Source organism: Macrococcus brunensis (assembly GCF_004359615.1).
GTDB lineage: Bacteria > Bacillota > Bacilli > Staphylococcales > Staphylococcaceae > Macrococcus > Macrococcus brunensis.
Window position 1 is genome coordinate 1 of record NZ_SCWA01000004.1, and the last position, 57,671, is coordinate 57,671.

Sequence of the window (57,671 nt, forward strand, 5' to 3'; positions counted from 1 at the left end):
GAAAAAACACTGTCACTGATAGCTCGTAGACTTTCGGTCTCAAATAACTGTGAATATAACAGGAGTTTAATGAAAGCACAGGTATCTAGCTTCTTTGTATAGTAGTCTAAGTTCAGGATTTTCACCTATTGAGAAATTTTCTTGAAATCTATCGGTGAAATCCATTGTTCAAATGATGATTTTCTAGTAAACTTATCATGTTGAGATCCTTTGTATTGGATTTGGATGTGTATTACTACCTCTAACCATTATAAAGGACTTTTTTTGTACAGAAAATAAATTTTTAGAATATTCCATTTAAAACCGTAGGTTGAAATATTTTTATGCAACACTAGTGGGTATAAGTCTAAAAAATAAGGAGGCAATCTATGGGAACTTATACAAAAGAACACAAATGGTCGGGCTTTATTTTTGGAATCGGGCTGGCCGGCTTTATAGATGAAATTGTCTTTCACCAGTTTCTGCAGTGGCACCACTTTTATGATCAGATGACCAAGGAAATCGGACTCTTATCGGACGGCGTACTCAATTCAATGTGCGGCTTCTTTATTATTTTCGGATTGTTCCTGCTGGCAGATGCGAGAAGAAAATATCAGACTGATTGGTTATTCTGGATAGGTCGTACATTGATGGGAATGGGTTCTTTCCAGGTCTACGACGGCATCATTAATCATAAAGTGCTGCGCATGCACCAGATTCGTTATGTGGATAATGTTCTAACATACGATATTGTCTGGATTATTACAGGTCTTGCGATGATTATCATCGGTTTTCTGATGTCACGTAAAAGAGAGCTGATGAAGTGATGCATATACATCATTCAGTGAATCCGGCAGACTTTATCATTGTATTTAGCGCAGTTGTGATGATAACAGGTTACCTGTATTTAGCTGGCAGGAAAAAATGGCCCGTTTATCGATCTGTACTTTGGATAGTCGGCATCATCTTTGCAGTACTGGTCATGGTAGGACCCTTTGCAGAAGAAATGCACCATAATTTTATCTATCATATGTACGGCCATCTGCTGTTAGGGATGCTGTCACCACTTCTTCTGGTGCTGGCAATGCCTTTAAGACTACTTTTAGGGACGCTTCCTGTTAAGAGTGGACGACGTCTGTCCCGTTTCATGAACAGCACTTATATACGGTTTATTGCACACCCTGTTACAGCGACTATACTCAATACAGGTGGACTGTGGCTGCTTTACCGAACTGATTTGTTTATGATGATGCACCATCATACGTGGCTGCATTATCTGATTCATTTTCATATCTTCCTGGCCGGTTACCTATTCACAGCTGTAATGCTGGAACTGGACCCAGTGAGGCATCCTTATTCCTTTAAGTACCGGGCCATTGTCATGATGGTGTCCGTCGCACTGCACCAGATCTTGTCTAAATCCTTTTATCCATATCCGCCCGCCGGTGTAGATGCGGTGCAGGCGCAGACAGGAGCAGTTGTCATGTACTACGGCGGTGATGTCATCGAGCTCTTGATCATCTTTATCATGTGTCTCGGCTGGTACCGCTCAGTGCGACCAGGCAAAGTCTCTCACGCATAAAAGGAGACATTCATCAGAATATCTCCTTCGTTTTTAATGACCCATCATTTCATGAGCGATTTCTTCACCTGACATATCACTGAAGTAATAAGTCGGCCAGTGTTCCATTTCTTTAAGTAATTGAGCACGGTCATCGCCCATATAAATATGGAAATGTTCAGCGAGTTTGGGTGCGATGTTATGATCGCTGAACTGGATGTATGCAGGGGCTTCTTTATCACCTGATACTTTCTTGAAGATAAAGCGGACGCCCCGATTTCCTTTTTTATATGTCAAAATCTCTTTGCCGTCATAATGATATTTCCCGGAAATCTTTTTGTCTCCTTTATAGAAATCAATCTTTTCTTTACCGGTATTGATACGTGAGACATCAGTCTTGTAGCCAGTTGTATAATACTTTTTATAGTCGGCTGCTGTCATATCACCTTTGTCTTCTGCTTTATGTTCGAATACCTCATCTAATGTGCCGTCCTGAAGATAAGGATAAACCGATTGCCAGTCACCTTCCCAGTCTGTCAGCTCACGATCTTTTACCTGACTATCCTTGAAGTGACCTTCGTATATTTTTTTGTCAGCAGCTGACATGTGGTGATGATCATGTTCATGATGCTTGTGTTCGTGGTTATGCGCATGCTCTTCTGTCTTCTCTGTTACTGCTTTTTCTTCGTGCTTTTTTTCTGAGTCCTGATTTGTGCCACAGGCAGTTAAGATAAGTGCCAGCGATGCCACGCCGAGTCCTTTAGTAAAGTAATGCATATTGCCTCCTATAAAACGTAATAGTTACGATTTATAATTATAGATACAAATGCTGTAAACGTCAACAGACGATTTGAGAAAATATTTTTAACGTGCTAACATTTAAGAACTAATGAAAAGAAGGGGTCATATGCAGATATTTAGAGTAGACGCTGATCATAAAATCAGCGCACAGTATTTGGATAATAGAAGATTGTCCAAACAGGTGCTCGAGTTATACCAGATCATACGTGTCTGTCTTGCCGAACTGAAGATTATAGAGGGAAATACGCGTTACTTACATCATCCAATCGTCAAACAGGCTTACAATAATGGCAAGCCCTACATCATTGACCTTTATAATATGCTTGTGGAAATGGACCTGGAGCATCAAAGACGAGGTGGCAAGCGTTCTCCTGCCTTTAAAGAAGATCTCGATGTACTGGCGGATATTATCTTTGCCAATCAGGAAGCGTTTTCGCATGAGTCGCTACCGCCTTATTATGTTTATGGGGATACGAGGCTTGAGGGCGAAACGGTGTATGAAGCTTATCAGCAGCTTCTCCATGATAAATGGCTGAACGATACCACCAGTCCACGCTGTGGTTTTCAACCGAAAAAAACTGACGTCTGATACGTCAGTTTTTTTCGGTTAATATACTGCTTTCTTTGAGGTATTTAACATTATATTTAAGGGCTAAATGATGGAGCTGCTGGATGATAACATCGTTCTTTTCAGGTACCTGGTTCAGTAGCGGCAGAAAGAGCTCTTTTTCTTCTGGGGTCGCTTTGTTCTTGAAATATCCCCATAAATGCTGAAATGTATTGAGCATAGAACCGTGCGTAGGCTCCAGTGCATACGCTTCACTGATTTGTGTGTTCAGGATATCGATATCCGTCAGCTGTTCTTTCATCAGGCCTCTGATGTCATTATAGTGCTGCTGACTATGATACATCACTTTATATTTTTCCTCACGCCAGCGTTTTTCAACTGCTTTTTTCTGTTCTTTTTGATTAACCATATAAACTTGTAATCGCTTCTTTGATAGTCGGGTGCTGGAACTTAAAGCCTGCTGAAATGAGTTTATCCGGTAGAACGCGCTGACCGTCTGTAACCATTATCGCTTGTTCACCAAGTAAGGTCTTCAGTGCAATCTCAGGCACAGGTAGGAAGTGAGGTTTATGAAGTGCTTCAGCGATTGCTTTCCCGACTTCTTCCTGCGTGGCAGGCTCTGGTGCGGTGCAGTTATAGATCCCTGTCAGTTGTTGATCGTAGATGAAAAGGAGAGCACGAATGAGGTCATCAATATGAATCCAGGAGTAGACCTGCTGACCATCGCCGATATTACCGCCAATATAGAATTGATAGGGCTTAACCATAATAGGGAGCGCCCCGCCTTGGTTTGAGAAGATAACACCAAATCTGCAATAAGCAGTCGCTACCTTAAGTTTAGCTGCTTCCTGCTCCCATAAATGAACGGTTTTAGATAGAAAGTCAAATGCTTCGAAACGGTCGGCTTCTGTATAGGAGAGATTTTTAGCAGGTGGATAATAGCCTACAGCGCTTGCAGAAATCAGGAAAGGTTTCTTCTGCTGCTGTTCAATGATAGGACCTAGCTTCTTCGTAGATTCTATGCGACTTTTGACAATCGCTTGTTTATGTTGCTGGGTCCAGCGGTTACTCAGACTCGCCCCGGCTAGATTGATGATGAGGTCTACTTCGGGTATCTGAGATAAATAATCATCATTATTCCAGTTGATATAGTTAACATGCGCGGTGTCTTCCTTATCAGAACGCGTCAGAATATAAAACTCATGGTCTGTCATTTCAATTAATCGAGAACCTACTAGTCCAGTACCGCCAGTCAGTAATATTTTCTTCATCATATTGCCCCCTTTTATTTTTAATATTATACCCTGTTTAAGTCTATGCCATACACGATAAGTGATTAGAATGAAAAGCGACGGGTAGATAACAGATGTATAATAAAAAGGAGGCATCATTATGAGTAAAATCAAAGCAAATCTCGCATTAGTCAAAGCACTTAAAAACTGGGGCATTGATCATGTCTATGGTATTCCAGGCGATTCAATTGATTCAGTGGTAGATGCACTTAAGCATGAAGAAGAAAGTATCAAATTCTATAATGTCAGACATGAAGAAGTAGCGACACTTGCAGCGGCAAGTTATACGAAATTAACAGGTAAGATTGCTGTTTCGTTAGGGATAGGTGGACCAGGTGCGGTCCATTTATTAAACGGCATGTACGATGCAAAAATGGATAATGTGCCGACACTTGTCCTATGCGGACATACCAATACAGATCAGATTGGTTCAGGTTACTTCCAGGAAGTCGATATCTCTACAATGTTCCAAGGTGTAGCGGTATTCAACCAGATTGTGACGGATCCAAATCGAATTTTCGATACGGTGAATGAAGCGATTAAAACAGCATATGATGAATCAGGCGTAGCGGTATTGACGATTCCCGGGGATATTCTTAAAACAGAGATTGAAGATAATACACTTGATAAAAAATATGAATATGTCAGACCGCATTTCTCTGCGCCGACTGATAAAATTGCGGCAGCGGCAGAATTGATCGGTAATAGTAAAAATCCAGTGGTTCTTGCAGGTGTAGGAACGAAAGGTGCTAAAGATGAAGTGATTCATTTCATTGAACGCATTAAAGCACCAGCTATGATTACGCTCCCAGCTAAAGGTATTATTCCAGATACACATCCGCAATCACTTGGTAATATCGGTAAAATTGGCACGAAGCCAGCTTTTGAAGCAATGAAAGAAGCGGATTTACTGATCTTATTAGGTACGAATTACCCCTATGTCAGCTATCTGCCAGATGAGAATGTCCCTTGTATTCAGCTTGATATCAATCTGAAAAATATCGGCAAACGTTATGATGTAGATGTACCACTGATAGGACATGCAAAAGATATTCTGCCAGAGTTAACGCAGGCTTGCGATACAGTTGAACGTCGTCCATTCCTGGAAGCATGTCAGGAAAATATGGTTAACTGGAACAAGTGGTTAGAAGAAGACCGTATGAAGGACTCTACCCCTATTCGTCCGGAACGCGTAATGGCAGAAATAGAAAAAATTGCTGAGCCAGATGCGACGTTCTCAATCGACATTGGAACTTCAACAGTATGGAGTACCAGATATTTAAGACTGGATCATCAAAATCAGTTTATAACATCAGCTTGGCTTGGCACCATGGGATGTGCACTACCAGGTGCAATCGCTTCTAAGATTGCTTTCCCAGAGCGTCAGGCGATTGCAATTGCCGGTGACGGTGGCTTCTCGATGGTCATGCAGGACTTCGTAACTGCTGTCTATTACAATCTGCCGATGATTGTGGTTGTGATGAACAATCAGCAGTTATCATTCATCAAATATGAACAGCAGGCTGCAGGAGAACTGGAATATGCCATCAACTTAGCAGATATAGATTACGCTAAATTTGCAGAAAGCTGTGGCGGTATCGGTATCAACGTAACGACACCAGAAGAACTTGCACCAGCCATGCAGCAAGCAAAAGCGGCTGATAAACCTGTCATTGTAAATGTATATGTCGATCAAGATGCTGCCCCTCTGCCAGGACAGATTGTCTTTGATGAAATGTTGGGTTATGCTAAATTCGAAATCCGTTCATTACTTGAAGAAGGTAAACTTGAAAAAATGCCACCTCTTAAAACATTGATCAGACGTGTCCTTTAATCAGATCAATTAATTGGAAGCAGATTTGCTTCCGATTTTTTTGTCTTTCTGTTATATAATAACAAAACATTAAAAATCACAATCTTCAATAAAGTTTGTGAAATTTAATATTTATCTCTTTTAATCTTTAGATATTATTATATTTATTGCAATTTATATGCAAATACCATTTATTATAAATGCTTTTATACCAAGGTATTACAGATTCGAAGAATATTTAGAAAATTATTTGCTTTATTGCTTAAAAGCGGTGAATTTGTGATTTACAACTTGTGAAACTGCTGTATAATAACAGAAGTAATTAATATTTTTTATATAGAGGAAGAGGTAAAAATAATGGAAGACAATCAATTACACAGAGGACTGAGTTCACGACAGGTCCAGATGATAGCACTCGGCGGAACAATTGGCGTGGGATTATTTATGGGCGCCTCCAGTGTCATTAAGTGGGCGGGACCATCTGCACTCTTTGCATATTTAATCGCGGGTATTTTCTTATTCTTTATTATGCGCGCAATGGGAGAAATGGTTTATTTATATCCGTCAACCGGTTCATTCGCTCAGTATGCAAATGATTACATTCATCCGGCTGCAGGTTACGCAACTGCCTGGAGTAATATCTTCCAGTGGGTTGTGGTGGGGATGAGTGAAGTGATTGCGGTCGGTCAGTATATGCAGTACTGGTGGCCGGAGTTACCGACTTGGATTCCAGGTCTGATTGTAGTTTTGACACTTGCTGTGGCAAACTTAGCATCAGTAAAAGCATTCGGTGAATTTGAGTTCTGGTTTGCGATGATTAAAGTCGTGACGATTATTCTCATGATTATTGCTGGTTTAGGTGTTATCTTGTTCGGGTTTGGTAACGGTGGAAATCCTATTGGTTTTGGCAACTTAACTGAACATGGTGGATTCTTCCCGAATGGATTGACAGGTTTCTTGTTTGCACTTTCTATCGTAGTCGGTGCTTATCAAGGAGTTGAGTTAATCGGAATTACAGCTGGTGAAACAAAAGATCCTCAAAAAAATATTCAAAAAGCGGTTAACAGCATTGTATGGCGTATTCTGATTTTCTATATTGGTGCTATCTTCGTTATCGTTACTGTTTATCCATGGGATCAATTAGGTACAATCGGCAGCCCGTTCGTAGCAACATTCGCTAAAATTGGTATCACAGTCGCAGCGGGTCTGATTAACTTCGTTGTTATCACCGCTGCAATGTCGGGATGCAATGCAGGTATCTTCAGTTCAAGTCGTATGGTCTACACTTTGGCACAAGAAGGCAAAATGCCAGCTATCTTCGGTAAAGTCTTAAAAACAGGCGTGCCATTCTATGCAGTTCTTGCTATTGCAATCGGTATCTTCCTGGGCGTTATCCTCAATGTCGTGATTCCAGGGGCGGATAAAATTTTTGTCTATGTCTATAGCGCATCAATCCTGCCAGGTATGGTACCATGGTTCATGATTCTGATCAGTCATATGCAGTTTAGAAAGAAACATCCGGAACTGATTGAAAATCATCCATTCAAGATGCCGGGCGCACCAGTGACGAACTGGCTGACAATCGGATTCCTGGTATTAGTATTATTTTTCATGCTGATCAATCCGGATACTCGTATATCTGTTATTATCGGTTTTATCTTCCTTGCAATCGTGACAGCAGCATACTTTATGCTGGGTTATAACAAAAAAGATAAAGCGCGCGGTGTGGCAGAAAGAACGGTTTACCGCGATTAATATGAAGCGATACTTCGGTATCGCTTTTTTATTTCTCAGGAAATGGAGTTGACATTCAATTCCGACAGGTATACAGTTTAGATACAAATATATAAGAAACACTAGGGGTGTTTTTTTAACTGAGACGAGTTTACTCGAACCCTTCGAACCTGATCTAGTTGATGCTAGCGTAGGAAAGTGTATAGATATTGATATCTCTATGTCTTTTTGACGCGCAATCATCTGTTGATGGTTGCGTGTTTTTGTTGAGGAGGATATTGGAATGAGAAAAGGTTTAACGTTATCGGATATTTTAGTAACAGTGCTTGTCGCAGTGATTTTTGGTTTTATCTATAATTTATGGTGGCTGCCTTATGAAGCTGTTAAGCCGCTCGGCCTACATATTGAACAGCTGACTTATGGGATGTGGTTTGCAGCAGCTGTTGTGGCTTACTTGATTGTGCCAAAGTTCGGTATTGCACTACTGGCTGAGTTTGCAGCTGGTGCCGGTGAGACGATTATCATGGGGAAATTTGATATCCCGACATTTGTCTTTGCTTTACTGCAGGGTCTTGCCTGTGAGCTTGTATTCATGGCATTCAGATATCGTTCTCGCAGTGTGATGGTATGTATATTAGCGGGTGTCGCAGCTGCTTTGATCAGTTTGCCAATCGACTATTTCTACGGTTATATGAGTGAAGTTGCAGCGTGGAACTTAATTCTTTTCATTGTATTTCGTGTAATCAGCGGAGCCGTGCTGGCGGGTATTCTCCCTTATATACTCGTCAAAGCGCTTGATCAGACCGGTGTCACACGTCTATTCCGTTCTGCATCACAGGAAGATTATGACGCACTCTAAACTTAAAGTAACAGATCTACGGCTGAAATATCCCGGGGTTAAGGATAAGATATTTGACGGGTTATCGATTGACATCAAAGAAAAGGAAAAAGTATTGCTGCTTGGACCTTCCGGCTGCGGTAAAAGCACGTTGCTCAATGTGCTGGCAGGCATTGTACCTGAATTGATAGACCTGCCGATGAAGTACGAAGAACGTCTGATTGATCCGAGTGCTGCTGTTATTTTTCAGGATCCTGATAGTCAGTTCTGTATGCCGAAAGTGTACGAAGAACTGGCCTTTATTCTGGAAAACAGACAAGTGCCGGCAGGTGAGATGGATCAGCGTATAGAACGTGCTCTTCGTGAAGTAAACTTGAATGTCGATAAAAGTCAGCTTATCAACCAGCTGAGTGGTGGCATGAAACAGAAACTGGCGATAGCAGGGACTTTGCTTCAGCAAGCAGATACACTCTTTTTAGATGAACCTTCTGCCATGCTGGATACTGAAGCGACAGAACAGCTCTGGGCGCTGCTGATGAACCTTTGGCATGATCAGACCGTAGTGATTGTTGAGCATAAAGTCGAGCATATCTGGCAGCATGTCGATCGTGTCATAGTGATGAATGAACAAGGCGAGATTGTGCAGGAAGGCGCACCGGCTTATATTTTAGAGCACTACGAATCGCTTTTATCGGAGTATGGTATCTGGCATCCGAATGCATGGCTGAATGCGCCGTCAGCTTTGGAGAATAAGGCAGGGCTCGTACCGGTATTTAATTATCAGAATGGTGTGATTAAACGCGGTAAAAAAACATTGTATGCAATCGAGGAACTGCAGATTAGTTTAGGGGAGTGGCTTGTCGTTACTGGTAAGAATGGTACAGGGAAGACGACGCTTCTTGAAGCGATGCTGCAGATGGTACCGTACGATGGGGTAATGTTTTATCAGGACAAAAGACTGAAAACAGTCCGCGATGCTGCTGCCCATTTGTATCTGGTCTATCAGAATCCGGAGCTCCAGTTTATCCAGAATAGCGTTTACGATGAAATTTATATTAATTACTATCATCAGAATAAAGAAACAGCACGCCATAAGACGATACAGATGCTCGAGCTTCTGCAGCTTGAAGACGTCAGTGATCAGCATCCTTTTGAACTTTCAATGGGACAGAAAAGACGGCTGAGTGTCGCAACAGCCCTCAGTTCCCCGGCAGATATCATTCTGCTCGATGAACCGACGTTCGGACTGGATAGTCATAATACGTTCCAGCTGCTGACACTTTTCAAGGAGCGGGTGCAGCAGGGGCAGACGGTGATGATGGTGACCCATGACCCGCATATTGTGGAACGCTATCCGACGCGACGCTTTCATGTAACGGAGAATCAGTTGAAAGAAGTAGGTGCAGCTCATGTATGAACAGTTTAAGACACGCATCACGATGATGGACCATGTCAACATCCTGACGAAGATGATAGCAGGTGTCCTGCTCTTCTTTCTGGTCATCTTCATTCATCGCTTCGACGTCATGCTTTATATGGCGCTGTTGATGTTCTCTTTTATGCTGCTTTTTTCCGGGACACGGCTGAAGATTGTCCTGCCGCTTTTCTCGGTAATTGCACTGTTTAGCGTCACTTCTTCACTTTTCATGATTTTTTACGGGGACGGGAGTCATACACTTTTTAAATGGGGTATTATCCATATTACGACGGAGAGTCTCTTCAGAGGACTGCATCTGTCACTTAGAACGATTACAGTGAGCTGTCTCGGGCTGACAATCGCATTTACTACACAGATTGTCATGATTTTCTATAGTCTGATGCAGCATTTAAATGTTAAACCGAAGTATGCCTATGCTTTTATGGCGGCGATACGAATGGTTCCGATGATGATAGAATCATTCTTTCAGCTCAGAAATTCACTGAAGATGCGCTACCAGATGATAGATCCAAAGCAGTATAGAGGAATCAGACGCCTCAAGCATCTGATTATTCCGCTGATGAGTCAGAATATACGTAAAGCACACCGGCTCGCTGTGGCGATGGAGAAAAAAGGATTTAAAGATGGCCCTCGGACTTATTATTACCGTGTACCATTCAGTTTTTATGATGTCATCTTTATTTTTGGGCTGATAGCAGTAGTTGCGGGTGCATTTCTGCTGGCGGGCATATTGCCGGTGACCGGGCTTGAAGACGTCAGGTAAAAAGGAGTGCGGGCGTACGCAGTGTTTGCTGTTCGACCTGACTCAAAAGTTGAACAACAACGGAGTTTGCTGTTCGACTTGACTCAGAACCTGAACATAAAACCACTAAAAAAGGCCTCATCCTAAATTTTAGGATGAGGCCTTTACCGTTTTTTTAACTAAAGAATAGATCCATAATATTCATACCTGCATTTGTCTGCTTCGAATAAAATTCTGTATAGCCACAGTTCTTGCAGGAAATTACTGTAAACGTATTATGCTCAATATCAAACAGTTTAGATAATCCTGTCCCTGCCATAGAAACATCCTTTGTTACGGTTTCCTGGTGACCACATTTTATACAGCCTTCATTTGACATCTTCTCATCCCCTTATATAGAAGTATAGTTAAATTATAACAGAAAAAGTGGACTTTATCTTTTCTTGACCAGGGCTTATGATGGAACTATATGAAAGGGGATAAGACATGACGAGTTTATGGCAAAGTGCAGAAGCGCGTGCAACACTTCTGAAGCAGATTGTTCAGTTTGATAGCGTGACATTGTCAGAAGGAGAGAAGGAGTTTCCATTCTTCATTCAACAGATGCTGATGGATTTACCTTACTTTAAAGAGAGAGAAGAACAGGTCATTTTAGCGCCGACTGGGGATGGTCGACATACGCTGATGGCCCACTACAAAGCTAAGTCCAGAAAAACGATCGTACTGATCAGTCATTACGATACAGTCGGAATTGATGACTTCGGTGATTATGAACAGGCGGCGTTTGATATGGATGCAATTACGGCACTATTCAAAGAAGACGATGCTTACTTGAATGCGACAGCGAAAGAAGACCTGGCGAGCGGTAATTATCTCTTTGGCCGAGGTTCGATGGATATGAAGCCAGGATTGATGCTGCATCTGTCATTGATTGAGAAAGCGATTCTTGAAGAATGGAATATCAATCTACTGCTGATGACAGTGCCTGATGAAGAAGTGAACTCACTTGGCATGCGTACAGCAATGATGAAACTGCATGACATTGTTCAGAAAGAAAAGCTGGATATCGTCCTCTATCTGAATAGTGAGCCGACTTTCCAGCAGCAGGCATCAGATAATGCGCATTACGTTTATTCCGGTTCCATTGGCAAATTAATGCCTGCTGTTCTTTGTTACGGGGAAGAGACGCATGTCGGGACCCCGATGAACGGCATCAGTTCGAACTTTATGCTGAACTTTGTCAATCAGACGATGGAATATAACCGCCACTTCAAGGAGACTTTTGAAGACGAAGCGACACCTCTGCCTGTTGCGCTCATGAATAAAGACTTAAAGGATTATTACGATGTACAGACACCGTTTCGCTCTGTCGCGCTTTATAATGTCTTTTCATTCAAACAGACGGCAGCAGATGTCTTCAGCCAGTTCAACACGATTGTCAAAGAAGCAAAAGAGAAGTGCGAACAAGCGTATCAGCAAATCTTCGAACTTGAACAAGTAGAGAGAACACTGGATATCAAAGTACTGACTTACGCGGAACTGCTGCAGCAGGCAACCGAGCAGCTTGGCCGTGATAAAGTAGAGCTGATTATCAGCAAAGCGGTAGAAGAGCCGGCACTTTATCTGCAGAATATTCAAGTGGTGGATGAGTTGATGAAAAACTGTAAAGCTATCGGGCCTGCGATGGTTACATTCTTTGTTCCGCCGTATTACCCGGCAGTCAATGCATCATATCATTCTGAGATTGAAGATTTAATAGTACAGGTCAAAACGGCAGCCGCAGGTTTAGGCCGCGAGAGTAAACGCCTGCATTATTTCAACGGTATCAGCGATCTGAGCTATTGTTTAAGCGATAACGCCGGCAGTGGTAAAGTCTATGCGGATAACACGCCTACTTTTAAGCGGACATATGATATTCCGTTTGAAGAAATCCATGCTATTCAGGCGCCTGTCTTTAACTGCGGACCGATCGGTAAGGACGCACACAAAGTAACGGAAAGACTGAACACAAAGAGCGCATTTGAGGAACTCCCAGTCATGCTCGAGCATATCGTTCGTTATTATTTAGCAACTAAAAATACGCCCGCCTTTAAATAGGCGGGCGTATTTTTAGTTGAGTCGCGTCTCGCAAGTACCTGTCTGAATCACTTCGAGTGCTGCGTTCAGACCACCTTCGACCAGATTCTGTACAGCAACATCTGTATAAAAAGCGATATGCGGTGTTACAATAATTTTGTCGTGTTCAATCAGACGAAGTAAGTCCTTGTCTTCGATTGTCTGGTTGCTGAAATCTTTAGGGAAATACTGGCTTTCAAATTCATACGTATCTAGTGCAGCAGCCGCCAGCTGACTGCTATCAATCGCTTCTATAAGAGCAAGTGTATCGACGACACTGCCGCGCGCCGCATTGATTAAAATGGCACCTTTTTTAAACTGAGCGAACATCTCTTTATTGAAGAGGTGATGGTTGTCGCTTGTTGCCGGCATATGCAGAGAGACGATATCGGCATCTTTAACAGCTTCTTCTACAGAGTCTTTATAATCGATCCATTCTCTTGCCTTATCATTCGGATAAAGGTCATAGCCGACTACGTTAGAGTCAAAACCTTTGAATATCTTAGCCGTGATCTGTCCGATCCGTCCCGTGCCGATGATTGCGACTGTCAGGCTTTTGATTTCTTTAGACATGATGACCGGCTGCCATCTGAAGTCGTGGCGTCTGACATGTTCATCGATGAGAGAAGTTTTTCGGACAAGATTGAGCGCCATAGCAACGGCATATTCTGCAATGGAATTCGGTGAATAGCTCGGCACATTTGAGATGATGATATGATGCGCTTTTGCGGCTTCTAAATCATACATATCGTAACCTGCACTACGCTGTGCAATCTGTTTGATACCGATCGCTTCTAAACGTTCATAAATTTCAGGTGCCAGTTTGCCTGTCTGCTGCGTTGTTACACCATCATAGCCTTTAAGTGAATCGATGGTATCTGGTGTCAGAATATCAGAAGAGATTGTGAGCTCTACATTGTTTTTCTCTGCCCAGTTCAGAGCAGCAGGTCTTTCGTCTTCGCGGGCACCGAACATCATTATTTTAGTCATTTATTTACCCTCGCTTTCAGTCTGGAATTTGAATACTTCCGGATCATATAATTTAAAGACTTTTGTAAATAAGTAATGGAAGATGAATGCTGATACAAATGGAACAACGAAATAGACAAGAATAAGGAGCAGGAGATTCATCATCGCATTGCCTTCCATGAATTTAAAGGCATTGATTGGCCCGACAAGACCAGAGAATCCGAAACCTGCAGATTCTTTTGTTCCTTGAATGCCGATCAGACTGCCGACAATACCTGTAACAGTAGCAGTCAGTGCGATAGGTAAAGCGATGATTGGATATTTGAGCAGGTTCGGCATCATCATTTTCATAGCACCAAGAAAGACAGCGATAGGAACACCTGCTTTATTGACACGCATTGTACCAACCACAAGCATGCAGGCAGCAGCGGCAACCCCTAGGTTCGCGGCACCTGATGCAAGTCCGGAGATACCAATTGCCATCGCAATCGCGACCGTTGAAATAGGTGAAACAATCAAAATACTAAATGAGATAGCGATTAGAATGCACATGACCATCGGCTGTAATGTAGTGAAGCTGTTAATCAGCTGTCCAAGACTTGATGTGATCAGTTTGACGTAAGGTAATAAGATGATGCCCAGGAATCCGGCGATACCACCTGCTATGATAGGTAAAAGAATAATAGTCAGACTGCCTAAGCGATCTTTAATCCATAAAATGAGTAAGACGGCGATAGAAGCGGTAATCATGGTATTGATTAAGTCACCAATACCTGTTAAGACCCATGCATTTTCTTTGAAGACCGCGGCACCACTACCTACGAATGCGGCAGTACCGACAATGACTGTCTGAATAGGGTTGAGTTTGAACTGCATGCCGATTAAGACACCGACAAGAACCGGTACAGTAAACTGGATACCGACAACAACGCTGTTCAATGTGGCGAAAATAGGATGATAAGGAATTAATGCTTTGAATAACTCGCCTAGAATAGCGTTCGGAATTAAACCGACGACAATACCCAGTGCAACCCCGGCTAGTACTTTGTTGATGAAATCTTTTGCGGAAATGCGGTTTGCTGTTTGTTCCATAAAGAACTCTCCTTTTATTTGTGAATTAAATCACATTTATCTTAATTTCATTATAGCTTGATTGTGAAAGAAGTGCAATATGTTATTTAGTATGACTTAAATTCTTCATAATACTTAAATATTTGATTAATAAAATTTATATTTAGATTGAGAATATCGGCTTTCTACTGATAATAAGTACTTTAGCGAGAGATGACGCGGAGGTTAAAAAATAGTATTAAAAAGTCATATTTTATTCAATTTTTCTTCGTTGACTTCAACCAACAATCATGTAACAATAGGGGAGTACTAGATTATAATAATTATAATCTAAAAATATAAACCATTCGGAGGGTTCATTCATGTCATTAATCAACAAAGAAATCTTACCATTCACAGCTAATGCTTATAATCCTAAAGAGGATAAGTTCGTTGAAGTATCTAACGAGTCAATGAAAGGCGACTGGAGCATTGTCTGCTTCTACCCAGCCGACTTCACATTTGTCTGCCCAACTGAGTTAGAAGACTTACAGGATCAATATGCAACATTACAAAGTTTAGGCGTTAATGTTTATTCCGTATCATGTGATACTCACTTCACACATAAAGCATGGCATGATCATTCAGATGCTATCGCTAAAATTGAATACACAATGATCGGTGACCCATCTCACACTATCGCTCGTAACTTTGATGTATTAGATGAAGCAGAAGGTCTTGCGCAACGTGCGACATTCCTTATCGATCCAGATGGTGTTGTTCAAACAATGGAAATCAACAACGACGGCATCGGTCGTGAAGCAAGCGTGCTTGTTGATAAAGTGAAAGCAGCTCAATACGTGCGTACACATGACGGTGAAGTATGTCCTGCTAAATGGAAAGAAGGATCAGAAACATTAACACCTGGTCTTGACTTAGTCGGTAAAATCTAAGAACACTCTAAACATAGATAGAAAAAATCAGCCACAACGCTCTTCGAGTGTTGTGGCACTTATTTGAGGAGGAACATCGATGTTAGACAATACATTGAAACAGCAGCTTGCCCAGTATCTTGAACTACTTGAAGGTGAAGTTATCCTGACAGCTAGTGCGGGCGAAGATAAATCATCCCAGGATATGATGGATTTACTGAAAGAAGTCGAAAGTATGACACCTCGCATTACTTTAAAGGAATCTTCATTGAAGCGTACGCCTAGCTTTACAGTAGGTCGTCCGGATGAAGAGGCAAGAATTACGTTTGCTGGTGTACCATTAGGTCACGAGTTCACATCATTCGTACTCGCGCTCCTGCAAGTGAGCGGCCGTGCACCGAAAGAAGAGCAGTCTACACTGGAGCAGATCGCGAAACTGGAACAGCCTCTCCACTTTGAAACATATATCAGTCTGACTTGTACAAAATGTCCGGATGTCGTACAGGCACTGAACCTGATGTCTGTCGTTAACCCGAACATTACACATACAATGATCGACGGTGCGGTTTTCCGCGAAGAGTCTAAAGATATTATGGCTGTACCAAGCATCTTCCTGAACGGTGAAGAATTTGGCAGCGGACGCATGACAGTAGATGAAATCGTCGCTCAAGTCGGCGGCGGACTTGATGCAGAAGAACTGAATGCAAAAGAAGCATACGAAGTACTCGTAATCGGTGGCGGTCCTGCAAGTGCAGCAGCAGCAATCTATGCAGCACGTAAAGGTCTTCGTACAGGTATGGTAGCTGAACGAATCGGCGGACAAGTCAATGACACAGCCGGTATCGAAAACCTGATCGGCGTGAAAGAGACAACAGGTCCTGCTCTATCCCAGAACTTAGGAGAGCATATCCGCGAATATGATATCGATGTAATGACAGCGGTCCGTGCTGCGAGCATCGAGAAAGTCAACGATATGGTTGAAGTAGAACTGGATAATGGTGCTAAATTATCATCTAAAACGCTGATTATTGGTACAGGTGCCAAATGGCGTAACATGAATGTGCCAGGTGAAGCTGAATTTAAAAATAAAGGTGTCGCTTATTGTCCGCACTGTGATGGACCGCTCTTTGAAGGTAAACGTGTCGCAGTTGTCGGCGGGGGTAACTCAGGTGTTGAAGCAGCAATCGATTTAGCAGGGATTACAGAACATGTGACATTACTTGAATTTGGCGATACACTTCGTGCAGATGCTGTACTGCAGGAACGTTTAGCTTCACTGCCAAACTCTGAAATCATCACGCAGGCAGCAACGAAAGAACTGACAGGCACAGACAGACTAAGCAGATTGACTTATACAGAACGTCATACAGGCGAAGAAAAGTCGATTGATTTAGCAGGTGTCTTTGTACAGATTGGTCTTGTACCGAACACTGAGTTTGTCGGTGAGACAGTCGCACGTAATGAACGCGGTGAAATCATTGTTGACCGCAATGGTGCGACAAATGTGCCAGGTATCTTTGCAGCAGGTGACTGTACAGATCAGACATTCAAACAAATCATCATCTCAATGGGCGCAGGCGCAACAGCTGCACTCAGCGCATTTGATTATTTAATCAGACATTAATAATTGAACCTTCTATTTCCGAGGAAATAGAAGGTTTTTTAAATGGACCGGGCGATGAAGTGTTCAACATCTTCTATACGGTCAAGTCCCTGGATAATGATGCGGCCATCATGAAAGAAACTGATTGTATAGTGAGGGCCTTCATAATATTTGAAATAAGGAGAAGATTTTTGGAAACGGAAAGTGGTCTCCGTAAAATGAGCAGGGGTCAGTCTGACCATGTATTTACCGCCGCATAGTTTCATGACTTTAAGAGGACGCTCATTCAGCCGCGGGTAGTGACCATGACAGCATGTCTTGCAGTCAGGATTCTTTAACTTATCTGCCAGCGTCTGCTGGAAGCGCATCGACTTCATATCGAAAGTCAGCAGTTGTCCTGAAAAGCATCTATTCGCCATATAGTTCATGATTTCTGCTGTCTGCATACTCGCTGTCATGTGAGCGACAGGCGGCAGTATACCGGCGATTGAACAGTCCTGCCCGCTCGTCTGCTCATCTGCGAGCAGACATTTCAGGCAGGCGCTTGTGTAATCGACCGCATAAACCGTGCCTTTTGTACCTAAACAAGCACCATAGACCCAGGGCAGCTGCAATTTATGGCATACTTCATTAATCAGAAAACGTGTGCTGAAGGCATCGGTCCCATCTATCACCATATCCGGCTTATATTGATGAATTAATGCTATGATGTTAAGAGAGGTCACTTCCTGAGTGACAGTTATAATATCAGCATTACTGTTAATGGCTTTCAGATGGAAAGCTAAAGCGTCTGCTTTCAGCATATTAGCTGCGGCATCTTCTTCCGTATAGCAGCTCTGTCTGTGCAGATTGGAATACTCGACGACATCCATATCGCAGATGACGAGACGGCCTGCGCCAGCGCGGGCGAGCTGCTCGCTGACGGCACTGCCCAGGGCGCCGGCACCGATGATGAGCAGCGTCGAATTCTCCAGTCGATTCTGCCCGGAAGAACCGAAAGCATGACATCTTACTTGCCGCTCATAACGGCTCACAGGAACTGAAGTCCTTCAGTCGGGCTGGAAGGATTGGCGACATACTGCTTAGGAATGCGTCCGGCCTCGTAGCTTAGCCGGCCTGCCTGCACGCCGTATTTCATTGCTTCTGCCATCTTGACAGGGTCATCTGCACCTGACACAGCTGTATTTAATAGCACTGCATCCGCGCCCAGCTCCATGGCGAAGGCTGCATCACTGGCAGAGCCAATACCGGCATCGACGATTACAGGGATGTTTACACTTTCTACGATATAGCTGATGTTTAGTGGATCATTGATGCCAAGCCCTGTGCCGATAGGTGAACCGAGCGGCATGACTGCATGGACGCCGAGCTTTTCTAATTTTTCAGCTAGGACAACATCACAGCTGATATAAGGACAGACAGTGAAACCTTTCTCAAGCAGGCGGCCACAGGTCTCATAAGTCGCAAGCGAGTCCGGCAGAAGAGTACGGTCATGACCGATAATCTCCACTTTGATCATATCGCACATACCAGCATGGCGGGCAATTTCTGCAATCTTCACTGCTTCTTCAGGCGTTTTTGCGCCTGCTGTATTTGGGAATGTAAAGTAACGATTTAAGTCTACTTCAGCTAGAGGGTTAGGAAGGGATTTATCGAACAACTGCATTCTTCTGACTGCAAAAGTCAGTGCTTCTGTGCCGCTTGCTTCAATCGCTTGCGTCTGCACTGCAGCATCTTTAAATTTTCCCGTTCCTAAGATAAGTCTTGATGTAAATTCATAATTTCCGATTTTAAACATATTAACCGCCTCCGACAAATTCGAGTAATTCTAAACGCATGGCTTCAACTAGTGCTGTTGTCTCAAAACATTCCTTCTTGATCGGTTCGTCGTCTATCAGGACGATAATTCGTTTATCATCAATAGCGAGTTCTTTCAGTAACATGTGTAAATTCTGGGCGGTAGTCTGATGAGATTCACCGTTTAAAATAATGTTCACGTTGTTAACTCCTTTATTCGAAAATGGTCTAACAAAGGTTCGCGTCTGCCTAGAATCAGCTGAGCCATATAATGGCCTGTAATAGCGGACAGCAGTATACCGTTACGGTAATGACCGGTCGCTACATATAAGCCTTCAGAACACTCATCCAGGTAGAGCTGATGGTTCCGTGTAAAGGGGCGCACACCGCTATAAGTCCGTATGATTTCACCTGCTGCTAAAGACGGTAGCATTTTCTGACTTTCTTCCAGCAGCCAGGCGATGCCGCTGTCTGAGACGTAGTTCTCCCGGTCAGGCTGACTGGTCGCACCAATAAGATAATGATGATTGGCCTTAGGCACGATATAGCAGCCATTTGTGCCAAACAGGGAAGGCCGTAAATGCAGAGTAGGATGATACATGTAACAGACTTCTCCGCGCATCCCTGTCACTGGAAGATGAATATTCAGCATGCGGAGTAAATCCTGTGACCAGGCGCCTGCTGCGATCAGTAGTTTAGCGCTCTGCAACTGCTGCTGATGAATAGAAACTGTGTAATCGTCAGACTTCCGGATATTCAGTACTTCATCATGATAAAAATCGACATGGCTGAGCGTGGCTTTTAAAGCCCGTGTATAGCGCGCAGCATCTATCTGCCCGTCGTCCGGAATGTAAATACCAGATGTACCCGTAATACCTGGGTGCAGTTGCGTCAATTCCTTTGTATTTAACTGTCTGATATTGCTGTCTGTCTGAGAGAGAAAATGGAACTGTCGCTCAAATAGCGGCTGATCTTCCATACAGCTTAAGTATTTAATTAGACCATGCTGTTTGAGATGGATCTGATGACCGGTCTCTGCCTCAAGCTGACTGATCACTTCAGGCATCATTGCGCGACCTGCCATCGATAGACGATAGAGCGCATTGTCCTCGTAAAATTCATTCTGAGCACCGAGCATGCCGCCCGCTGCATAGGAGGCGCGCCTGCCCGGCTCATTACGGTCGATTACAGCAATAGATAGGTCTCGCGGCAGGTTTCTGGCGATAGATAATCCGATAACACCTGCGCCCACGATGATTAAATCATATTTCTTGATAACATCACCTTCATTCGTCAGCATTCAAATAACCGGATGCCTGCATACCCGACAAACCCCGCTGGCAGCTGTGGTAGTGTTTCGGCCGTAATACCACCCAGCGCTATCAGCGGCAGTCCTGTTGCGAGTGCTTCTTTTATTTCAAGTGGTGTGCGGGGAACTTGATCAGGTTTTGACGGCGTAGGAAAGAGATGACTGTAGAGACCATAGTCCAGATGATGCCAGAGTGCTTCCTGGCATGCTGACACACTATGCACAGCCATACTGACTGATAACTGTGGCCGCTTTTCTTTCAGATTATAAGCTGTCCTATCACCTTGACGGAAGTGGATGCGTGACAGCTGGAAAAAATTGAGCAACGTCACATCACTATGGACAATCAGCTTCTTTTTGTCGAAACCTGCCTGCAGTAAAGACTGGATGACAATATAAGCATCATCACTGTCACTGAGCCTTAAAATGACCCCGTCGATAAAAGGTTCAATAGTTAATAAGTGCTTGATAAGCCGTTGAGGTGGCCGCTCAGGTGTAATAGCAATTTTTAGCATCATCCATTCCTCCAAAAAAAGATCCCTGGCATAAAATGCACAGGGACCTTGAAGTCTCACATATTATGCTTCCCTACGTTGGTGTTAACCATATCAGGTTCAAAGAGTTGGACATCTGTCCTCTCAGCTCTCAATAGAGCACCTCCAGCAGTTTATTCAGTTATGACTTTAGAGTAGCACTTATTAAATTTAAGTGCAATGCATGTTGTTTCATGTGGATGCGACGGTGGAAGAGTATAATGAAGTTAAAGGAGGAGAACCTATGTTATTACTACAGTTTCTGCAGAGTGAGCTGACCATTGATATCGGTCTTTTTGAAAATGAAGATCAGATTAAAGAGTGGCTTCATTTACTGCCCGTTTACGTTGAAGATGGTGTCTATTTTTTAGATGGCGATAAGCTGAATGATTACAGTGAAATCAAGTTTATGAACAGTCGTTATCCGCTGACAAGCTTCAGTTTTGATAACAGTGAATCCATCTTGGTCACTTGGACTGAAATCCCTGTTATTCCGCTGTCAGAAGGACTCATCCCAGGCGCTACAAAAGTAGATGCTTATTCAATTGACAATGAAGATGTCAAAGATTATATTACAAGCCGCGAGGAAGCGGTTGATGCAGTTATGGAGTATTATCATAAGCAGAATAAACAGATTGACCGAGCAGGACATGCATCAGAAGATGGTGAATATCTAATGCTGGATGGTAAGTTCCTCGCGCACTTAGATCCGATATTTGTCGACCAGTGGAAAAAACGCGAGTCGCTTGAATTATTTATTCAGACATTCGAAGAAGAATAAGAAAATGCCAATCGGATGATTGGCATTTTTTAGTTGATTCTATTATCACAAGTGCCTGTTTTAATGACTTGCAGTCCGTCATATAAAGATCACATATAATGCGGTGTAGACACCTGTACTTCTTCATGTATACTCAACGTCCACGACCATTATCTCTCTAAAATCTGGAATAGCATTTTAATAGCTGCACCGGCCATCAAGGCAGCAAGAATATAACGTAGCACAGACTGATTTGTTGTTCTGGAGATACGTGTGCCGATGGGTGCCATGATCAGACTTGTGATAATCAGAGGAATCATCAGCACGACATCCACGTCCCCTGTCATTGCTTTGATCAGAAAAGTGCCGATAGAAGAAATGAAGGCGATGATAATACTGCTCGCGACTACACTTCTAAAGGGTGCTCGGAATATTGTGAGTAGCACGGGCACGATAATAAAGGCACCGCCAGCCCCTACAATACCTGACAGAAAACCGATGAGAGCGGCTGTGATAAATAATAAACCTGAATTGAAATGTGTTGTTGTCTGTTCAAGTCTTATTTTTACAAACATGAGAATAACAGCGAGCAGGGCAAGACCGGTATAGACGATATTAATGATACTTTCATCAAAAAGTGAGGCACTGTATGCGCCGCCGATGCTGCCGAGAAAAATACCTATCCCCATCGGTATAATCAGCTGACGGCTTGTATCGGGGTTTTTACGCTGACTGACACTGCCGCTCAGCGTACTGAAGAATACCTGTGCGGCTGTCAGTCCGCTGGCAAGATGGGGTGTCATCGTTTCGATACCGAATAACGGCGGTATAAATAGCAGCATCGGAAAGATAATGATAGCGCCACCGATGCCGACCAGGCCTGAAACAAACGCTCCAATTGCACCGATGAAGAGCAGCAGTATAAAAAGCATCATCGTCTATTCCACTCAATCATGCCGCCCTGTACGTTTGTCGTATTCACACCTGCTTCATCGAGATACTGACATGCCATTCCACTGCGGTTACCAGAACGACAGATGATGACATAGTCATCTGTTTGATTGAACTCAGACATTCTCGCTTCAAGTTCTGATAATGGAATATTTTTTGCTTCTTTAATGCCGTCTACTGAGAATTCATCTTTTTCACGGACATCAATGAGTTTGATGTCCGCCTGCTTTATGAGCAACTGTTCTAAACTGTTGACTGTGATTGATTTCATCTTATCTACCTACTTTTGATCAACAGATTAACAGCTTCTTTAACAAGCTCATCTGTATCTTCATTATTTTTAACGCTCTCTTTTACGCATTCTGCCAAGTTCTCGCTGACGATGACACCAATCAGTCTTTCAATGCCACTGCGAGAAGCACTCAGCTGGGTGACAACTTCTCTACAGTCTTTTTCTTCCTCCATCATTTTTAAGACGCCATTCAACTGACCTTGCAGACGTTTTAAACGGTTAATAGAATTTTTGTCGTATTTCATGTTATCCCTGCTTTCTAATATTTTCAATGTCATTAATATATACCCCTATAGGTATAAAAGTCAATTAAAAAATACCACACGGGGTATTTGACAAAATGATTCAATCGTATTATGATACCCCCATAGGTATAAAAACAGGAGGAAACACAATGAGACGTATTGTTATTGTAGGAGGCGTTGCAGGAGGTGCATCTGTAGCAGCCCGTTTGAGAAGACTGAGCGAAGAAGACCAGATTATTTTAATTGAAAGAGGTCCATATGTATCATTCGCCAACTGCGGTTTACCGTATTATATCGGTGATGAGATTACAGATAGAAGTAAGCTATTAATCCAGACGCCGGAGCTGATGCAAGCACGAATGAATATTGACGTCCGCATTAATACTGAAGCATTGAAAATCAATAGAGCGGATCAGCAGCTTTTAGTGAAATCAGCGGGACAGGAAGAGGTCATTGACTACGATATTTTGATTTTATCGACCGGTGCTAAACCGATTGAAATTCCTGTAGAAGGGAAAGAGCAGTCACATGTTTTCACTTTAAGAAATATCCCGGACATGGACAAAATCAAAACTTATATTAATGACAAGAACGTTAAAACAGCAGCAGTCGTCGGTGGTGGATTTATTGGACTTGAAATAGCTGAGAACCTGCATGCATTAGGTATTCAAGTTTCTTTATTTGAGCATGGCAATCAAGTAATGCCGGGCATTGATATCGATATGGCGCAAGGTGTTCATGAACATGTGATTCAGCAAGGTGTCGATTTAAGACTGGAAGAGTCGATTATACGCATTGATTCACAGACAGTAACAACCAGCACGACTGAGACGTTGGATGCCGATATCGTCATTTTGGCCATTGGAGTTCTGCCGGAATCGACGCTGGCAGAAGAAGCAGGTCTTGAGCTGGGCATTAAAAAAGCTGTTAAAACGAATGACGTCTTTCAGACCACAGATACACGTATTTATGCGATTGGCGACGTCAGCGAAGTCACACATCAAATAAGCGGCCAGGCAGCGCATATCCCGCTTGCATGGATAGCAAACCGTCAGGGACGCCTTCTTGCGGATCACTTGAACGGCAAAACAATTGAAGCGTTGAAGCCTCTCGGCACAGCTATAGCGAAGGTGTTCGACTTATCTGTTGCAAGCACAGGCTTAAATGAAAAAGCATTAACAGAGCTCGGTAAAAAGTATCACGTCATCCACGTATCAGGTCAGTCGCATGCGACTTATTATCCAGGCGCTACGCCGATGACGATTAAAGTTATCTTCAGTCCGGAAGGTGAAATATACGGTGCACAGATAGTCGGCCGTCAAGGTGTCGACAAACGAATTGACCTTATTGCGAGTGCGATGACATTTAAACAGTCAGTCGTTGATCTACAGAAGATAGAAATTGCTTATGCACCACCGTTCTCATCAGCAAAAGACCCGGTCAATATGGTAGGGTACATCGCAGAAAATGTCCTGACTGACCAGATGAAGATGGCACAGCACAATGAAATAGCGGATCATCCGCAGTTGATAGACGTTCGCGAGCCGATTGAATATGAGATGGGCACGATTAACAATGCTAAGAATATACCACTCGGCTCACTCAGAGAGCGTCTTGATGAACTGGACCGAAGCATGCCTGTCACCGTCTTCTGTCAGGTTGGTCAGCGCGGTTATAATGCAGCACGTATTCTGAAAAATAATGGTTTTGACGTTATTAATCTGGACGGAGGCTATAAATTATACAAGCAGCTGCACACAGCACCGAAACCAGTGATTGAAAAGAAAGAAACAGTTAAAGAAGAGGTGAAAACAGTGAGTGAGAACAGACGATTTATTGAGGCGAGCGGCCTGCAGTGTCCGGGTCCGATCCTGAAAGTGAAAGAAAATATTGATGATATGCGGGACGGAGAACAACTTGAGATCCACGTAACAGACTTTGGCTTCTGTACTGATATTGATGCATGGGCGAATGCGACAGGCAACACAGTGATCAGCAATAAGACAGAAGGCGGCAAAGTTAAAGCCGTTGTCCAAAAAGGAACAGTCAATGTTATGAATGATGCTAAAGGACACCAGCTCGTTGAGACGAAAAACGGGGCGACAATGGTTGTCTTCAGTGGAGACCTCGATAAAGCACTTGCTTCATTCATTATTGCAACAGGCGCTGCATCTTATGGTAAAGAAGTCACGATGTTCTTCACCTTCTGGGGCTTGAACGTCATTAAGAAACCGGGCATGAAAGTAGCGAAAGAAGGACTGGATAAAGCCTTCGCACAGATGATGCCGAAACACGCAGGTAAGCTGCCAATCTCTAAAATGAACATGGGTGGCATGGGTGCGCGTATGATTCGTCACGTCATGAACAAAAAGAAAGTGGATTCATTAGAGACGATGATCGAGAAAGCGCAGTCAATGGGCGTGAAAATGGTCGCGTGTACAATGAGTATGGATATCATGGCTGTAACGAAAGAAGAACTGATTGACGGCGTAGAATACGGCGGCGTAGCTACTTACCTTGGGGATACAGAAAAAGCGAACCTAAATCTATTTATATAAAAAGGAGAGAGAATATGTATTTTAAATCATTTTTTAACGGTCCGTTAGCGCAGATGTCTTATATGGTCGGCTGCCAGAAAACAGGAGAAGCGATCATTATTGATCCTCTCCGCGACCTGACACCTTATATTGAAACAGCAGAAAGTGAGAATCTTGAGATTAAATATGTGACTGAAACGCATATTCATGCAGATTTTGCATCCGGTCTGCGCGAAGCAGTGAACAGATTAGGCGCTAAAGCTTATGTCTCTGGCCTTGGCGGCGAAGACTGGCAATACAAAGCTGTTGACGCAGAACGCCTGGCAGAAGGCGATGTGATCAAGGTGGGTAACGTTAAGCTTGAAGTGATCCATACACCGGGTCATACGCCTGAAAGCATCAGTTTCCTGCTTACGGATAATCAGTCTGATATTCCGATGGGTCTGTTTACAGGGGACTTTATCTTTGTGGGTGATGTCGGTCGTCCCGATTTACTGGAGACTGCTGCCGGCGTCAAGGATTCAACTGAAATCGGTGCGAAACAGATGTACCAGTCCATCAAGAAAATAGCTGATTTACCGGATTACATTCAAATCTGGCCGGGTCACGGAGCAGGCAGCGCATGTGGTAAGTCATTAGGGGCAGTTCCAGTGACAACACTCGGTTACGAACGCGTGAACAGCTGGGCATTCCAGTATGATGATGAAGAAAGTTTCATTCAGGCACTGACCAGTGAACAGCCGGAACCGCCGTATTATTTCAAGGAAATGAAAAGAATCAATCGTGACGGCGTCAACCCTTATTCAGCTGATTCGGTTATGCCGGTCGCTGAACTGACAGCGTCTGTTGTACTGGACTTACGCCAGAAAGAAGTATTCGCAGAGAATGGCAGTATGGGCATCAATGTTCCTTATAATAAGAAGTTCCTCAGTTTTGCCGGCTGGTATCTGAACTATGAAGAGCCGCTCCAGTTGATTGGAGACTTCGAGATGGTTCAGCAGGCAGCAGATGAACTGAAACTGATTGGATTTGATAAAGTGACGGGTTATTTACCGGGCAATAAAGTGAACGGACCGTCCTATGATCAGATTGAACCCGCTGACTTTAAAGAAAAAGATAAAGAAACTATCAATATTCTGGACGTTCGTACCCAAAAAGAATGGGATGACAGTCATTTTGAAGGCGCGAAACATCTTCACTTTGGTAAGCTGACGACAGAAGAGATTCCATTCAATCAGGATGACAAGATTTATGTACACTGTCAGTCAGGTGTTCGCAGCGCAATCGCGATGAGTATTCTTGAAAATCTCGGTTATGAACAGGCTGTCAATATAAAAGGCGGTTACGATGCAGTGAAATAAAGGCAACAGACTTGAAAATTTAGTTTTTCAGGACTATGCTTGATACAAATGATAAAAAACCTCACAAATTTGATTTGTGCGGTTTTTTTGTGGGAAGGTGGACCTTATTTGAAGGCTTATTATCAGTCGCTGCTTACAATTGATGCTGCTAAAATAGACGTCCCTAAAGGCATCAGACAAGGGCTTCTTATTTTTATCGCTTTATTTATCTTCTATTTATTTGGCGAGCTGCAGACCGGGCTGCTTGTCTCGATGGGGACGTTGTCTCATATCTATCTCTTCGGCGGGACACTCAAATCTAAGATTAAGACAGCTTTGACGGTGAGTGCAACTTTAGCACTGGCCATGATTTTGGGTTCACTTGTCGGTCAGCATGCACTTCTCTATGCTATCCTGCTTATTGCGTTTGCGGTGATACCCTTCTATGTCTTTACAGCGCTTGGCGTTAAAGGGCCGTCATCAACATTCTTTATCGTGGCGTTTGGTCTCGCATCGTTCATGCCGTATCATCCGGAAGCAGCGCTTTACCGAGGTGCTCTCGTCATGCTTGGAGGCCTGCTTTCTGTACTCGTCGTCTATGCTGAAGCATTACTGTTCAAGAATACAGTGCAGCAGCAGGCAGTCATCAGTGATTTCCGCATGCTGCTCTCACTCGCTCACCATTATTCAGATTTCGATCAGTTCAAGAAGACGAATCAGCAGGCGCTGCAGACTTTCAGTTCCAGCAGTCAGACGCTGAGAAGTGCAGATATCGGCTTATTGAAAGAAAATAAAGTGAACTATGAAAGACGCCTGCTTTTCCATGAAATGGCCCAGGTAATCTTTGCGGAATTACTGGAACTTCGTGCTCGCGGTTACAAGGCAATACCGGAGGACATGATCGACATGCTCGAATATCTCTGTCTAAGTGTAGAGAATCAATCATCTGTGTCATGGAAAAAGTCTGTGGATGTTGATCCACAGTTCGAAGCGCTTGCCGTTGCACTCTTTCGTACAGAAGAAGTCTTGAATGCACCGCCGGAACAATTGTCTTATAAGATGAGTACAAGAGATGTTAACTATGTTGAACGTCTGATACAGAATCTGACACCGGAATCGATGGTTTTTATCATGACCTTAAAGTATGCAGCGATTGTCACAGCAGCGGTGACATTTGCGCTGCTCTTCAATATTGAACGACCTTACTGGGTGGCATTGTCTGCTCATACCGTTATGCTCGGTATTCATACAGTGTCAAGCATGCAACGGGCTGGAGCACGCATTATCGGTACGTCTATCGGCTTATTGATTATACTTGCTATTCTGCCTCTTCATCCTAGTCCGCTTGCCATTCTGCTTATTATTGCAGTGACAGGTGGGATTACCGAAATGATTGTAGCCTCCAATTATTCGCTCGCTATGATTTTCATTACCATTCAGGTTCTGATGATGTCTGCTATTGCAGCAGGACATCTGTCACAGGATTTTGCTTTGTTAAGAATAACGGATACCGTTATCGGTGTACTCATTGCTGTATTCGGTACGCTCCTGCTCGGACGTGTGACAGCATCTGCTCGTCTGCCGCATATGTTAGCTGCACTTTTACGGCAGGAAGCTGTGGCGTTCCATGATCTGTTTACAAATGACCACCAGGCAGAAATCAGAAGACGCTCATTTCCACTTAATCAGCAAGTCTTCAATAGCAGACTCACCTATACACAGGCATCAGGTGAACTGACTGCGGATAAGGAACAAGTTGAAGCTTACTACGCAGTTATCACGCTTCTCGAACAGATCAGCTTTACACTTAATCGCCTGAAAGAGCAGTCACCAAAATCGCTGGACGACCACACACTGAGTGTCTATATGCTGACTTTCGCCAATGTCGCAAAACAAATTGAATACCAGCAGTCCCTTGATAAAGTAGAGTTACCGGAGTTGCCGGAAGCGGATTACTTAAGAGGGATGCTGAATGAACTGCAGAATTACTGTAGTCGCTACCAAGCTGTTTCATGAGAAACAGCTTTCTTTTTTTGAGGAGTCCTCTATAATAAAAGAGATTAGACTAAGGTGTAAAAGGAGCCTCTATGAAAAGAGATATCAGACTGCTACTTTCAGTTCCGGTTTTAAGCTGGGCACTCTATGATTTCAGTAATACGATTTTCAGTGCTAACATCATCACCTTATTTTTCCCGCAGTTCGTCACAGAACAGCTGGGGACGAATCCAGTGCAGGAGCAGATTGCTTCAACCTGGATTGCATACTCTGCAAGTATTGCTGCATTTTTTCTGATTTTGCTCAGTCCATTGTACGGCGTTTACATAGACCGGACGAATAAAAAGAAAAAATGGGTCATTATCTTCACGCTCATTGTATTTGCCTGTACATATCTCATGGGCTATATCAACAGTATGGATTTAAAGCAATCAGTATTTGGACTTCCAGTCGCATTCTTAATTACCATCCTGCTTTTTACCATTGCCAAGTTCACTTATAACTCCAGCCTTGTCTTTTATGATGCCATGATGAGTAGTCTCGCACCGAAAGAAGACCATTCAGTGATTTCAGGGTTTGGGGTTGCCTTAGGTTATCTCGGGACGCTTGTCGGAGTATTGAGTGTTACATCGTTAGTAGGTAAAGGGCCGACAACTGAAACGTTTATCCCGACGGCTATTCTTTTCCTGGTGTTCAGCCTGCCGATTTTCATTTTTGGTAAAGACGGTAACCGTGAAGTGAAAAGAGAGAAGTCAATCGGTGGTTACAGAGAAGTATGGGAGACATTTAAACTCGCTCGGAAAGAGCCTGCTATTTATGTGTTCCTGATTGTTTACTTTTTCTTAAATGATGCACTGGCAACAGCTATCAGTATGATGCAGCCTTATGCGACGACCGTTGTCGGTTTCTCGAACAGTCAGTTTATCAGCATCTTCATGATTGCGACAGTTTTCAGTGTAATCGGGGCTTTTATCTTCGGCTATATTGCGAAACATATCGGTTCAGCGAGAGCGTTACAGTGGGTCGCGCTTGTCCTGATGATTGCTTTAGTACTGGCAAGTCTGCCTCTAGCTAAAGAATGGTTTTATTTATGTGCGATTCTCTTTGGCATTGCGATGGGTTCTATCTGGGTGATTTCACGCACGCTTATCATCGAATTGTCACCTGCTGAACATGAAGGACAGTTCTTCGGTTTGTTCTCGATGAGCGGTAAATTATCAGCTGTTATGGGTCCCTTTATATATGGGACTATTACCTGGCTACTGAGTGACTACGGTGCTACGGCAAGTCGGGTAGCCATTCTCTCATTATTTATTATGGCGCTTGGTGCCTTTATTCTGCATTTCAAAGTCATCAGACTTTTGGCAAAGGAGTAACTTCGGTTATTCCTTTTTTGCGTTATAATGGGAATGATAGGAGGGCATTCTATGCTAAGTCTTTTTATATTGCTTCTGGAACGTGTCGGTCTGATTATTCTCATTGCCTATTTATTGATGAACGTGCCCTATTTTAAGAAAGTCATGACAAAGAGAGAAAAAGGTTCGACACAGCTCCAGTTACTGCTGATCTTTGGTCTGTTCGCTGTTATTTCTAACTTTACAGGTGTGGAGATAAAGAATAATCAGATCATTTCAAGTGAAATCTTCTACAAATTGTCAGAGGATACGTCGCTCGCAAATACACGCATCTTGATCATCAGTGTCGCTGGACTTGTCGGTGGACCTTATGTAGGTATCGGGATTGGTATTATATCGGGATTATCCCGGTATTTCATGGGCGGAGAAGCAGCGTATACTTATATTATTTCTTCTGTGATAGTCGGTATCATCGCAGGTTATTTCGGTCATAAATCAATTCGGGAGAACCGTTATCCGACTATTGTACAAGGTATCATCATCGGCGCTGCTTTAGAGATGATTCAGATGTTCTGTATCATTTTGTTTTCTCTGGACAAAGCAGCATCAATTGAGCTTGTGCAGTTCATCGCACTGCCGATGATTTCGATCAACAGTCTGGGCTCTGCTATTTTCTTATCCATCATCATCTCCACACTGCAGCAGGAAGAACGTATGCGTGCTGTTCAGACACATGACGTATTAGCAGTCGCGAATCAGACACTGCCTTATTTCAGAGCAGGCCTTACTCAGGAGTCAGCTACTGAAGCGGCGACAATCATTCGAGACTTGCTCAAACTGTCTGCTGTCTCCATCACCAACAAGACAGATATTCTCGCGCACGTCGGAGCAGGGAGTGATCATCATGTACCTCAGAAAAAAATCATCACCGATCTCTCGAAGGATGTCATTAAATTAGGTGAAGTGAAAGAAGCGCATTCTAAAGAAGCAATCGGCTGCACGCATCCAAACTGCCCACTGGACGGGGCGATTGTTATTCCACTCTACGCTGAAAACCAGATAGCGGGGACGCTGAAGTTTTATTTTACGGATAATCGTAAAATGACTTATGTCGAGCGTCAGCTGGCTGAAGGACTCGGCAATATCTTCTCCAGTCAGATCGAACTCGGGCGTGCTGAAACACAGAGCAAACTGCTGAAGGAGGCAGAAATTAAGTCGCTGCAGGCACAGGTCAATCCTCATTTCTTCTTTAACGCGATTAATACCATTTCAGCCCTGATCAGAATGGATAGTGAACGTGCGCGGGAACTGCTTCTCAGTCTTAGTCATTTCTTCCGCTCTAATCTGCAAGGTGCCAGAACACCGACGATTACGGTAGAGAAAGAATTGCAGCAGGTCCATGCTTACCTTGCACTTGAACAGGCAAGATTTCCTGACCGTTTCAATATCCAGTTCGATGTTGATGACAACTGTCTGCAGGAATATGTGCCGCCATTTCTCATTCAGATATTAGTTGAGAATGCCATTAAACACGCATTCAGCAATCGTAAAAAAGGTAATGATATCGATGTACGGGTCAGAAAAGCGCATTGTCTTTATATTGAAGTGAAAGATAACGGCTTTGGTATCTCAGCTGATAAGAGAAAACTGATCGGTCAGTCACTCGTTTATTCAGAATCAGGGACAGGAAGCGCACTGGAAAACTTGAATAAAAGACTTGTGGGATTGTTTGGCGAGAAAGCTAAGTTACAGTTTGAGACCTCTGTGACCGGCACTCGTTTCTACAGTGAACTGCCGTTAAAAGGAGGCCAATAGATGAAAATATTAATAGTAGATGATGAACCACTTGCAAGAAATGAACTGAAGTTTCTGATTGAACAGCTGGATGATATTGATTTAGTGGACGAAGCAGACTGCGTCGAAGATACACTGACTGCACTCTTATCAGAACGCTATGATTTATTGTTTCTGGATATCAATCTGATTGATGAAAGCGGACTGGACCTCGCAGAGAAGATTAATAAGATGAAGCGGCCGCCGCAGATTATCTTTGCCACGGCTCACGATACATTTGCGGTTAAAGCATTTGAACTGAATGCGCTGGATTACGTGCTAAAGCCATTTGAACCCGCTAGAATTGAGCAGGCAGTAGCGAAAGCACGAACAGAAAAACAACAGATTACTGCTATTTCTATACAGTCAGATGATAAGATCTATGTGCTGAAATTTGATGAGATTGTCGCGCTTTATGTCGAAGAAGGACAACTGCATATTGCGACAGTAGACAGACAATATTTACTCAATGAGCCACTCAGTAACTATGAGAAAAAACTACCGGATTATTTCATGCATATTCACCGCTCAAATATTATCAATACGAGACATCATTCACATGACAAAAACTTATTCATTCTTTCATCAGGTAGCAGTCATCACACTTATTCTGCTTATCTCAAAAGTACTGGAAGGCATCATGCCGATTCCGATGCCGGCGTCAGTTATCGGACTTGTACTGTTATTCATCGCACTCTGTACAGGTATCGTCAAGCTTGGCCAGGTTGAAACAGTAGGCAGTGCACTCGTTAATAACATCGGTCTCTTATTCGTACCCGCGGGAATTTCAGTGATCAATTCACTCGGCGTTATCAGTGCACATCCATTCCTGATTTTAGGTCTGATCTTCATCTCAACTGTGATGCTGCTCGTGTCAACAGGCATCTTCTCACAAGTTCTCGTAACTAAATCACCAGTGATGACAAAAGCACCTAAAGAAATGGAGGTGCATTAATATGTGGGAAGCACTCGGCGCTCATACACCGTATTTCGGTATTCTTCTGACGATTGTGCCATTTATGGTTGGACAATATTTGTTCAAGAAAACAAACGGCTTCTTCCTATTCGCACCACTCTTTGTCGGAATGATCTTCGGCATCTTCTTTCTGAAGATGACAGGTATCAGTTATGAGAACTATCAGGAAGGCGGTAAGATCGTAGGATTCTTCCTGGAACCTGCGACCATCTGTTTCGCGATTCCGCTCTACAAAAAAAGAGATGTACTGAAAAAGTACTGGATGCAGATTATAGGTGGAATTGCGCTCGGTACAACAGGCGCGCTGTTCATTATTTATGGTGTCGCAAAACTATTCGGTTTTGACACTGACATCATCGCTTCAATGTTACCGCAGGCAGCAACAACAGCTATTGCCTTACTTGTAGCTGAGAGCATTAATGGTATACCTGAACTGACTTCACTCGCAGTCATTCTCAATGCAGTCATCATCTATGCACTCGGTAACAAGATGCTGAAACTTTTCCATATCAATCATCCAATAGCACGTGGTCTCGCACTCGGGACAAGTGGACACTCATTAGGGGTGTCAGCGGCACAGGAACTGGGTGAAGTTGAAACATCCATGGCCAGTATTGCGATTGTACTGGTCGGTGTGATTGTTGTTGTCGTCGTACCGATACTCGCAACCATATTTTTTATAAGCAGAAAACGGATGCGAAGAGGGCATCCGTTTTTTAATGTCTATTTTGTTGGGTCAGAATCACACTGTGTTCTGCTGTTTCGAATAATTCAAGTGCTTCGATAGTCGTGTTGACCGGTAGATGTGCCTCGAATGTCTGATAAAGCCAGTGCCCGATATTCTCAGCAGTCATGTTCATAGCGGGTAAAGTCTGATTCAGTAACTGATGATCAACTAGAGGCTTGATATGATTTTCAAAGATATGTTCCACTTCAAAGAAATCCACACCCATCCCGATATCATTGACTGGACTGTTAACCGTCACATAGAAAATATAGAGGTGATTTTCAAGGTCCTTATATTTCTCAGGAGTGAAGAAAATACGGCAGTGCGCACGGAAAGCGAACTTTAGTTTTAATGAAGGCGTCCCGCTGAAGGCTTTGAAAGAAGCAGGCACTTTAATATCGTTAAACAGGTTCATTGAGATTACTCCTTTAATTGCGTCTTCTCTTATTTTACATGTTTAAGGACTATAGTTAATAGGAATAAGTAGGCAACAGGAGGGATAGCTATGAACATAGATTCATATAGAGTACCGGTAAAGTCAAATATCAAACTAAAAGATTATCCAACAAGTGAAGATAAAAAGAAATATAATGAAGATATTAAAGAAAAAGAAATACCTGCTCTGGTCAGTGAACTGAAAGACCTGCACCTGAAACTGCATGCGGAAGAAAAAAAGGGTATTTTAGTTGTTCTGCAGGCACTCGATGCGGCTGGTAAAGATGAAGTAATCAGCTATATCTTCTCAAACTTGAATGCCCAGGGCTTAAAGACAACGTCATTCAAAAAGCCGTCTGATGAAGAGGCGAAACATGACTATATGTGGCGTTTACATGATGGTCTGCCGGCGCGAGGTGAAATCGGTATTCTGAACCGCTCTTACTATGAAGAGGTCATTGTGACAAGAGTTCACGACTTACTCGGAGAAGAACAGGTGCCGGACGATAAAAAAATAGAAGATATCTGGGATGTACGCTATCGTCAGATCAATAATTACGAGGAATACCTCCACGAAAATGGGTTCCATGTCGTGAAGTTCTTCTTCCACATGTCGAAAGATGAGCAACGTGAACGTTTACTTGAACGCATGAAAAACCCTCAGAAAAACTGGGAATTTTCATTTAATGACGTCAAAGAACGCGAACACTGGGATGAGTACCAGGCAACATTTGAAGATATGCTGAATCAGACTTCAACAGCACACAGCCCGTGGTATATTCTGCCTGCGGATGATGAATGGCATGCAAGACGTCTCGTGTCTGAAGTGATGATTCATGTATTGAAAGAAATTGACCCGCAGTTTCCAGAAATAACAGGTGAAGATAGAAAGACATTACAGGCATATATTGATAAACTAGAAGCAGAAAACTAAGGAGATAAGCTGATGGTCTTTGAATCTTTTCTGAATGACTTGCCACCTGAACAATCAAAACGCTTAAGTGAAGTTTTTAACTGGATTGAAAATAATTATCCGGAGCTAGATCCTGTCGTTAAATGGAACCAGCCGATGTATCAGCATCATGGTACATTTATTATCGGTTTCAGCTTCGCTAAAAAGCATATGGCAATTGCACCAGAAAAAGAGACACTCGTGCAGTTTAAAGATCAGATTGGTGCCGCAGGGTACTCGCAGACCGCCATGCTCTTCCGTATCAAATGGGAAGAGGAGATCAATTATCAGTTACTGTCGTCGCTCATTGACTATAATATTGAAGATAAAAAAGATTGTCAGACATTCTGGAGAAAATAAAATCGTGTCCTTATCCGGGCGCGGTTTTTTAACACTTGGAGATGATGGAAATGGAGATAGAAATAGTTGAAGCAACACCGGATAACCCTCTGGGAGGGGCTTTAAATTATGCTGCGCTGAATGACATGAGTGAAACGATGCTGGGTGTTTCATCAAAAGAGCAGGCAATAGATGGCCTACAGTATTTGTGGCAGCAGGCAGGCAATCGTTTCAGCCACGAATATACGTTAGTGGCGACAATTGAGAGTCAAACGGCTGGCGCGATCACGTGTATGCCTGTAGAAAAAATGGATCATGCCTTTTATAAGACTTTTATTGATATAGTGAGGTACAGAAAACTCGGGGTTATTTTATATGCCATCAGAAACTTTAAAAAGATGATGTTACTCTCGACGATGAAAGAAGGGGAAAAGGGAGAATACCATATCAGCATGCTGGCGACACGACCTGACTTTAGAGGGCAGGGTGTAGGCTCCGCACTACTTGAAGCAGCAGAGGAGAGAGGCCAAGCAGAAGGCTACGATTCTATTTCTCTGACGGTCAAAAAAGATAATGATCAGGCGCTGAATGTCTATGAAAGTAAAGGCTATAAAATTGTCGGTGATATTGATTTAGAGGATATCCAACTTTATAGAATGAGAAAAATAATAGCAGCAAAGCCGTAAGGCTCTGCTGCTATTATTATGTCCCGCAGTATGTCTGGAAGACTTGGTCAGTCTCTTCGGGCGGAGTTAAATACAGTTCCGGATGGTCATCACTATATGGGTGTTCCAGCTGGGTGAGCAGTTCGTTAAAGAAGGTTAAGTCTGAGCTGTTCACTGCTTTTTCAACATGATGATTCCGCGGGATAATAGCGGGATTCACTTTTTTCATGAGCTCATAAGGCGCGTCTTCAGTAGTGATTCGCTTCTGCCATCGCTTCTTCCAGTCATCAAGCGCAGAATCAACTGGCTGCTGCAGGCTCAACTTGCGAAATGTCCGTGTGAAGTCCAGTTCTAGGTCTTCCATCACACTGAGGAGTTCGCCTATCAATTCACGGTCTTCTGTCTGAGGTGTCTGTATACCGATTTTTGCAGCCATTGCACTCAGCCAGTACTGGTCGAACTGAGTCTCGTAGTAAGTGAGAGCGTCTTTAGCTGTTTCGATAGCTGCATCAGTCTCCTGACCGAAGAGTGGAATCAGACTTTCTGCAAAACGAGCCAGGTTCCATTGTCCGATGCCCGGCTGATTATTGTAGGCATAGCGACCCCCGCGGTCGATTGAACTGAAGACGGTCGCCCGGTCGAAGCTGTCCATAAAGGCGCACGGGCCGTAATCAATGGTTTCCCCGCTGACGGTCATGTTATCAGTGTTCATGACACCATGTATAAAGCCGATGCTCTGCCACTTGGCAATCAAAGCAGCCTGATGGTCAATGACCGCATAAAGAAAATCAATATATTTTGTGCTTGAAGCGGCGAGTTCAGGGTAATGACGATTAATCGCATAATCAGCGAGTTCCTTGACGATACCTTGACGCACTGCATATTCAAATGTACCTACACGAATGTGACTGCTGGCGATTCTTGTCAGCACAGCGCCTGGCAATTCGGTTTCTCTTCTGACAGTATCACCCGTTGCAGTGACAGCAAGACTTCTTGTAGTCGGTATACCGAGCGCATGCATCGCTTCACTGATCAAATATTCTCTCAGCATCGGAGCGAGTGGCGCACGGCCGTCACCCATTCTTGAAAAAGCGGTCCGACCGGAACCTTTCAACTGGATATCATAACGAGTTCCGTCAGGCGTGACATGTTCGCCGAGCAGAACAGCACGCCCATCACCGAGCATGGTGAAATTCCCGAACTGATGACCTGCATAGGCCTGCGCAAGGGGTTCAGAATGCGGAAACTTTTTGCTTCCAGCAAGTTCTTCTGCTGAACTCTTTAATGTTTGTATATCAAGGCCGAGCTGATTTGCTAGTTTCTCGTTGAGTATGAGGATGGCTGGATCAGATACCGGATTCAGTTCAGCTAAATCATAAAAATCAGTTGATAGCTGACGATAGCTGTTATCAAAATTAAAGTATGTGTTCATCGTTTATCACTCCTTAGTTGTTATCATGACAGAATTAATCGAGAAAATATAGTAATTCAGAATACAAGTGTCTATCTCCCATTTATGGTAAAGTTAAAGATAATTGTAAGTCAGTAAAGGAGCATAAGATGAAGTTAATCAGATTATTTATTCGTAATACGATAGCCTGGATGCTGATTCAGTTATCTTTGTCCTATACGATCATGCATGTTCCGAGAAAGTTATTTCAGCATCAAGGCTATTTATTTAAATCACACACTTTCGAAGATGGAGGACATTTCTGGCAGCGTTATTTTAAAGTGAAAAAATGGAAACAGCAATTGCCGGACAGTTCTTCCATTTTCCCGTCAAGCTTTAATCATCGTCAACTTGTTTCTACTGATTTAAATGCACTTCAGACATTCAGCACCGAAACCAATCGCGCAGAATTTACGCATTGGCTGTCTCTTTTAATATGCCCTCTATTTTACTTGTGGAACCCCAAATGGGCAGCAAGGATCAATATTTTTTATGCTTTCTTCAGTAGCCTGCCTTTCATTATTGTCCAGCGATATAACAGACCTAAACTGCAGCAACTTATTACCAAAAAGGAAAGGAGACTTTATGACAACACGGGAACAAAGAAAAGATGACCATATTCGCTTAGCGTTAGGTCATCCTGTCACACATTCAAGTTTCGATGCTGTTCAGTTGGTGCATCGCTCTATTCCTGCTATTAAGCGCTCTGATATTTCACTCGAAACACCTCTAGATTCACTGTCTCTGAACTTCCCGCTCTATATCAATGCCATGACAGGCGGCAGTAAATGGGCGGGTGAAATCAATGAGAAACTGGCGATTATTTCACGTGAAACAGATATTGCAATGGCTGTCGGATCGATGCACGCAGCCCTTAAAAATTCAGAATTGATTCCTACTTATCGTATTATCAGGGAAAGAAATCCTCATGGCAAAGTTTTTGCTAATATAGGTGCAGATGTGCCACTTGATTTGGCTGCACGAGCAGTTGAAATGCTCAACGCAGATGCACTTCAGATTCACATCAATGCGCCTCAGGAAGTGGTTATGCCTGAAGGGGGTCGGGATTTCACAGACTGGCTGACGAATATAGAAGAGATTGTCCGCACTATCGATGTCCCGGTTATCGTTAAGGAAGTCGGATTTGGGATGAGTAAGGAAACACTGGAACAGCTGTACGGCATAGGTGTTAAAACAGTGGATGTCAGTGGTCGAGGCGGTACGAATTTCATCCATATTGAAAATGAACGCAGGCCAAAGAAAGATCAGAGCTATTTATCAGAATGGGGTCAGACGACACCAGTTTCTCTGCTCGAAAGTCAGCCCTTCCAGCAGAACATGACGATTCTTGCGAGCGGTGGTATTCAGTCGCCGCTTGATGCTATTAAATCTATTGCGCTCGGGGCTCGTGCTGTCGGTCTATCGCGGGCTATCCTGACAGAAGTGGAATCGAATGGTCTGGCTGCTGCTATTCAGTTTATAGAAACATTTAAAGCACACATGATTGATATTGCACTTATACTAGGTGCGAAGAACTTAGATGATTTACAGCAAGTGCCCTATGTCCTGTCCCCTGAACTTGAATCCTGGCAACGTCAACGGAAACTGAAGGAGAGAAGCAAATGAAAAAAGTAATCGTGATTGGCGCAGGTGTAGCAGGTCTTGCATCTGCCATTCGTCTGCAGCATGCAGGTTATGATGTCGGAATATATGAAAAAGAAAGTATGCCAGGCGGTAAGATGCACCGCATCAAAAAAGAAGGTTATGAATTTGATCTAGGACCGACTATCGTCATGATGCCAGAGCTTTACAGAGAAATATTTGAACTCGCCGGCCGCAATCCAGATGACTATATTCCGATGCAGAAACTCACACCGATGTATAGTGCCTATTTCAAAAACGGCACAGAAAAGCTGGACGTCTCAAACGATTTAGTCCAGCTGATGGAATTATTTGAAGGGGTGAATGAACAGGACGCAGCCGGATTCCTTAGATATATCAGTGACCTTTATCAGCGTTTTACGATTGCAAAGCATCATTTTCTGCAGCGCCCTTTCCGTCAGCAGAAAGACTTCTATAATCTGGAGACATTGACTCAAGGACTGAAGCTTCGCACCCTAGGCAATGCAGAGAGCAGTATGGCGAAGTACATTAAAGACAAACGTCTGCGTGATGTGATCAGTTTCCAGACGCTCTATATCGGAATTGCACCTTCTAAAAGTCCGTCGCTTTATACGATTATTCCGATGATCGAGTTCCTTTATGGCATCTGGTTTATAGAAGGCGGCATGCATCGTATGGCAACTGCTATGGCTCAGCTTTTCGAGGAACTCGGCGGAGAAATACATTTAAATACACCGGTCGAAGAAATCATGATTCAATCCGGCAGGGCGACAGGCATCCGTACAGCAGATGGTATGGTTTATGCGGATTATGTGATGTGTAATGCAGACTTTCCTTATGCGAAAAAAGAGCTCGTCAAAGATATAGCTGCGAAAGGGAAGTACACTGACGATTATATCGACAAGATGGCATACTCCTGTTCATGTTTTGTTCTCTATCTCGGCATGGATAAAAAATATGAAGAAGTAGACAATATGCATAATTTTATTTTTTCGGATGATCTGGATGAGAATATCAAACAGATTTTTGATGGTCGAAAGCTGACGGATCCTTCTGTCTATATGTATATCGCTTCAAAGAAAGAGCCGTCTATGGCACCAGCTGGTAAAGACGGGCTCTATATATTGATGCCTATCTCTGAACTATCTGTTGCACAGTACGAATGGAATGAGGAGACAATTGCTTATTACCGTGATAAAGCGTTAGCCAAAGTAGAAAAGCTGCCAGGCATGAAACAGATAAGAAATGAAATTATCACTGAAACATATGTGACCCCGCAAGAGTTTAAGAAGAGCTTCAATGCCTATAACGGTGCAACTTTTGGTCTGCAGCCTACGCTTCTGCAGAGCAATCATTTACGTCCGCAGAGTAAGGCGACGCATTGTGAAAATCTTTATTTCACAGGCAGCAGTACACATCCGGGCGCTGGTGTGCCGATTGTTCTGCTCTCTTCTAAAATTGCAACAGATGAACTGATATTAGATGACAGTGAGTAAAGGAGATGCTGTATGACCATTGAACAGGATTATGAATACTGCAGACAGATCATCAAGCATCATTCCAAAACCTTTTATTACGGGTTCAGTACATTGCCACGTGAAGAAGCGAATGCAGTTTATGCTATTTATACTTTCTGCCGAACAGCAGATGATCTGGTTGACCGTCCCGGTACAGCGGCAGACAAAGAAGCGGCCCTTGAGAAACTGATGCAGGACATCGACTGCTTTGAAAAAGGGCAGCACCGTGATACTGCGATGTGGCGAGCGCTTGCTGATGTCAGGGAACGCTTTCCGCTCGATATCGCTATGTTACGTAAGCAAGTGGCCGGTCAGCAGATGGACATAGCATTCAGGCAGCCGGATACACTGGAGGCACTCTATCTTTATAGTTCTCATGTAGCGGGGTCAGTCGGTGAGCTTTTATATCCGATTTTAGCCGGGGAAGATACACGAGAGGGCAGACAGGCAGCAGACAGTCTTGGGATTGCGATGCAGCTGACCAATATACTGCGTGACATTGGTGAAGATTACCGGGAACATCAGCGCATCTATATACCGGCTGAACTGATGCAGCATTATGGCTACACGCAGGAACAGATACAGCACCATGAAATTACAACTGCATTCACCGCGTTATGGGAGTCACTTGCAGAAGATGCTGAAGCGAGGTACGAAGCGTTTTACCCATTGATCACTACCTACAAAAGAACGTGCCGTAAACCGCTGCTCACTGCTGCGATGGTCTATGCAGAGATATTGGAAGAAGTCAGAAAGCATCACTATGACTGCCTGACACAGCGGAACAAAGTCAGTCTCATGAACAAAAATCGTATCAGTCAGCGGGCAGTCCGTTACTTGAAGGAGGTAGAAGCATGAAAAGTGTTATTGTCATCGGTGGCGGTCTTGGAGGTCTGTCAGCAGCTGTCACGCTCAGACAGCAGGGATTTGATGTGACTTTATACGAAGCTAATGACCATTTAGGAGGAAAGCTCAATCGGCTGGAACAAGATGGTTTCGGCTTTGATTTAGGCCCCTCAATTTTGACGATGCCCTATATTTTTGAACGTTTATTTGAACGAAGCGGCAGACGGATGCAGGATTATCTGAAAACGACTCGATTAGAACTGGAATGGCGTGGTTTTTTTGAGAGTGGCCATGTCTATAATCTATACGGTGACCTCAAAAAGATGAAGAAAGAAAATGAGCATTTAAGCAGAAAAGACATAAAAGACTATAAACGTTTTTTGAAGTATGCAGGGAAAATACATGACCTGACCATCGAGAGCTATTTTGAGAAAGGGCTTGATTCCACCTGGCCGCTCATCAAGCATCATGGACCGATAGAAGCATTGAGAGGCTTTGATTATTTCCATACGATGCAGGAAGGCATCGATAAACGCGTAAAAAACGCGGAGTTCAGAACATTACTCGGCTACTTCATCAAATACGTGGGTTCATCTTCTTACGATGCACCGGCTGTTCTGAATATGATGATTCATATGCAGCACGAGCAAGGTGCGTGGTATGTGCCAGGCGGTATGAACAAAATTGCGGATGCCATTGTTAAACTGGGCAAAGAAATCGGTGTTAAGTTTCATACGGGTATCAGCATCAGTTCAGCACAAGTTGAGAAAGGCCATATTGTCAGTATAACGACAGCAGCAGGTGACAAACTCATTGCTGATTATATTGTCTCCAATATGGAAGTCATTCCATTTTACGAAAAAATACTGGAGAAACCGCCCGTGATCAAGAAAGAGAAAGAAAAGTTTGAACCTGCTGCTTCCGGTATTGTTATGCATATTGGTGTTAACCGAAGTTATCCGCAGCTTGCACATCATAACTTCTTTTTCTCTCGTGACTCAAAGAAGAACTACCAGCAAGTCTTTCATGACCGGGTTCTGCCAGATGATCCGACGATTTATCTGGTCAATACGAATAAGACAGATCCAGGTCAGGCACCCGCAGGCTATGAGAATATCAAGATTCTGCCGCACGTGCCTTATAAGCAGGATGAGCCTTTCACTGAAGCGGATTACAGACGTCTCAGAGAACGGGTTTTAATCAAGCTAGAACGAATGGGATTGACCGACTTACGACAGCATATCGTGACAGAAGATTTCTGGACACCTGATGATATCGAAGCGACATATGGCTCTGACCGTGGCGCTATATATGGTACAGTTTCTGACAAAAAGAAAAACAAAGGATTTAAGCATCCCAAAAAGAGTGCGTACTTTGATAATCTTTACTTTGTCGGCGGTACGGTGAATCCAGGTGGCGGTATGCCGATGGTGACGTTAAGTGGCCAGCAGGTAGGCCGGATGATTGCGGATAGAGAAATCAAATGATCATAGCAGGCATTTTAGTGCTGGTCACGATGTGTGCAGGCAGTTTTGTCTTCTACAGAAAACCTTACATTAAAGGACAGCAGACGGAAATCGGTTCAGTGACAGTCATTATTCCAGCACGTAATGAAGCGCATAATCTGCCGCATCTGCTGACTTCTTTACAGCAGCAGAATATACCGTATGAATGTCTGGTTATCGATGACGGTTCTACTGATGAAACAGCCGCAATTGCCCGGCAGTTTGGTGCGACAGTACTGACGCCGCCAAAAAGAGAGGACTGGCAAGGAAAATCAGCAGCTTGTTACTTCGGTGCTGAACATGCAAAGTCAGATCATCTGTTATTTTTAGATGCTGATGTCACACTCGATCATCCACAAGCGCTCAAAAATCTGCTGACTTGTTACAACGGAGGGCTCATGACAGTTCAGCCTTATCATATCACCAGAAAGCCTTATGAGCAGCTCTCAGTATGGTTCAATCTACTGACAGTCGTCGGTCAGAATATCTTTGCAGCAGTGACAAGTAATGCAGCCGCTGCCTTCGGTCCAGTTGTGCTGACTTCAAGAGAATGTTATTTTGAGACAGGTGGTCACTATGAGGCTCGTGACCAACTAATTGAAGGATTTGGTCTGGCGACGCAGTTTACTCAGCATCATCTGCCTGTCACAGGGCTGCTTGGCAGAGATACTATCAGCTTTCGCATGTATCACAGTTTAAGGGCGATGACTAAAGGCTGGGCCAAGCATTTTGCGTCTGGTGCAGCCGCGACTCAGCCATGGATAATGATGCTGATTATGACGTGGATGCTGGGGAGTGTCCTAAGCTTAAGTCTACTTATCTTCTCACATGATACGTTCTGCCTGATGATTTATCTGCTTTACAGTCTGCACTTCTATATTCTAAGTAGACGTGTCGGTCGCTTCAGTTTGCCGACTGCTTTACTTGCAGGCATTGCTTTTCTTTATTTTCTTTATGTCTTTACTAAGTCTTTCATCCACACCTTCATCCTTAAAAAAGTGGAATGGAAAGGTCGTAACTTAAAGCTATAAAAAAGGAGCCCGAGGGCTCCTTTTTATAATTCCACTGTGTCATTCATACTTTCATCTTTATCTTTCTCGTCACCTTGGATAAGGCGTTTGAAGCCGTCGATGACAGTCTTGACAGTCTGGTCTGTACTCCAGTATTCTGCTGATTCAGCTTCTACTTTAAGTAGGATGACATTTGGATCATCGTAGCTTGTATGAAGAAATGCTTCCATAGGCTTACTCCATAATTCTTTTTTCTTCGTCTCATCTTCTACAATATGAATGGTACCTGATACAGAAGCATAACCTTCTTTTGAGAATGAGACATTGACGCGATTATCTTTCTCGATTTCATCTGTCTTATCTGTATCTTTAAGAGTAAAGAACCATAAATCTGCATCATCTTCCAGATGTTTATAACTCATTGGGCGAGAGATAAGTTTGTTATCAGAAATGGTTGTTAACATGGCGATATCATTTTTTTGCAGTAAATCATATAGACGCTGACGTTTTTCTTCGTTTGAAATCTTTTCAGTCATTCTAACACCTCCGTTTTCTAGTACATTAAGCGTATAATTTTTAGTTAAAACTATCAAACAATATGCTATTTAATAGAATCACTCAATAATTTAATCATCGCCTGGATACCTGGATATTCAAGGTGAATACCGTCCGGCGCGAAATACTCAGAATGGTCACTAGAGACTGCATACCAGTCAATGATTTCAACATTTTTATAGTTTTTAGCAGCTTCTTTCATCAGCTGGTTGACATGTGATTCGTACGCACGTGGAACATGAGCAGTGACAAGATAAACTTTTGCTTTATCAAATTTTGACAATAGACTTTCAAGCTGAACATTTTCAAAGTCACCATTTGTGCCGATACCTAAAACTACTATCTGATCTTTTTTGTTGAGATAACTGTATTGGTTGGCGAGTGGAATAGCTGTATAAATACTACGTCCGACTTCGCCGTCTACTGTAGCATTCGGATATATCTCTCTTAACTGTTGATTGATATCGACTAACACCGAGTCCCCGATGAATAAGGGAGAAATATAGTGCTTTACTTCATGCCGGATTTCCTCGCTGTCAGTAGTCCAGCTGACTGCCGCTAGTAGTTTCGGAGGGGTCACGCTGTTCATTGTCTGAGTTGTATAGACTTGAGATGCATCAGATAGATCTGTCTGGAAAAACATGTACCCTGAAAAACCGATGAGAGCAAATAACATCAATATGACGGGCCATCTCTTTTTCAGATGAGCAGGTTTGAAGTAACTGAAACCTTCACGTCTGAAAGGTGTTTCGATAAATTCATAACTGAACCAGGCAAATAAAATAGTAAGAGCGATTTCAATGATATAAGCATAAAATGGAACCTGCCCCTTTACAAAGTAGTGTTCCACCATAGTGATAACAGGGAAATGCCATAAATACAGGCTGTATGACAGACGACCGATATAAGTCAGAAATGGTAGGCTGAGCAGTTGCTTAAGCAGACTGCTCGGATGAACACATGAAGCAATAGTTGAGATTGTGATTATACCGAGAATGAAAAACCCGCCCTTGTATAAAAAGCCTGTTGCTTCAGTTAGCTGTGTAAAACTAATAAGCAAAATGGCAAAGTTAATAATTCCTATAGCACTGATTGTCATTCGTAATGCAGTGGGCACTTCACGCTTAAGACGGAATGCCGGCCAGATGAAAGCAAGTAGAACACCGAGCAGCAACGTCTGTAAGCGAGTATCTGTGCCGAAATAAAGACGTGACACTGGCATGCCAGGATAATAAAGTATCGCCATCCAGATCGCTGAAATGATAGCAAGAACAGTGAAAGTAATAATTGCAGTCCGATGAGAGAACTTCCTAAGTAATAAGAATAAAATGAGCGGAAAGAAAATATAGAACTGTTCTTCTATAGCGAGTGACCAGAGATGTTGAAGCGGTCTCGGCTCAAGAGCCTGAAAGTAATCTACTTCATCGAAGATGTACCACCAGTTTGAAACATAAAAAAATGCGGCTATAATATCTTTTTTCAGCTGGTGGAGGATAGACTGTTCAAATAAAAGACAGTAAGCAAACAGCGTAACCAGAAGAAACAGGATAGCAGGGAACAGTCGTTTAACCCTTTTTAGATAAAATTTAAGAAAGTTGACAGAACCCGTTGCACGATATTCTGTGAGTAGCATCGTAGTAATCAAATAGCCTGAAATAATGAAGAACGTATCAACACCAAGAAATCCGCCTGGTAGAAACTTAGGATTTAAGTGGAAGATGATAATGGCGATAACCGCGATTGCTCTTAAACCATCTAGACCAGGTAAATATTTTGTATCTTTTTTTATAGCAGTCATTGTAACGCCTCTTTTAACTAATTTGTAATGTTATTGTAATATAAAAGGAATTTATTGTTAAGTCATAGCTATATATTTCTATTAAATTCTTAGAAAATAAGCTGTACTTGTATATAATGAGCTCATATAGAGGAGTGAAAAAGATGAATAAGTATTATTTATTACACATTATCAAGTTACATCACAGAGAACCTTTTTCTTATCAGCAACTCAAAAATCTGACTGTACATTCAGTGACAGAATTGTCAGAGCAGGAATTTGAAGAGACTTATACAAAATTAAAAGAAGAAAAATTAATTAAAGAGCGTGATAATCTCGGTTTGACTTTTCTTGGTGAAACTCTATTGAAAAAACATCAAAAAAAACAACAGTTTAATCATTTAGATTAAACTGCATTGCTGTCAGCTCAGTCAGCTGATTGCTAAGTTCATCGATTGAAAGATCAAAATCATTAACAACCCAGAGCTCGTATGTCAGGAATAAACCTGATAAAAAAAGTTCACTGCGTACTCTGTTGCAAGAGGAGATTCAAATTTCAGATTGTTGAACTGCTCAAGAAAATGTTCTTTGGAAAAATCAATGCCCTTTCTAATAGCGGATATACGGCTTTCAGGAGGAATGTGTTTAAAGATATGCTGATGATTATAAGGCTCGTTAAGTGTGCACATATAATTTTTCTTAAATTGATGTAAAAATTCCTTATGAGAACTAATTTCCAGAGTGAAACTCAGAGTATTAATGATTTCAGAATAAATATATAGGACCAGGTCTTCAAATAACGCATATTTGTCCTTGTAGTGTGTATAAAAAGTAGAGCGTGTAATACCTGATTTTTGTACGATGGAAGTGGTTGTGATATCTTCAATTGTCACATCTTTTAACATCTTATCCAGTGTTTGGATTAATAATAATTTAGTCTTAGAGAATGAATGAGAGGGAATAATGATAAACACTTTCCTTTCTGATATGCTTAAGCCTATTATACATTACCTATCAGTGTAATAAGTATAACTAAAAAGACAGCATTCTCAAATGCTGTCTTTTACTTAATGTGATGCTTTTTTATTTTTGAATTTTCCAAGGAGGAAACCACCTAAAGCAATACTGATGAGAACAGTCCAGAAAATCAACTGCCACTGCCATGAATGTGGGAAGTCATGTGGCAGAACATGAATTTTGTCATGAGCTAATACGAGGACGACCAGTTTAATCCCCACCCAGCCGACAATCGCGAATGCCGCTGCTTCAAGCGATGGATATTTAGCTAATATCGCTACAAAGTAATTAGCTGCAAAACGCATCAGGATAACACCGATCATCCCCCCGGTGAACATGACGGCGAACTGGCCTGCATTTAAGCCAAGAAAATCAGGTCCAACGTGAGGCAATGTCACAGCAATCGCAATTGCAGCAAGCATAGAGTCAATAGCAAAGGCGATGTCAGCAAACTCAACTTTCAGAACAGTCATCCAGAAGCCATTGCCTTTTGTATCTTCTGCCTGTTCTTCAGCTATATCTGGTACAGTTGTATCATCACCATGGTTTTTCTTCTTGAAGTAGTCATATAGATTTTTAACGGACATGAAGATTAAATACGCAGCACCGAGTGCTTGAATTTCCCAGTACTGAGCAAGTACAGTAATAAGGAACAGTGAGATGATTCTGAAGATAAAAGCGCCTACTAGCCCATAAAATAATGCTTTCTTTTGCTCTTCCGGCTTTAGATGTTTAACCATTACAGCCATGACTATCGCATTATCGGCAGCAAGTAAACCTTCTAATACAATTAATACAACTAACACCCAGAGATAGGACAATAAAATACTTGGATCCATTTAAGGAGCCTCCTTCATTATTATTTTTCCAAATAAAAAGACCTATGCCAAAAAAATTGGCAAAGGTCTCACTGAACATAAAAGTTCTATAATCCCGGAAAGCAGGCTTTCGTAATGACGAGATTATACCCGGAAATCAATTCCTTGAGTTACTCCCCTTCGACAGTCGTCGTAGGTATTTATTTATTTCATTATAACATGAAATATCAGAAATACGAGTAAAAGACTCATATTTAATAAAAAATAAATATGTAATATAAATGTTTCTGTCGAATTGAGACGGGTAAATGATTTAGGTACATTATAAATTGGTTTAAGGGGGAAATATCAGAATGGCTAACGAAAAAGATAAGCAGTTACAGGCACACACAGTAGATACAACCCAAAAAGCAGCGTTGACAACAAATCAAGGTCTTAAAATGGCTGAAGATGAGTTTACATTAAAAGCAGGAGAGCGCGGTCCTTCTTTACTGGAAGATTTCCATTTCAGAGAAAAAATGACACACTTCGACCATGAACGCATTCCTGAAAGAATTGTCCATGCTCGTGGCTACGGGGCACATGGTGAATTTGAACTATATGAATCACAGGAAAAATATACAAAAGCAAAATTTTTAAACGACACATCGAAGAAAACACCTGTCTTCGTTCGTTTCTCGACTGTTCAAGGTTCAAAAGGATCCCCTGAAACAGTACGTGATGCTCGTGGTTTCGCAACGAAGTTTTATACTGAAGAAGGCAATTACGATCTAGTAGGTAATAATATACCGGTATTCTTTATTCAGGATGCTATTAAGTTCCCTGACTTAGTTCACGCAATCAAGCCAGAACCGCATAACGAAATTCCCCAGGCTGGTAGTGCACACGATACGTTCTGGGATTTCTTCGCACAGAACCCTGAATCGACTCACATGACAATGTGGACAATGAGTGATCGCGGTATTCCGAAAAGTTTTCGTACCATGGAAGGTTTCGGTGTCAACACATTCCGTTTAATTAACAATGAAGGGAAATCTCATTTCGTTAAGTTCCACTGGAAACCTTTACTTGGTACCCATTCATTAGTATGGGACGAAGCACAGATTATCGCGGGTAAAAATATTGACTTCAACCGTGAAGATTTATACGAAGCAATTGACAAAGGCGATTTCCCGGAATGGGAACTCGGGCTTCAGCTTATACCGGAAGAAGATGAGTTCAAATTTGATTTTGACATTCTTGATCCGACAAAAGTATGGCCGGAAGAAGAAGTACCTGTTCAAATCGTAGGTAAAATGACGTTAAACCGCAATGTCGACAACGTATTCGCTGAAACAGAACAAGTCATGTTCAGCCCAGCTCACGTAGTGCCAGGTATCGACTTCAGTAATGACCCATTATTACAAGGACGTCTGTTCTCTTATACAGATACGCAGTTATTACGTCTTGGTGGTCCAAACTTCCATCAGATTCCGATTAACGCGCCAATCTGTCCATTTGCTAACAACCAGCGTGATGGCTTACATCAGCATCAGATTCATAAAGGCATGACAAGCTACCATAATAATGGCATCAACAATAATGAGCCACATACAACACCTGCTGAAGAGGGCGGTTATGAACATTACTATGAACGCATCGATGCGCACAAAGTACGTGCACGTAGCGAAAGCTTCCTTGATCACTACTCTCAGGCAAAAATGTTCTTAAACAGTTTATCAGCACCAGAACGTCAGCACTTGACAGACGCTTTCAGCTTTGAGCTTGGAAAATGTAAGTTAGACTTTGTTAAACAGAATGCAGTCAACAACTTAAACAAGGTAGATAAAAAGCTTGCTGAAGAAGTCGCATTACGTATAGGTGCAGAAGTACCAGCAGGTGATGAAGAATCTAAAGAAACAAAAGTATCTAAAGCACTGAGCACATTAGATACCGTTAAGAAACTAGATACTTTATCAGTGGCAGTGTATGTGACAGCTGATTCTGACGCTAAGCAAGTTGCCAGCTATGTAAAAGAACTAGCAGCTAATAAAGTAAACTACAAATTAGTAGCTGACCGCGCGATGAAACTCGGCGAACTGAAAGTGACTGAAACATACGATACGGTTCACTCTACATTATTTGATGGTATCTTAGTTGCTGATGCAGCAGAACCGCTTGCACCACCAGCTAAAGATGCGATTGAAGCAGCGAATCGTCATTATAAGACAATCGGTTATACTCAGAAAGTACAACCGCTTCTTGCACAGACGGCTGTTAAAGAAGGACAACCAGGTATCGTTTTAGTTGGTACAGACTTAAAAGATTACCTGAACAACTTTGTAGAACAACGTCATTGGTCTAGACAGCTTTAATCATCAGAAAAAGGATTGATCATTATGATCAATCCTTTTTTATTGCTTTTATATCATTAAAAGCAACGACTTTATTCATTTTGATAGAGCGTTTGACTGCTTCACGGTCAAGTTCCATCTGTTCAATTTCACTAGGGGTATGACCACCAAGAACCCATTGTCTCGTATGCTGAAATAAATCTTTATATAGAGTGTCGAACTGTTCTCTGTCTTCTCGAGAGAGCTGTCCTTTGATCAGAAGACCGATTTCATGGTCAGCACTTTCAAAATCGGGTGCGCCCATTGTATAGACTTGTATGCCTTCAATCAAATGGTCCCATTCATCTGGAGACAACTGTGCTTTTTTCTTCAGAAATTTAGCAAGATTTTTCATCTGCGGTGTCTGCAGATGATGGTCCGGGCCGACAAAATCATAGACTTCCTGAGAATCCTTGAATTCGTAATAAGGAAATTGCTGCAGTTCCTGGAAAGCCTCTTTATCCTCTATCCATGAATCAAGCAAGCCATCAACAATATAACCGTCATGAATCTGCAGGTCATAGATCGACAGAAAAAGATTGATACTATCTGTTTCAAAGGCATCTTGATAAGTTTTCCTGTAATGTTCTTCCAGGTGTTCACGAGTGACAAAACCGTAAAGCATCAGATTGCTGGAGATGAAGGTGAAGTCCTGTTCATATTTATCTTTTTTCTGCTCGATTTCATCTAAAGGTAGTTTCATAAGCGCTTGTTTTGTATCTTCAGGAATAACGAGTTTCTTGTCGATATCAAATATGATAAGCGCAGTCACCATCTGTTCAAAATCTTTAGGAGAGAGATGGATAATATTATGGTTTACTGACAGGGCATCGGCGAGAAGCTGGATATCCAGTATTTCTTCCTGTATTAAGAGCTCATAATAGAGATTCCCTTTTTTGTGAAATCGTTCTGACAGCATCTCTATCAATGTCTGCCTTGAAGTTTCTTCATCAAAATCCAGCTGATAGTACATCGCACTATGACGCAATTCATCTATCGAAAGTCTTTGGACCAGTTCATCAAATGTTTGATGATAATTTGAGTCATGACTGCTGAGTACTTTTTTGTGAAGAGGTGCAAGAAACTTTCTAAACATATAGCTCACTTCCTTAATGTGTATTAATGGTATTGTACCTAATTTAAGTGAAGTGAGGTAGAGAAAACAAAAAAGCAGTCCGATTTGGACTGCTTTTTAGCTGCGACCTTTGAGCATGCCGTACCAGTACATGAACGGTATCGCTCTTTTTTTAAGCTGGTAGAGCAGTGGATTAGTCTTAGACTGATCGAGCGGTAGAGATTCTTTTGGCTTCAGATCGTAGCCGAACTCTGCCATGATCGCCTGACCATATTCTGTTGCGATAGGACAGGCAGTCATGCCGTCGTAATAACCTGGCAGTTTTTTACCTTTAATCTGAGCGACTAAGTTCTCTGCAAGAACAGGCACTTGCTTACGGACTGCAGAGCCCATCTTCACAGTTGGCAGGTTCGTGCAGTCACCGAGACCGAAGACATTCTGATGACGGACATGCTGCAGAGTATGTTTATTGACATTTAACCAGCCTTCTTCATCGCTCAGTGTAGACTGCTTGACGACATCCGGTGCGCTCATAGGTGGCGTCACAAGAAGCATGTCAAATGGCGTGGAATAAGTCTCTTCTGTCTGCAGATTTTTAAATATAGCGGTTTGTTCAGGTCCATTGACTGCGATCAGTTCATGCTGCAGATCATAAGAGATGCCTTTATCTTCAATCTGCTTTTCAATCTGTCTTCTGTATTTCTCAACAGGAAAAAGAGAATCCAGTGCTGACTTGAGAATCAGAGTCGGCCGGCCCTTTTTCTTGTCCTTGAAGAACTCATCGAAGGTAAACAGGGAGTTCTCAGGTGCAACGCCGCCTTTAATCGGCGTTGAGGGCTTAGTCACGATGACATTGCCTACCTTCACTTTTTTCAGTGACTTGTAAGTATAGTCTACGTAATCATATAAATAGTTGGTGCAGACTTGATTTTTGCCGAGTGTTTCCGACAGTCCTGCGATTTTATCAAAGTCAAGTTGGAGACCGAGTGCGACAACAAGATATTCATAGTTCACCTGTTCCTTGTTGTCCAGTCTGATAATGCGTTCGACTGCCTGGATTGCTGTGACTTTCTGCTGCAGAAAATCCGCCCCGTGTGGAACGACTTTCTTCATTTTTTTGCGGCTGTTCTCTTTTTTCTCTGCTCCGCTACCGACAAGTGGCCATGATGGCTGATAAGCATGATAGTCTGCGTGATCGATGATCAAGATATCTTTAATACCTGCTTTGATGAGGCGACTGGCAGTTGAAATACCGCCTGAGCCACCACCTAGAATAACGACCTGATACTTTTTATTCATTATGATTCTCCTTTCGGTTTTCGTTTAAATAAATAGATAAGACCTGCGACAATAACGACTGCCATCAGAATATAGAAGAAGTTTGAGTACGTATCAAAAGTGTGCAGGACTTTCTCCCAGTTTTCGCCAAGAGAGTAGCCCAAATAAATCAGTACAGCATTCCAGATAACTGTGCCGACAGTCGTATAGAGTGTGAACGTCACAATATTCATACGATTGATCCCGGCAGGAATAGAAATCAGACTGCGCACAAGAGGAACGAAGCGGCAAAGAAAGACAGCGATACCGCCATATTTTTTGAACCAGTTATCGGCTTTGTAAAGATCATCCTTCGTCAGTCTTAAAATCCAGCCATAACGATCAACGATTTTTTCGAGCCTTTTTAAGCCGAGAAGATGTCCCAGGTAATAAAGAATAAGTGCGCCCATGACAGCACCAAGTGTTGAAGCAATCAGCATACCAATAAAATTCAGCTTTTCAGACTGAGTGACCATGAAGCCGCCGAACGTCAAAATGACTTCTGAAGGAATAGGTGGAAATACGTTTTCAAGAAGGATAAGAAGGAAGACACCGAAATAACCGAACTGTTCCATCACATCCATAATCCATTGCTGCATAACAAACTCCTTTACCAATGTTATACCCTGAGTGTAACGAATCAGACAAATGAATGCGAATATTACGATAATTACCAAAAAAAGACCTCGAAATTCGAGGTCTTTACTGACGTTTCAGTTTAAAGAGATAAAAACTAATTACAGCAATGAATATGAGCTGCGGAATTAACGTTTCTACTGTCGGATAAAAACCGATAAGTGAAATAAAAGGCAGTCCTTTGATTGTTGTCGTAGGTAACATATTCAGGACTTGGAATGTGTGCAGACTGACGCCTAAAATCTTGAAAGCGAGCAGGAAAATCAGCACAGACATCCAGAAGAAGAGCTGTCTGATCGGAATAACGCGTGTCAGCTGTTCAAAGAAGACGGCGATGAGTACTAGTATAATAAGAGCCAGACCAATACCTGTCAGCAGCTGTCCTGTTGAGATTTTACCTGCTATTCCTGCATAGAAAATAATGGTTTCGGCACCTTCTCTGAAGATAGAAAGAAAACTGACGAAACTGAATGACAGAATGCTGCCTGACGTCATGGCCTGTGCCATGTTCTTATCGATAAATCGCTGCCAATTTTGAAGAGAAGACTTGGAATGTAACCACATACCAATCGCGAGCATCATCAGAACGGACAGAAGACCAACAATCGCTTCTATCAGTTCTCGTCCTTGTCCGATGCCGGAGAAATAACGGTTGAAGATAAAGGCTATCACAATACTCATTAACAGCCCGATTAATCCTCCGACGATAATCCAGCGTGTGCCTTTTGGCTGGCGCGCTTTTTTTGTCACAGAAATAAGAGCCATAATAATGAGAAGTGCTTCAACACCTTCACGTAGCATGATGAGTGCTGCATCAATAAATGTGTAATTCGTCTTACTGATAGCCAGTTGGATTTTCTGATTTAATTGTTTCAGATCCTGCTGAATGTCTGTTTTATTATTATCGTTCAGTGAGCCGGCATAATCCGGCACTTTCTGCTCGATTTCAGTATAAAGGGCGGCATTGCTTGTTCTGATATCACCTTCAACGTTAGGCCAGTCTACTACAAACTGGGATAACGTCGCTTTCGCTGATTCAAGATCATTATCTTCAATCTGTTGATCAGCATCTTTCAAGTAAGTTGATAATATAGAGACATCTTTCTTCTCGGTTGTTTTCGCTTCTTTACCGGACAGATAATCTACGAGTTCTTGTTTAAGCTGATTCAAATGCTGAACAGCACTTTCTTTATCAGGTGTTTCTTTTGATAAGGCAATCCGCGTCATCATCAGTTCAGTCTCGATCTGACCATAACGCCCGATATCTTCACTGCGGACAATCTTTTCGTTTGCTGTCCAGGCGCTGTTTAAATCTTTGTTATATTGCATAGCCTGATCGATTTCACCGGATTTTATTGCTTTGATAAAATCATCGATAATGGGATAAAGGGCGTTCTTTAATTTCTGTCGCTTCTCATTCTTATCGACAGGATTCAGTTGTTTTTCGTATTCAACAAGATTTTCAGACAGCGACTGTAAAGTAGCCGTACGTTTATCAGAATCATGAGCCGATTTCAATTTGGCTATTTGTCGGGTGATATCCTTTTCCAGCTTAATATTCTTCTTCGGTACTTTCTGGTAGGCACTATCCAGCTCTTTAATATGCTTTTTGTAAGCTTGTTCATCGTTATCTTCCAGCGCAGATTTGCTGTCTGTAATCGCGATAAACAAGTCACTCAGCGAAGCCTCTGCATAGCCTGCACGAGGCAGGAAACAGAGCAGGAGACTAAAGACGATTAAATAACGCTTCACCAATATAGCCTCCTTCTTTAATACCTGGGAATGCTAAAAAGACGCCTGACCCCCGGTGAGTGATGTATTCATTCAGACGATCGACACGGCCCATCATTGACTGCAGCTTGATAAACTGTTCAGGAGATTTCTGGAAAGAGACAAAGAGTAAACCGGCATCGAACGTGCCTGTCGCTTCATTGATACCATCAGAATAAGAGAATGACCGGCGCATAATCGTCGTATTGGCTTTTTTAGCAAGGTGGACATGTGAATCCTCAGGGATATTCAGCTCACCTTTGTCATTTTTACTTTTAATATCTATTTCATCATATTCCTTCTTCATGCCGATAGGTGCACCAGAATCACGATGGCGACCGAATGTCCGTTCCTGATCCTCGAGAGAAGTGCGGTCCCACGTCTCAATATGCATCTGAATTCTTCTGACAACAAGATAACTACCGTTCTTTGCCCAGTCCTGGTCAATGAAGACAAAACGGTCAAGCGTCTCTGTATCTTTGAATTTCGGGTTACCTGTGCCGTCTTTAAACGAAAACAGATTGCGCGGTGTATCAGGTGTTTTTTTAGTTTCATCATATGAATTGAAGCCGGTCTGACTCCATTTCATAGAGACGATATCACGGGAAGCACGGACAAGATTACGGACTGCATGGAAATTCACTTGTGGATCATCGCTGCAGGCCTGAATGAAAATATGTCCACCCGTATATTTCGGGTTCAGCTGGTCTTTCGGGAAATGAGGAAGATCGACAAAATCTTTCGGCTTCAAATGCTCAATGCCTAGTTTTTTGAAGAATTCCGCACTGATACCATAAGTAAGGGTTAATCTGCTCGCATCTAAACCGACTGCTTCGCCTGTATCGACGCTTGGCAGTAAGGTGTTTTTAGAGATTTCAGCGAGGACATCACCATTCATCAGCTTGACTGACTGAGTTGTCCAGTCCTGAAACATTTTCTTCACTTGTTGTACATCATCAGTAGACAGTTCTAGAACGACAAAATAGACGTGCTTTTGCACGTCTGTCACAATCCCTGATTGATGTTTGCCGTAAAAATTGACTTTGTTCTTTGAATGCTGGTTATCGCGGCCGAAATGATTAAGCGCGTAAAGAGAAGTACCAAGTCCGGTTGAACCGACGAGAACGCCGGCACCGCCGATACTTGCGAGTTTCAGGAAATCTCTACGCGAAACACTGTTTTCTTTAGTCACTATTCTCACTCCATAATAATAGCCATCTGGCTTAAAGGTTCACCTAATTTATCCACTGCGTCAGCCAGGGCTTTTGTATCTTCTTTAGTCAATGCTTCATAGCTGACAAACTCACCATTTTTCTGATGTTTGTCGAGCAGTTGATTGACGTTTTTAAATTTGTCTTCGATATTCGTTGCAAGTGCTTTGTCTTTTGCTATGATTTTTTCTTTAAAGAGGGAGAAGATTTTTTCAGCGCCTTCAATATTCGCTTTGAAGTCATATAAGTCAGTATGAGAATAAATCTCTTCTTCACCTGAAATCTTCGAGGTTGAAACCTCGTTCAGCAGATCAATCGACCCTTGTAACATCAGCTTAGGCGTGACTTCAGCAGTATCGACTTTAGCACGCAGTTCTTTAGCATCTTTCAAGAGCTGGTCTGCTGTCCCTTCTAAGCCTTTAGTTGTTTTATCCTGCCATAATGCTTTTTCAAGCTTATGATAGCCGGACCATTCTTTTTCTTTGCCTTCTGCTTTCATATCAGCAAGACGGGCATCGATGCGCGGATCTAAATCTCCGAAGCTCTCAGCTACTGGCTCAGAACGTTCGAAATACATCCGGGCTTTTGGATAGAGTGCTTTTGCTTCTTCAATGTTACCGGCTTTAAATGCGGTAACAAATTTATCTGTTTCTTTAACAAACTGATCGATCTGGTCAACAGTGTATGCTTTATATG

At 42.6% G+C, this 57,671-nt stretch carries 56 protein-coding genes, 1 pseudogene and 2 riboswitches (1 of these 59 running past the window's edge); of the genes and pseudogenes, 31 read left to right on the forward strand and 26 right to left on the reverse strand.

The window, feature by feature from the left end; all coding sequences use genetic code 11:
- The first annotated feature begins 368 nt into the window (after positions 1-368).
- A complete protein-coding gene (locus ERX27_RS02675; protein WP_133431298.1) occupies positions 369-806 on the forward strand; it encodes a DUF2243 domain-containing protein in 438 nt (145 codons plus the stop codon).
- Positions 806-1,561, forward strand: a complete 756-nt coding sequence (locus tag ERX27_RS02680; protein WP_133431463.1) for a cytochrome c oxidase assembly protein — start codon at positions 806-808, stop codon at positions 1,559-1,561. Before ERX27_RS02675 ends, ERX27_RS02680 begins: the two co-directional genes overlap by 1 nt.
- A 33-nt stretch (positions 1,562-1,594) precedes the next feature.
- Here the strand turns inward: ERX27_RS02680 and ERX27_RS02685 are convergent, their stop codons facing one another.
- Entirely contained in the window at positions 1,595-2,317 is a 723-nt protein-coding gene (locus ERX27_RS02685; RefSeq protein WP_133431299.1) for a metal-binding protein ZinT, read from the reverse strand.
- 130 nt (positions 2,318-2,447) lie between these two features.
- Between ERX27_RS02685 and ERX27_RS02690 the strand changes: the two genes are divergently transcribed.
- Complete coding sequence (locus tag ERX27_RS02690) at positions 2,448-2,930, forward strand: pyrimidine dimer DNA glycosylase/endonuclease V (RefSeq protein ID WP_133431300.1); 483 nt, start codon at positions 2,448-2,450, stop codon at positions 2,928-2,930.
- 4 nt (positions 2,931-2,934) lie between these two features.
- Here ERX27_RS02690 and ERX27_RS02695 read toward each other — a convergent pair whose 3' ends face one another.
- Entirely contained in the window at positions 2,935-3,318 is a 384-nt protein-coding gene (locus ERX27_RS02695; protein WP_133431301.1) for a YbgA family protein, read from the reverse strand.
- Positions 3,311-4,180 carry a TIGR01777 family oxidoreductase gene (locus tag ERX27_RS02700; protein ID WP_133431302.1) on the reverse strand — a complete coding sequence of 290 codons (870 nt, stop codon included), beginning with the start codon at positions 4,178-4,180 and terminating at the stop codon, positions 3,311-3,313. Before ERX27_RS02700 ends, ERX27_RS02695 begins: the two co-directional genes overlap by 8 nt.
- A gap of 121 nt (positions 4,181-4,301) precedes the next feature.
- Here ERX27_RS02700 and ERX27_RS02705 point away from each other — a divergent pair, with 121 nt between their 5' ends.
- From ERX27_RS02705 to ERX27_RS02725, 5 genes are all read left to right on the forward strand, one after another.
- Positions 4,302-6,035 carry a pyruvate oxidase gene (locus ERX27_RS02705; RefSeq protein WP_133431303.1) on the forward strand — a complete coding sequence of 578 codons (1,734 nt, stop codon included), beginning with the start codon at positions 4,302-4,304 and terminating at the stop codon, positions 6,033-6,035.
- A 336-nt stretch (positions 6,036-6,371) separates the two neighbouring features.
- A complete protein-coding gene (locus ERX27_RS02710) occupies positions 6,372-7,769 on the forward strand; it encodes an amino acid permease (RefSeq protein ID WP_133431304.1) in 1,398 nt (465 codons plus the stop codon).
- A gap of 93 nt (positions 7,770-7,862) precedes the next feature.
- Positions 7,863-7,962, forward strand: a riboswitch (TPP riboswitch).
- 69 nt (positions 7,963-8,031) lie between these two features.
- Positions 8,032-8,607, forward strand: a complete 576-nt coding sequence (locus ERX27_RS02715; RefSeq protein WP_133431305.1) for an ECF transporter S component — start codon at positions 8,032-8,034, stop codon at positions 8,605-8,607.
- Complete coding sequence (locus ERX27_RS02720) at positions 8,594-10,003, forward strand: ABC transporter ATP-binding protein (RefSeq protein WP_133431306.1); 1,410 nt, start codon at positions 8,594-8,596, stop codon at positions 10,001-10,003. The genes ERX27_RS02715 and ERX27_RS02720 overlap by 14 nt, the downstream gene beginning before the upstream one ends.
- Complete coding sequence (locus tag ERX27_RS02725; RefSeq protein WP_133431307.1) at positions 9,996-10,787, forward strand: energy-coupling factor transporter transmembrane component T family protein; 792 nt, start codon at positions 9,996-9,998, stop codon at positions 10,785-10,787. Before ERX27_RS02720 ends, ERX27_RS02725 begins: the two co-directional genes overlap by 8 nt.
- 154 nt (positions 10,788-10,941) lie before the next feature.
- Here the strand turns inward: ERX27_RS02725 and ERX27_RS02730 are convergent, their stop codons facing one another.
- Positions 10,942-11,145: a zinc ribbon domain-containing protein gene (locus ERX27_RS02730; protein ID WP_133431308.1), complete on the reverse strand. Its 204-nt coding sequence runs from the start codon at positions 11,143-11,145 to the stop codon at positions 10,942-10,944.
- Between the two features lie 107 nt (positions 11,146-11,252).
- Between ERX27_RS02730 and ERX27_RS02735 the strand changes: the two genes are divergently transcribed.
- Positions 11,253-12,863 carry a M20/M25/M40 family metallo-hydrolase gene (locus ERX27_RS02735; RefSeq protein ID WP_133431309.1) on the forward strand — a complete coding sequence of 537 codons (1,611 nt, stop codon included), beginning with the start codon at positions 11,253-11,255 and terminating at the stop codon, positions 12,861-12,863.
- 12 nt (positions 12,864-12,875) lie between these two features.
- On the opposite strand, the gene ERX27_RS02740 is transcribed toward ERX27_RS02735, so the two are convergent.
- Positions 12,876-13,871: a D-2-hydroxyacid dehydrogenase gene (locus ERX27_RS02740; RefSeq protein WP_133431310.1), complete on the reverse strand. Its 996-nt coding sequence runs from the start codon at positions 13,869-13,871 to the stop codon at positions 12,876-12,878.
- The gene (locus ERX27_RS02745) at positions 13,872-14,942 is read right to left on the reverse strand and encodes a PTS sugar transporter subunit IIC (RefSeq protein WP_133431311.1); all 1,071 of its coding nucleotides are present in this window, start codon (positions 14,940-14,942) and stop codon (positions 13,872-13,874) included.
- Between the two features lie 341 nt (positions 14,943-15,283).
- Here ERX27_RS02745 and ahpC point away from each other — a divergent pair, with 341 nt between their 5' ends.
- Complete coding sequence (ahpC, locus tag ERX27_RS02750) at positions 15,284-15,853, forward strand: alkyl hydroperoxide reductase subunit C (protein ID WP_133431312.1); 570 nt, start codon at positions 15,284-15,286, stop codon at positions 15,851-15,853.
- 79 nt (positions 15,854-15,932) lie between these two features.
- Positions 15,933-17,456, forward strand: coding sequence for an alkyl hydroperoxide reductase subunit F (gene ahpF / locus ERX27_RS02755; protein ID WP_133431313.1), 1,524 nt, complete (start codon positions 15,933-15,935; stop codon positions 17,454-17,456).
- A 38-nt stretch (positions 17,457-17,494) separates the two neighbouring features.
- Here ahpF and ERX27_RS02760 read toward each other — a convergent pair whose 3' ends face one another.
- From ERX27_RS02760 to ERX27_RS02780, 5 genes are read right to left on the reverse strand one after another with little or no spacing between them, the layout of a single operon-like run.
- Entirely contained in the window at positions 17,495-18,469 is a 975-nt protein-coding gene (locus ERX27_RS02760) for a HesA/MoeB/ThiF family protein (RefSeq protein WP_133431314.1), read from the reverse strand.
- Entirely contained in the window at positions 18,466-19,233 is a 768-nt protein-coding gene (locus tag ERX27_RS02765; RefSeq protein WP_133431315.1) for a thiazole synthase, read from the reverse strand. The genes ERX27_RS02760 and ERX27_RS02765 overlap by 4 nt, the downstream gene beginning before the upstream one ends.
- Before the next feature lies 1 nt (position 19,234).
- The gene (thiS, locus tag ERX27_RS02770) at positions 19,235-19,432 is read right to left on the reverse strand and encodes a sulfur carrier protein ThiS (RefSeq protein WP_133431316.1); all 198 of its coding nucleotides are present in this window, start codon (positions 19,430-19,432) and stop codon (positions 19,235-19,237) included.
- A complete protein-coding gene (locus tag ERX27_RS02775; protein ID WP_133431317.1) occupies positions 19,429-20,532 on the reverse strand; it encodes an NAD(P)/FAD-dependent oxidoreductase in 1,104 nt (367 codons plus the stop codon). The genes thiS and ERX27_RS02775 overlap by 4 nt, the downstream gene beginning before the upstream one ends.
- Positions 20,526-21,059, reverse strand: a complete 534-nt coding sequence (locus ERX27_RS02780) for a thiamine phosphate synthase (RefSeq protein ID WP_133431318.1) — start codon at positions 21,057-21,059, stop codon at positions 20,526-20,528. Before ERX27_RS02780 ends, ERX27_RS02775 begins: the two co-directional genes overlap by 7 nt.
- 50 nt (positions 21,060-21,109) lie before the next feature.
- Positions 21,110-21,212, reverse strand: a riboswitch (TPP riboswitch).
- A gap of 106 nt (positions 21,213-21,318) precedes the next feature.
- On the opposite strand from ERX27_RS02780, the gene ERX27_RS02785 reads away from it, so the two are divergent.
- Positions 21,319-21,855 (forward strand): hypothetical protein, encoded by a 537-nt coding sequence (locus ERX27_RS02785; RefSeq protein ID WP_133431319.1) that lies wholly within the window; start codon positions 21,319-21,321, stop codon positions 21,853-21,855.
- A gap of 149 nt (positions 21,856-22,004) precedes the next feature.
- On the opposite strand, the gene ERX27_RS02790 is transcribed toward ERX27_RS02785, so the two are convergent.
- The 3 genes from ERX27_RS02790 to ERX27_RS02800 are packed head-to-tail and all read right to left on the reverse strand — an operon-like array spanning position 22,005 to position 23,322.
- Positions 22,005-22,769 carry a sulfite exporter TauE/SafE family protein gene (locus tag ERX27_RS02790; protein WP_133431320.1) on the reverse strand — a complete coding sequence of 255 codons (765 nt, stop codon included), beginning with the start codon at positions 22,767-22,769 and terminating at the stop codon, positions 22,005-22,007.
- On the reverse strand, positions 22,766-23,056 hold the full coding sequence (locus ERX27_RS02795) for a rhodanese-like domain-containing protein (protein ID WP_133431321.1): 291 nt from the start codon (positions 23,054-23,056) through the stop codon (positions 22,766-22,768). Before ERX27_RS02795 ends, ERX27_RS02790 begins: the two co-directional genes overlap by 4 nt.
- 5 nt (positions 23,057-23,061) lie before the next feature.
- Complete coding sequence (locus ERX27_RS02800) at positions 23,062-23,322, reverse strand: metal-sensitive transcriptional regulator (protein ID WP_133431322.1); 261 nt, start codon at positions 23,320-23,322, stop codon at positions 23,062-23,064.
- Positions 23,323-23,471: 149 nt separating this feature from the next.
- Between ERX27_RS02800 and ERX27_RS02805 the strand changes: the two genes are divergently transcribed.
- From ERX27_RS02805 to lrgB, 8 genes and pseudogenes are all read left to right on the forward strand, one after another.
- Positions 23,472-25,880, forward strand: a complete 2,409-nt coding sequence (locus tag ERX27_RS02805; protein ID WP_133431323.1) for a DsrE/DsrF/DrsH-like family protein — start codon at positions 23,472-23,474, stop codon at positions 25,878-25,880.
- Between the two features lie 14 nt (positions 25,881-25,894).
- The gene (locus ERX27_RS02810; protein WP_133431324.1) at positions 25,895-27,220 is read left to right on the forward strand and encodes an MBL fold metallo-hydrolase; all 1,326 of its coding nucleotides are present in this window, start codon (positions 25,895-25,897) and stop codon (positions 27,218-27,220) included.
- Positions 27,221-27,328: 108 nt separating this feature from the next.
- Complete coding sequence (locus ERX27_RS02815) at positions 27,329-29,215, forward strand: FUSC family protein (protein ID WP_165983064.1); 1,887 nt, start codon at positions 27,329-27,331, stop codon at positions 29,213-29,215.
- Between the two features lie 71 nt (positions 29,216-29,286).
- The gene (locus ERX27_RS02820) at positions 29,287-30,570 is read left to right on the forward strand and encodes an MFS transporter (protein ID WP_133431326.1); all 1,284 of its coding nucleotides are present in this window, start codon (positions 29,287-29,289) and stop codon (positions 30,568-30,570) included.
- Between the two features lie 51 nt (positions 30,571-30,621).
- A complete protein-coding gene (locus ERX27_RS02825) occupies positions 30,622-32,364 on the forward strand; it encodes a sensor histidine kinase (protein WP_133431327.1) in 1,743 nt (580 codons plus the stop codon).
- On the forward strand, positions 32,365-33,111 hold the full coding sequence (locus ERX27_RS02830; protein ID WP_424960605.1) for a response regulator: 747 nt from the start codon (positions 32,365-32,367) through the stop codon (positions 33,109-33,111). It begins immediately after the preceding gene.
- Positions 32,993-33,337 carry an antiholin-like murein hydrolase modulator LrgA gene (gene lrgA, locus ERX27_RS02835; RefSeq protein WP_424960606.1) on the forward strand — a complete coding sequence of 115 codons (345 nt, stop codon included), beginning with the start codon at positions 32,993-32,995 and terminating at the stop codon, positions 33,335-33,337. Before ERX27_RS02830 ends, lrgA begins: the two co-directional genes overlap by 119 nt.
- Before the next feature lies 1 nt (position 33,338).
- Positions 33,339-34,031 (forward strand): annotated as a pseudogene (gene lrgB / locus ERX27_RS02840) (antiholin-like protein LrgB); the annotation flags it as partial.
- Positions 34,032-34,074: 43 nt separating this feature from the next.
- Here the strand turns inward: lrgB and ERX27_RS02845 are convergent.
- On the reverse strand, positions 34,075-34,500 hold the full coding sequence (locus ERX27_RS02845; protein WP_133431330.1) for a 6-pyruvoyl trahydropterin synthase family protein: 426 nt from the start codon (positions 34,498-34,500) through the stop codon (positions 34,075-34,077).
- A gap of 90 nt (positions 34,501-34,590) precedes the next feature.
- Here ERX27_RS02845 and ERX27_RS02850 point away from each other — a divergent pair, with 90 nt between their 5' ends.
- The 3 genes from ERX27_RS02850 to ERX27_RS02860 are packed head-to-tail and all read left to right on the forward strand — an operon-like array spanning position 34,591 to position 36,497.
- Positions 34,591-35,454: a PPK2 family polyphosphate kinase gene (locus ERX27_RS02850; RefSeq protein WP_133431331.1), complete on the forward strand. Its 864-nt coding sequence runs from the start codon at positions 34,591-34,593 to the stop codon at positions 35,452-35,454.
- A gap of 12 nt (positions 35,455-35,466) precedes the next feature.
- Positions 35,467-35,832, forward strand: a complete 366-nt coding sequence (locus ERX27_RS02855) for an iron chaperone (RefSeq protein WP_133431332.1) — start codon at positions 35,467-35,469, stop codon at positions 35,830-35,832.
- A 50-nt stretch (positions 35,833-35,882) separates the two neighbouring features.
- Complete coding sequence (locus ERX27_RS02860) at positions 35,883-36,497, forward strand: GNAT family N-acetyltransferase (protein ID WP_133431333.1); 615 nt, start codon at positions 35,883-35,885, stop codon at positions 36,495-36,497.
- Positions 36,498-36,513: 16 nt separating this feature from the next.
- On the opposite strand, the gene ERX27_RS02865 is transcribed toward ERX27_RS02860, so the two are convergent.
- Complete coding sequence (locus tag ERX27_RS02865; RefSeq protein WP_133431334.1) at positions 36,514-37,908, reverse strand: protein adenylyltransferase SelO; 1,395 nt, start codon at positions 37,906-37,908, stop codon at positions 36,514-36,516.
- 128 nt (positions 37,909-38,036) lie between these two features.
- Between ERX27_RS02865 and ERX27_RS02870 the strand changes: the two genes are divergently transcribed.
- From ERX27_RS02870 to ERX27_RS02895, 6 genes are read left to right on the forward strand one after another with little or no spacing between them, the layout of a single operon-like run.
- Positions 38,037-38,540: a glycosyl-4,4'-diaponeurosporenoate acyltransferase CrtO family protein gene (locus ERX27_RS02870; RefSeq protein WP_133431335.1), complete on the forward strand. Its 504-nt coding sequence runs from the start codon at positions 38,037-38,039 to the stop codon at positions 38,538-38,540.
- Positions 38,512-39,552: a type 2 isopentenyl-diphosphate Delta-isomerase gene (gene fni / locus ERX27_RS02875; RefSeq protein WP_133431336.1), complete on the forward strand. Its 1,041-nt coding sequence runs from the start codon at positions 38,512-38,514 to the stop codon at positions 39,550-39,552. Before ERX27_RS02870 ends, fni begins: the two co-directional genes overlap by 29 nt.
- Positions 39,549-41,045, forward strand: coding sequence for a phytoene desaturase family protein (locus ERX27_RS02880; protein WP_133431337.1), 1,497 nt, complete (start codon positions 39,549-39,551; stop codon positions 41,043-41,045). The genes fni and ERX27_RS02880 overlap by 4 nt, the downstream gene beginning before the upstream one ends.
- Before the next feature lie 12 nt (positions 41,046-41,057).
- Positions 41,058-41,924, forward strand: coding sequence for a phytoene/squalene synthase family protein (locus ERX27_RS02885; RefSeq protein WP_133431338.1), 867 nt, complete (start codon positions 41,058-41,060; stop codon positions 41,922-41,924).
- The gene (locus ERX27_RS02890) at positions 41,921-43,399 is read left to right on the forward strand and encodes a phytoene desaturase family protein (protein ID WP_133431339.1); all 1,479 of its coding nucleotides are present in this window, start codon (positions 41,921-41,923) and stop codon (positions 43,397-43,399) included. The genes ERX27_RS02885 and ERX27_RS02890 overlap by 4 nt, the downstream gene beginning before the upstream one ends.
- The gene (locus ERX27_RS02895) at positions 43,396-44,448 is read left to right on the forward strand and encodes a glycosyltransferase family 2 protein (RefSeq protein WP_133431340.1); all 1,053 of its coding nucleotides are present in this window, start codon (positions 43,396-43,398) and stop codon (positions 44,446-44,448) included. The genes ERX27_RS02890 and ERX27_RS02895 overlap by 4 nt, the downstream gene beginning before the upstream one ends.
- A gap of 23 nt (positions 44,449-44,471) precedes the next feature.
- Here the strand turns inward: ERX27_RS02895 and ERX27_RS02900 are convergent, their stop codons facing one another.
- On the reverse strand, positions 44,472-44,963 hold the full coding sequence (locus tag ERX27_RS02900; RefSeq protein WP_133431341.1) for a pyridoxamine 5'-phosphate oxidase family protein: 492 nt from the start codon (positions 44,961-44,963) through the stop codon (positions 44,472-44,474).
- Positions 44,964-45,028: 65 nt separating this feature from the next.
- On the reverse strand, positions 45,029-46,780 hold the full coding sequence (locus ERX27_RS02905) for an acyltransferase family protein (RefSeq protein WP_133431342.1): 1,752 nt from the start codon (positions 46,778-46,780) through the stop codon (positions 45,029-45,031).
- 143 nt (positions 46,781-46,923) lie between these two features.
- On the opposite strand from ERX27_RS02905, the gene ERX27_RS02910 reads away from it, so the two are divergent.
- Positions 46,924-47,169: a hypothetical protein gene (locus ERX27_RS02910; protein ID WP_133431343.1), complete on the forward strand. Its 246-nt coding sequence runs from the start codon at positions 46,924-46,926 to the stop codon at positions 47,167-47,169.
- Positions 47,170-47,253: 84 nt separating this feature from the next.
- On the opposite strand, the gene ERX27_RS02915 is transcribed toward ERX27_RS02910, so the two are convergent.
- Positions 47,254-47,652 carry a TetR/AcrR family transcriptional regulator gene (locus ERX27_RS02915; protein ID WP_165983065.1) on the reverse strand — a complete coding sequence of 133 codons (399 nt, stop codon included), beginning with the start codon at positions 47,650-47,652 and terminating at the stop codon, positions 47,254-47,256.
- Positions 47,653-47,826: 174 nt separating this feature from the next.
- Positions 47,827-48,615, reverse strand: coding sequence for a TerC family protein (locus tag ERX27_RS02920; protein ID WP_133431345.1), 789 nt, complete (start codon positions 48,613-48,615; stop codon positions 47,827-47,829).
- 332 nt (positions 48,616-48,947) lie between these two features.
- Here ERX27_RS02920 and ERX27_RS02925 point away from each other — a divergent pair, with 332 nt between their 5' ends.
- A complete protein-coding gene (locus ERX27_RS02925) occupies positions 48,948-50,948 on the forward strand; it encodes a catalase (protein ID WP_133431346.1) in 2,001 nt (666 codons plus the stop codon).
- A gap of 28 nt (positions 50,949-50,976) precedes the next feature.
- Here the strand turns inward: ERX27_RS02925 and ERX27_RS02930 are convergent, their stop codons facing one another.
- The 6 genes from ERX27_RS02930 to efeO form a co-directional block, all read right to left on the reverse strand.
- Positions 50,977-52,062 (reverse strand): hypothetical protein, encoded by a 1,086-nt coding sequence (locus tag ERX27_RS02930; RefSeq protein WP_133431347.1) that lies wholly within the window; start codon positions 52,060-52,062, stop codon positions 50,977-50,979.
- A 96-nt stretch (positions 52,063-52,158) separates the two neighbouring features.
- On the reverse strand, positions 52,159-53,340 hold the full coding sequence (locus ERX27_RS02935; RefSeq protein ID WP_133431348.1) for an NAD(P)/FAD-dependent oxidoreductase: 1,182 nt from the start codon (positions 53,338-53,340) through the stop codon (positions 52,159-52,161).
- Entirely contained in the window at positions 53,340-53,957 is a 618-nt protein-coding gene (locus ERX27_RS02940; RefSeq protein WP_133431349.1) for a DedA family protein, read from the reverse strand. Before ERX27_RS02940 ends, ERX27_RS02935 begins: the two co-directional genes overlap by 1 nt.
- A 103-nt stretch (positions 53,958-54,060) precedes the next feature.
- Entirely contained in the window at positions 54,061-55,746 is a 1,686-nt protein-coding gene (locus ERX27_RS02945; RefSeq protein ID WP_133431350.1) for an FTR1 family protein, read from the reverse strand.
- Positions 55,721-56,956, reverse strand: a complete 1,236-nt coding sequence (gene efeB / locus ERX27_RS02950) for an iron uptake transporter deferrochelatase/peroxidase subunit (RefSeq protein ID WP_165983066.1) — start codon at positions 56,954-56,956, stop codon at positions 55,721-55,723. The genes ERX27_RS02945 and efeB overlap by 26 nt, the downstream gene beginning before the upstream one ends.
- Before the next feature lie 5 nt (positions 56,957-56,961).
- Positions 56,962-57,671 carry the 3' portion of an iron uptake system protein EfeO gene (efeO, locus tag ERX27_RS02955; RefSeq protein WP_133431351.1) on the reverse strand. It continues 142 nt past the right edge of the window, so only the last 710 of its 852 coding nucleotides appear in the window; its start codon lies beyond the right edge, outside the window; its stop codon occupies positions 56,962-56,964.

What these genes read in the sequence shown, in the direction of transcription:
- ERX27_RS02795 (WP_133431321.1), bottom strand. Translation starts at nt 23,056, where the DNA reads ATGAAATCAATCACAGTCAACAGTTTAGAACAGTTGCTCATAAAGCAG.
- ERX27_RS02855 (WP_133431332.1), top strand. Translation starts at nt 35,467, where the DNA reads ATGGTCTTTGAATCTTTTCTGAATGACTTGCCACCTGAACAATCAAAA.
- ERX27_RS02715 (WP_133431305.1), top strand. Translation starts at nt 8,032, where the DNA reads ATGAGAAAAGGTTTAACGTTATCGGATATTTTAGTAACAGTGCTTGTC.
- fni (WP_133431336.1), top strand. Translation starts at nt 38,512, where the DNA reads ATGACAACACGGGAACAAAGAAAAGATGACCATATTCGCTTAGCGTTA.
- ERX27_RS02700 (WP_133431302.1), bottom strand. Translation starts at nt 4,180, where the DNA reads ATGAAGAAAATATTACTGACTGGCGGTACTGGACTAGTAGGTTCTCGA.
- ERX27_RS02820 (WP_133431326.1), top strand. Translation starts at nt 29,287, where the DNA reads ATGAAAAGAGATATCAGACTGCTACTTTCAGTTCCGGTTTTAAGCTGG.
- ERX27_RS02800 (WP_133431322.1), bottom strand. Translation starts at nt 23,322, where the DNA reads ATGAAATACGACAAAAATTCTATTAACCGTTTAAAACGTCTGCAAGGT.
- ERX27_RS02925 (WP_133431346.1), top strand. Translation starts at nt 48,948, where the DNA reads ATGGCTAACGAAAAAGATAAGCAGTTACAGGCACACACAGTAGATACA.
- ERX27_RS02775 (WP_133431317.1), bottom strand. Translation starts at nt 20,532, where the DNA reads ATGCTGACGAATGAAGGTGATGTTATCAAGAAATATGATTTAATCATC.
- ERX27_RS02845 (WP_133431330.1), bottom strand. Translation starts at nt 34,500, where the DNA reads ATGAACCTGTTTAACGATATTAAAGTGCCTGCTTCTTTCAAAGCCTTC.
- ERX27_RS02930 (WP_133431347.1), bottom strand. Translation starts at nt 52,062, where the DNA reads ATGTTTAGAAAGTTTCTTGCACCTCTTCACAAAAAAGTACTCAGCAGT.
- ERX27_RS02705 (WP_133431303.1), top strand. Translation starts at nt 4,302, where the DNA reads ATGAGTAAAATCAAAGCAAATCTCGCATTAGTCAAAGCACTTAAAAAC.
- ERX27_RS02850 (WP_133431331.1), top strand. Translation starts at nt 34,591, where the DNA reads ATGAACATAGATTCATATAGAGTACCGGTAAAGTCAAATATCAAACTA.
- ERX27_RS02720 (WP_133431306.1), top strand. Translation starts at nt 8,594, where the DNA reads ATGACGCACTCTAAACTTAAAGTAACAGATCTACGGCTGAAATATCCC.
- ERX27_RS02940 (WP_133431349.1), bottom strand. Translation starts at nt 53,957, where the DNA reads ATGCAGCAATGGATTATGGATGTGATGGAACAGTTCGGTTATTTCGGT.
- ERX27_RS02730 (WP_133431308.1), bottom strand. Translation starts at nt 11,145, where the DNA reads ATGTCAAATGAAGGCTGTATAAAATGTGGTCACCAGGAAACCGTAACA.
- ERX27_RS02780 (WP_133431318.1), bottom strand. Translation starts at nt 21,059, where the DNA reads ATGATGCTAAAAATTGCTATTACACCTGAGCGGCCACCTCAACGGCTT.
- ERX27_RS02880 (WP_133431337.1), top strand. Translation starts at nt 39,549, where the DNA reads ATGAAAAAAGTAATCGTGATTGGCGCAGGTGTAGCAGGTCTTGCATCT.
- ahpC (WP_133431312.1), top strand. Translation starts at nt 15,284, where the DNA reads ATGTCATTAATCAACAAAGAAATCTTACCATTCACAGCTAATGCTTAT.
- ERX27_RS02900 (WP_133431341.1), bottom strand. Translation starts at nt 44,963, where the DNA reads ATGACTGAAAAGATTTCAAACGAAGAAAAACGTCAGCGTCTATATGAT.
- ERX27_RS02910 (WP_133431343.1), top strand. Translation starts at nt 46,924, where the DNA reads ATGAATAAGTATTATTTATTACACATTATCAAGTTACATCACAGAGAA.
- ERX27_RS02885 (WP_133431338.1), top strand. Translation starts at nt 41,058, where the DNA reads ATGACCATTGAACAGGATTATGAATACTGCAGACAGATCATCAAGCAT.
- ERX27_RS02825 (WP_133431327.1), top strand. Translation starts at nt 30,622, where the DNA reads ATGCTAAGTCTTTTTATATTGCTTCTGGAACGTGTCGGTCTGATTATT.
- ERX27_RS02680 (WP_133431463.1), top strand. Translation starts at nt 806, where the DNA reads ATGCATATACATCATTCAGTGAATCCGGCAGACTTTATCATTGTATTT.
- ERX27_RS02675 (WP_133431298.1), top strand. Translation starts at nt 369, where the DNA reads ATGGGAACTTATACAAAAGAACACAAATGGTCGGGCTTTATTTTTGGA.
- ERX27_RS02765 (WP_133431315.1), bottom strand. Translation starts at nt 19,233, where the DNA reads ATGTTTAAAATCGGAAATTATGAATTTACATCAAGACTTATCTTAGGA.
- ERX27_RS02890 (WP_133431339.1), top strand. Translation starts at nt 41,921, where the DNA reads ATGAAAAGTGTTATTGTCATCGGTGGCGGTCTTGGAGGTCTGTCAGCA.
- ERX27_RS02935 (WP_133431348.1), bottom strand. Translation starts at nt 53,340, where the DNA reads ATGAATAAAAAGTATCAGGTCGTTATTCTAGGTGGTGGCTCAGGCGGT.
- ERX27_RS02860 (WP_133431333.1), top strand. Translation starts at nt 35,883, where the DNA reads ATGGAGATAGAAATAGTTGAAGCAACACCGGATAACCCTCTGGGAGGG.
- ERX27_RS02805 (WP_133431323.1), top strand. Translation starts at nt 23,472, where the DNA reads ATGAGACGTATTGTTATTGTAGGAGGCGTTGCAGGAGGTGCATCTGTA.
- ERX27_RS02790 (WP_133431320.1), bottom strand. Translation starts at nt 22,769, where the DNA reads ATGATGCTTTTTATACTGCTGCTCTTCATCGGTGCAATTGGAGCGTTT.
- ERX27_RS02905 (WP_133431342.1), bottom strand. Translation starts at nt 46,780, where the DNA reads ATGACTGCTATAAAAAAAGATACAAAATATTTACCTGGTCTAGATGGT.
- ahpF (WP_133431313.1), top strand. Translation starts at nt 15,933, where the DNA reads ATGTTAGACAATACATTGAAACAGCAGCTTGCCCAGTATCTTGAACTA.
- ERX27_RS02685 (WP_133431299.1), bottom strand. Translation starts at nt 2,317, where the DNA reads ATGCATTACTTTACTAAAGGACTCGGCGTGGCATCGCTGGCACTTATC.
- ERX27_RS02695 (WP_133431301.1), bottom strand. Translation starts at nt 3,318, where the DNA reads ATGGTTAATCAAAAAGAACAGAAAAAAGCAGTTGAAAAACGCTGGCGT.
- ERX27_RS02710 (WP_133431304.1), top strand. Translation starts at nt 6,372, where the DNA reads ATGGAAGACAATCAATTACACAGAGGACTGAGTTCACGACAGGTCCAG.
- ERX27_RS02830 (WP_424960605.1), top strand. Translation starts at nt 32,365, where the DNA reads ATGAAAATATTAATAGTAGATGATGAACCACTTGCAAGAAATGAACTG.
- ERX27_RS02920 (WP_133431345.1), bottom strand. Translation starts at nt 48,615, where the DNA reads ATGGATCCAAGTATTTTATTGTCCTATCTCTGGGTGTTAGTTGTATTA.
- ERX27_RS02735 (WP_133431309.1), top strand. Translation starts at nt 11,253, where the DNA reads ATGACGAGTTTATGGCAAAGTGCAGAAGCGCGTGCAACACTTCTGAAG.
- ERX27_RS02785 (WP_133431319.1), top strand. Translation starts at nt 21,319, where the DNA reads ATGTTATTACTACAGTTTCTGCAGAGTGAGCTGACCATTGATATCGGT.
- ERX27_RS02865 (WP_133431334.1), bottom strand. Translation starts at nt 37,908, where the DNA reads ATGAACACATACTTTAATTTTGATAACAGCTATCGTCAGCTATCAACT.
- ERX27_RS02870 (WP_133431335.1), top strand. Translation starts at nt 38,037, where the DNA reads ATGAAGTTAATCAGATTATTTATTCGTAATACGATAGCCTGGATGCTG.
- ERX27_RS02740 (WP_133431310.1), bottom strand. Translation starts at nt 13,871, where the DNA reads ATGACTAAAATAATGATGTTCGGTGCCCGCGAAGACGAAAGACCTGCT.
- ERX27_RS02810 (WP_133431324.1), top strand. Translation starts at nt 25,895, where the DNA reads ATGTATTTTAAATCATTTTTTAACGGTCCGTTAGCGCAGATGTCTTAT.
- ERX27_RS02725 (WP_133431307.1), top strand. Translation starts at nt 9,996, where the DNA reads ATGTATGAACAGTTTAAGACACGCATCACGATGATGGACCATGTCAAC.
- ERX27_RS02745 (WP_133431311.1), bottom strand. Translation starts at nt 14,942, where the DNA reads ATGGAACAAACAGCAAACCGCATTTCCGCAAAAGATTTCATCAACAAA.
- ERX27_RS02690 (WP_133431300.1), top strand. Translation starts at nt 2,448, where the DNA reads ATGCAGATATTTAGAGTAGACGCTGATCATAAAATCAGCGCACAGTAT.
- ERX27_RS02895 (WP_133431340.1), top strand. Translation starts at nt 43,396, where the DNA reads ATGATCATAGCAGGCATTTTAGTGCTGGTCACGATGTGTGCAGGCAGT.